We start from the raw sequence: 42,596 nt of genomic DNA on the forward strand, positions 1-42,596 counted from the left end.
GCCTGTCATCTCATCGGCTGACCAGCCTGTCATTTTGCTGTAAGAGGGCGAGATCGACACGTACCTGCCGTCCGAGTCGCAATGGGCGATCAGGTCAGTGCTGTTTTCAATCAAAAGACGGTACTCAGCTGCCTTGCGCAGTGCGTCTTCAAGGGCTTTGCGTTGCGCGGTGATATCCAGAATGAAGCCGTTGTACTGAAGGTGAGAAGCATCAGGTTGGCAATCCGGCAGGCCTGAAACAATCACGCGCCGGGTGATCCCGTCCAGACACTGGATCGGCACTTCAAGATGAAAGGGGGTCACACATTCCAATGCCGCAGTCAGTTGCAGCGCAATTTTCGCATCATCATCTGCCTGTGCGAGCCTGAGCCATGCACTTAGCGTAACGCCTTGCAGTGTGGGCAACAGGCCTGCAGGGCTTTCCTGACTGGCGATGAAGATGCCCTGGGCATCCATGGACCAAACGGCGGAAAGGGTAGGTTTGATCACAGTAGTCATGGTGGTCGATCCGTTGTTTGCTTACGCTACAGCCTGTTGAGCAGCCGTTTTTACGATGCTATTTTACGCGCAAAAATGAGCAGGAGAGTCTCTTTGACCCGTTCAGGGTCAGAAGGAGTGTTCTGTATTTATCGGTCGATTGGGCTGCGATCTTTAATGAAACCTGCCGTATCCCACTGAGTTGAACCCGCTAAGCTTTCACGGTATTGAATTTGTCTGGTGCCAGTGTGGATAGCCGCTGGAGAAGATCCGTTCCTCGCCTGGTAATGAGATTAGCAGATTTGTACAGTGGGCCTTATGCCTCGTTTTGCTCTACTGCTTCACGTCAAATTGTCGTTAGTATGTGGGTGATGCAAACACCGATCACCGGCACTGAAAACTAATCAATCACTTATATCGCGATGGATGAGATTAATGACCAAAATCACCGAGCTCCTGAACTGGCGTTACGCTACTAAAAAATACGATCCTTCGAAGAAAATTTCGGCCGATACCCTGGAACATATCCTGGAAGCTGTGCGGCTCACGGCCACATCAAGCGGCCTGCAGCCATTTGAATTACTGGTGGTGACTAACGAGGAAGTTCGGGAAAAAATCAAAGCGGTGAGCTGGAACCAGGCTCAGGTTACGGACTGCTCCCATCTGTTGGTGTTCGCTGCCTGGGACGACATCACGGCGGATCGCGTCAATATGATGTTTGATCTGACCAATGAAGTTCGCAGCATGACCAATGAAGGTTGGGAAAATTACCGTCAGATGCTGTTGGGCATCGTTGCCGAACGGGGTCAGGAAGCCAATTACCAGGCCGCTGCTCGCCAGGCTTATATTGCTCTGGGTTCCGCTTTGATCGCTGCAGCAGAACAGCAAGTGGATGCCACGCCAATGGAAGGGTTCGATCCGGCAGCGGTTGATGAGATTCTGGGGCTGTCGGCCAAAAATTTACGCAGTGTGATCATCCTGCCTTTGGGCTACCGTGCAGAAGAAGGTGACTGGCTGGTGAATCTGAAGAAAGTACGCCGTTCTCGCGAGAATTTTATTACCGAGATTAACTAGGTCTGAGTTCGCTCTTTGCTTATTGACCTATTTTCTAAATGAGGCTCCTTAGGGAGCCTTTTTGTTGCTCTATCCACTCAGGTTTACACTGCATAGTGACGGTCTTCCATCTGGCTGCAAGTCAAAATTTGGCTAAATGGGTTTTATCACCCAAAACTTGCTGGAGAAGTTTGTAAGCTTCTGCATGTTTCACCTCATTCATGTTGGCCAGGTTTTTAAGTTTCCAGCGCACGGCTGGTAACCGTTCAATGCCGTCCAGTCCGAGCAGTAGCCAGTCCGGGGTGCGGTTTTTAAACGACAACAGGAAATCACGTTCAGATCGAGTAAGAGCCTTATTAACCATTTCAACCAGTTCCTCACGGACATTTAAAGCGAAACAGTCCTGTCTGGCGATGAAAGGAATCAGTTGCAGCAGTAACTGGACTTGCCTGTAGTAAGTGCTCTCTCTGTCCATTTTGATTCACATCTCCCGAGGTACAGTGATCTGCCACGCTTTATCCAGGCTCCCACCTTTTGCAATTTCTCGCTTTCCTGTGCCAAGCTCATACTGGTCTGGATTCAGATAATTAAGCCAGGCGTGCCGGTATCGATTAGCCAGCCAGAAAAACAGACGTTTCACCTTGATACTGCAACTTGATTTCAACAGCGCATCCAACTTACGGGGGGATAATGTTGCCAGTCCCTGCATAAGCTGATCAGCATGTTCGAAACTGATGTTATCAGGCACATTTGCCAGAAGTTCAAGAACAGCCTTTTCTGGCCCTGAATAGACTAAGGTAGGCAGCGACTCACGCCAGTGATCTTCTCGCAAAAACGTAGAATTATTCATCACTGATGCAGGCCACAGGCGCTGCACGCCATGCCATTCAACAGTGGCATCGATTTCAATTTTGTACAGCCAGGCAGGTAGTGGGGAAGCGGAGAACAGGTGGATCAGCGGCGTTTTACCTCTGGCCTGATAATGTGAGAGTCCTTCAAGATCCAGTGCTGATAATCCACCTACATGGACTGGTTCGCTGCTCATTCGTTGAAGCGAGGTCACGATCCCTTTCCAGTGCAGCGGCTTCTCTTCGCGTGCATAAACACCCGGCGTGAGTGCCAGCAATGTCCGACTCTTGACCGCGTTATCGATGAAATGCAGATTGAGACCCTGAGCGAGCAGCCAGGGTTTTGTCGCCACCATGCCGATGGGGAGCAGATTTTTAAGCTGATGTCGTGCGTTGAGATTGAGCATAGCGCCACACCTGGTTTGAAAAGAATGAAATTCACGTTAATTATTGCCGTAGATAATCATTTTTTCAAACTGATGTCGCTTTTTAGTTTAAATAAATACTCATTTACGGCAATAAACGCCGTAAAAATAAATATTAGTAAACCAACAGCCTCAACCACAGCCTGCGTAGCAAACCCAAAACCCCCAACCCCCTAAAACCAAATTCATCGTCCGTACATTAAGCCTTAACCCCGCTGTCACATTCCGCACGCAACATACCTGCATTGAAAAAGTCAGGTCGCCGGAGTTTTCCTTCTTGCGACACCGCCTCCTCCCTGTGATTGAGGATTTTTCCATGCTGAACCTGTCCAGACATCCGACCACTGTATATCAGGCTATTGCTGCCCAACTCGAAACGGAACTCAGCAGCACCTACCGCTGCGGGGAATACCTTCCTTCCGAAAAACAGCTGGCGGAGCGCTATGCCGTTAATCGCCACACACTGCGCCGTGCGGTGGATGAGCTGGTCAATAAAGGCCTGGTTCAACGGCGGCAGGGCGTGGGCATCCTGGTGCTGATGCGTCCTTATAACTATCCGCTGCATTCGCAGGCTCGCTTCAGCCAGAACCTGCTGGAGCAGGGCAGTCACCCAACCAGCGAACGTCTGCTGGCGGTGCTTCGTCCCTGTAATGCCGAAATCGCCGCCGCGCTTGGCCTGGTCGAGGGCGATACGATTATCCATCTGCGCACGCTGCGTCGGGTGAATGGCGTGCCGGTTTGCGTGATTAACCACTCTCTGCCAGACCTGCGCTGGTGGCCGACGCTGCAACAGTTCAACAGTGGTTCGCTGCATGACTTTATGCAGCAAAACCTGTCGCTGGCGTTGTCCCGCAAGCAGACCCGAATTACCGCGCGTCGCGCTCAGGCCAAAGAGAGCAAGCTGCTGGAAGTTGCGCTGCACTCTCCTTTGCTGTGCGTCCGCACCCTTAACACCACGGGCGAAAATCAGCTGGCGGAATACTCCGTCAGCCTGACGCGCGCGGACATGATTGAACTGACGCTGGAGCATTAAATGGACCCGATCAAGGCAAGACAGCGCTGGCTCTCGGTGCTGGCTCACTGCCAGCCCGCGCAACTGCTGGCTCACTGGCAGCCGCTGAACCTTCATCCGCAGTATGAACTGCTGCGTGTTCCGGAAACCGGTCTTACCCGCCTGCAAGCCAGAATGGGCGGCACCGGTCGCCGTTTTATTCTTGGGGATACCACCGTAACCCGCGCCGTGGTCCGTCTTGATGACGGCATTTGTGGTTACAGCTACGTGATCAGCCGTAATAAAGACCATGCCGAACGCTGCGCCCTGATGGATGCCTTGCTGCAACAAAGCAGCAGCGCAGAGCTGATCCAGACTCAAATCATCGCGCCTCTGGCTGCCGCCCGCCAGGAGCAACTGACTCAGCGTGCCCGCGAAATCGCCAGCAGCCGTGTCGACTTCTTCACCCTTGTCCGGGGAGATAATTAATGACTTTACTTGCCAGCTTTACCCATCCGGTTGCCGATTCTCAGCGGGCTTTTCGCCGCATCCTGAAAGCGATGAGCGAACCCGGCGTGATGGTCTCTTTGCCGCAGCTGCCCGCCTGGGGGCGCGTCTCTTCTGCCGCCACGGCCGTGCTGATGACGCTGGTTGACCGTGAAACGCCACTCTACCTGGACAGCACCCTGAACGACGAAGCGTTGCTGACCAATCTGCGCTTCCATACTGGTGCGCCAGTGACAGAACAGACTGATGCGCCTTTTGCTCTGCTGCATGCCAAATCCGCTACCGCAATCGGGCAGTTCTCAGCGGGTGATAACGTCTCCCCTGAAAAAAGCACCACGGTGATTATTGAAGTGCCGAGCCTGAACGGTGGACTGACGCTGCGCCTTAGCGGACCGGGCCTGTTGGAATCCCGCGCGATTGCCCCTCAGTTGCCGGAAAGCGTGCTGGAATACCTGCGCGAGCGCCCGCATAGCTTCCCGCAGGGGATTGACCTGATCTTCACCTGTGGGGAAAACATGATGGCGCTGCCACGCACCACAGACGTGAGGGTTTGCTGATGTACGTTGCCGTTAAAGGGGGCGAGAAGGCGATCGAAGCCGCCCACCAGCTGCAGGAAAACCTGCGCCGTGGCGAAGGGAAAGACGAACTTCACTGCCAGCAGATCGATCAGCAGTTAGGTCTGGCGGTAGATCGCGTGATGACCGAAGGCGGCATCCACGACCGTGAACTGGCAGCGCTGGCGATTAAGCAGGCCAGCGGGGATTTGGTGGAAGCTATCTTCCTGCTGCGCGCCTATCGCACCACCTTGCCACGCCTTGCAGACAGCCTGCCGCTGGCCACCGAAAAGATGCGTCTGGAACGCCGCATCTCAGCTGTTTACAAGGATTTGCCCGGTGGTCAGGTACTGGGCCCGACGTATGACTATACCCATCGTCTGCTCGACTTTACCTTGCTGGCTGAAGGCAAAGCGCCACAAGCGCCGCGTGCGGAACAGCCTTTAGAAGAGAATTGCGCTCATACCTTCGATCTGATGACGCGCGAAGGTCTGGCACTGCGTGAAGAAGATGACGGCAGCGAGCCGGTGGATATCACGCGCGACCCGCCGTCTTATCCTTCTCCGCGTTCCGCGCGTCTGCAACAGTTGGTGCGCGGTGATGAAGGTTTCCTGCTATCGCTGGGTTACTCCACGCAGCGCGGCTACGGGCGTAATCACCCGTTTGCTGCGGAAATTCGCACCGGCTTTCTCACGGTTGAGATCGAGCCAGAAGAGCTGGGCTTCCCGCTGGAGATCGGCGAAATTTTGCTGACGGAATGCGAGATGGTTAACGGCTTCACTACCCCAACCGACAAGGCACCGCATCTGACTCGCGGCTATGGGCTGGTGTTTGGTCGCTCCGAACGCAAAGCGATGGCGATGGCGCTGGTGGACCGTGCGTTGCAAACCACCGAATACGGCGAGCGGGTTACCAGCCCGGCGCAGGACGAGGAGTTTGTGCTGTCCCACGCGGATAACGTGGAGGCGGCTGGCTTCGTCTCGCACCTGAAGCTTCCTCACTATGTTGATTTCCAGGCCGAGCTTGAGCTGCTCAACCGCCTGCGTGCCGAATACCAGGAGAAGCACCGTGACTGAACTGAGCGGTTATAACCCCGGTTACCTTGATGAGCAGAGCAAACGCACTATTCGTCGGGCGATCCTTAAAGCGGTGGCCATTCCTGGCTATCAGGTGCCGTTCGGCGGCCGGGAAATGCCGATGCCTTATGGCTGGGGCACCGGCGGCATCCAGCTGACCGCCAGCATCATTGGCGTACACGATGTGCTGAAGGTGATTGACCAGGGCGCGGATGACACCACTAACGCCGTCTCTATCCGTCGCTTCTTCCAGCGTGTGAGCGGGGCAGCAACAACAGAGCGCACGGTGGATGCCACCTTGATTCAGACGCGTCACCGTATTCCGGAAACGCCGCTGACCGAAGATCAGATCCTGATTTTCCAGGTCCCCATCCCGGAGCCGCTGCGGTTTATCGAGCCGCGTGAAACCGAAACCCGCACCATGCACGCGCTTGAAGAGTACGGGATCATGCAGGTGAAGCTGTATGAAGACCTCGCCCGTTACGGCCATATCGCCACCACTTATGCCTATCCGGTCAAGGTGAACGATCGCTACGTGATGGACCCTTCGCCCATCCCTAAATTCGACAATCCGAAGATGGACATGATGCCTGCGCTGCAACTGTTTGGGGCCGGGCGTGAAAAGCGCATCTACGCCTTGCCGCCTTACACCAAAGTTGAAAGCCTGGACTTTGACGATCACCCGTTCACCGTGCAGAAGTGGGACGAGCCCTGCGCAATTTGCGGCTCGCGACACAGCTATCTGGATGAAGTGGTGCTGGACGACCAGGGAACCCGGCTGTTTGTCTGTTCCGATACCGATTACTGCCATCAGCAACAAGAGGCGCAACAAGCATGATCAGCGAACAACCCCTGCTGGCCGTCAACCGGTTAACCCACCTTTATGCGCCAGGCAAAGGCTTCAAAGATGTGTCGTTTGAGCTGTATCCGGGCGAAGTTCTTGGGATTGTCGGCGAGTCCGGCTCCGGGAAAACCACGCTGCTGAAGGCGATTTCAGCGCGGCTGGCTCCGCAGCAGGGCGAGATTATCTATCTGGGACAGGATCTGTACCAATTGAGTGAAAGCGATCGCCGCCGCCTGCTGCGCACCGAATGGGGCGTAGTGCATCAGTATCCGATGGATGGCTTGCGTCCGCAGGTATCGGCAGGTGGCAACATCGGCGAACGCCTGATGGCTGTCGGCCAGCGGCATTACGGCAACATCCGCGAGACGGCTGGTCAGTGGCTGGAAGATGTCGAAATCCCTCTGTCACGTATCGACGATTTGCCAGGGACGTTCTCCGGCGGGATGCAGCAGCGTTTGCAAATTGCCCGTAACCTGGTCACCCATCCGAAGCTGGTGTTTATGGATGAGCCAACCGGCGGACTGGATGTCTCGGTGCAGGCTCGTTTGCTCGACTTGCTGCGCAGCCTGGTGCGGGACCTGAATCTGGCGGTGGTGATTGTCACCCACGATTTGGGCGTGGCGCGTTTGCTGGCCCATCGCCTGCTGGTGATGAAAGAGGGTGAAGTGGTAGAGAGCGGGCTGACCGATCGGGTGCTGGACGATCCGCATCATCCTTACACGCAACTCTTAGTCTCCTCCGTGTTGGGTTAACTCTGGAATACATCATGACTCTTCAACTTCGCGTCGAAAATTTATCGAAAACCTTCGTGCTGCATAACCAGCACGGCGCAGAGCTGCCGGTATTACAGAACGCCAGCCTGGAAGTGGCCGCCGGAGAATGTGTGGTGCTGCACGGCCATTCGGGCAGCGGCAAGTCCACGCTGTTGCGATCGCTGTACGCCAACTATCTGCCGGACAGCGGCCATATCTGGGTCAGGCATCAACAGGAATGGGTCGATCTGGTCAGCGCTCCGGCGCGGCAGATTCTGGCACTGCGCCGCGACACCCTGGGCTGGGTCAGCCAGTTTCTGCGGGTGATCCCGCGCATCACCACGCTGGATGTGGTGGCGCAGCCGCTGCTGGAACGTGGGCTGGATCGTCAGGAGAGTGAAGAGCGGGCGAAAGCCTTGCTCAGTCGCCTGAATGTGCCTTCACGTTTATGGGAGCTGGCCCCTTCTACCTTCTCCGGCGGTGAACAGCAGCGCGTGAATATCGCTCGTGGTTTTATCGCCGATTATCCGGTGTTGCTGCTGGATGAACCCACAGCCTCGCTGGACAGCACCAACAGCGCGGCGGTAGTCAGCCTGATTGAACAAGCCCGCGATCGCGGTGCTGCCATCGTGGGGATCTTCCACGACAGCGCGGTACGCGACCGCATTGCCAACCGTCTGCATGTTATGAACCCCGTTGCCGAGAGCGCCCAATGATCATCAATAACGTCAAACTGATTCTGGAAAATGAAGTGGTCAGCGGATCGCTGGCCTGTGAAAACGGCGTAATCCAGGCGTTCTCGGATACCTCAAGCCAGATCCCCGGTGCCATTGACGGCGAAGGCGGCTGGCTGATGCCGGGTATGGTCGAGCTGCATACCGATAACCTCGACAAATTCTTTACCCCGCGTCCAAAAGTCGACTGGCCTGCGCACTCGGCAATGAGCAGCCACGATGCGCTGATGGTAGCTAACGGCATTACTACGGTGCTGGATGCGATTGGTGTGGGCGATGTGCGTGACGGCGGGCACCGCTTAGATAATCTGGAAAAGATGATCAACGCCATCCGCTACAGCGAGAAACACGGCCTGAACCGCGCTGAGCACCGATTGCATCTGCGCTGCGAGCTGCCACACGATTCCACGCAGCCGTTGTTCGAGCAGCTGATGTGTACGCCAGAATTGTCGTTGGTGTCGTTAATGGACCATTCGCCGGGTCAGCGTCAGTACACCTCTCTGGAGAAGTACCGCGTTTACTTCCAGGGTAAGTACAACATGAGCGATGCGGAAATGGACGAGTTCGAAGCCAGCCAGCTGCGCTTAGCTGAGCGCTGGTCGAAGCCAAACCGTGAAGGGATTTCAGCCTGGTGTCGCCAGTACAATATTCCGCTGGCCAGCCATGATGACGCCACGCTGGCGCATGTGGAAGAGTCCAAAATGGTGGGCAGTGTGATTGCGGAATTCCCGACCACGGCAGAGGCGGCACGCGCTTCCCGCGAGCAAGGGTTACAGGTATTGATGGGCGCACCGAATATCGTGCGGGGCGGATCGCATTCCGGCAACGTGGCTGCGCATGAGCTGGCAAGCCTGGGAATGCTGGATATTCTCTCATCAGATTACTATCCGGCCAGCCTGCTGGATGCCGCCTTCCGCATCGCTGATGATGAGAAGAATAGCTACACCTTGCCTGCGGCTGTCGCGCTGGTCACCAGCAATCCGGCACGTTCCATTGGTCTGCACGATCGCGGGGTTATCGCTGAAGGGAAGCGGGCGGATCTGGTGCTGGTTAAGCAGCATAAGGAACAGGTTTACGTACGTTCAGTCTGGGCGAAAGGCAAGGCCGTTTACTGATGGCCAGGCTGATCTGGTTGATGGGGGCGTCGGGTTCAGGTAAGGACAGCCTGCTCGATGCGTTACGCGAAACGGCGCCGGAAGGGGTGCTGGTGGCGCACCGTTACATCACCCGAGCGGCCGATGCCGGGGGCGAAAATCATGTTGCCCTCAGCGAGGCTGAGTTTCGCCGTCGTCAGCAAAAAGGGCTGTTTGCCATCGACTGGCAGGCACATCAGCACCATTACGCGCTGGGCATTGAGATCGACTTTTGGTTGTCGCAGGGTCTGGATGTGGTGGTGAACGGCTCAAGGCTGCATCTGCCGGAAGTTGAGCAGCGTTATGGCGCGCAACTGTTGCCGGTCTGTTTGCAGGTGTCGCCGGAAGTGCTGGCACAGCGGCTGCGTCAGCGTGGAAGAGAGAGTGAAGAGCAGATTGCCCAGCGACTGCGCCGGGCCGTTGAAGGTGCGCCAGCATGCTGTGTAATGCTGAATAACAATGGGCCGCTAAACCAGACACTGAGCCATTTCCTGGCGCTGCTGACTGAGCAGGTTAAAACGCCAGAATATCCCTCTTTGCGGTGAAATACGGCAACGGCCGAAGGCTGAATTGCACCCTTCGGCCGTTGGTTGGTGACTTAAATTCGTGGGCTTATTGCTGCCCCGATCATCAGAAGCCCGTTTGAGGGAGTATTTTGATTATGCAGTTTACTTTTTTAGGCACCGGCGATGTGCAGCAGGTTCCGGTCTTTGGCTGCGCGTGCCCGGCCTGTGAACGGGCGCGGCAGCATGCTGAACGGCGGCGCGGGCCAACCAGCGCCTTAATCCACCATGATCGCCAGACCACACTGCTGGACGCGGGGCTCTGCCATCTGGAGCAGCGTTTTGCTCCGGGTGAGCTTAACCGCATTTTCCTTACGCATTTTCATATGGATCATGTGCAGGGGTTATTTGCGCTGCGCTGGGGGCTGGGGCCAAAAATCCCGGTGTACTGCCCGCCGGATGAGCAGGGCTGTGACGACCTGTATCGTCATCCCGGTCTGTTAGCATTTCAGCCTTTTCTGCGGCCTTTCGATCCGCTTCCCTGCGGCACTTTGCTACTGACGCCGCTCCCGCTGATCCACTCCAGGCTCACCTTCGGTTATCTGATTGAACATCAGGGTAAACGGCTGGCGTATCTGACTGACACGGTTGGCCTGCCAGCGGAGACGCTAAGTTGGTTGCAACAGCGCAAGCTGGATCATCTGGTGCTGGACTGTAGCTACGCGCCGGCAGAATCACCGCCTCGCAATCACAACGATATTTCGCTGGCGCTGGCGCTGCATGAGCAGCTGTCGCCGGGCAAAACCTGGCTGACGCATATCAGCCATGAAGTGGACAACTGGCTGGCGGAAAACGTGCTGCCAGCCGGGGTATTTGCGGCTTACGACGGCCAGGTTTTAGAGATTTAACGCTATTTTTTCTTTTCCTGCCTCGCGGGGCAGCCCGTTATCAATGGGGTGGTGGCTACAGCTACCATTCTGATTTTAAAGTCTTTTTTGGTTGCCTTCCTCTCCAGACGAAGCGGCTGTGTCCCGTAGTCATGCTTTCATCATATCCCTGTCATTAAAACGTCACCCCGCTCGCCGTTAATAGGGCGCACAAGGCGTAACGCCTGCCTCACTACGGGAAATATTATGGCACAGGCACTTTTAAAACCGGCTCCCGCTCCTGACGTCACACCTTTGCGGGCAGCACAGAAAAAAGTTCTGGCAGTGAAGGGACTCGGTAAAGCCTATAACGCGCAGAACCGCGTGTTGCACGACATCAATTTCGATCTGCATGCGGGTGAGTTGGTCGCTGTGGTTGGGCGTTCCGGCGCGGGAAAATCCACCTTGCTGCATGTATTGAACGGCACTTTGCCGGCCACCGACGGTGAGATCCTTAATTACCGTGAATCCGGTCAGCAGCAGAACATCGTTGAGCTGAACGCTCGCCAGATGCGCGAGTGGCGTAGCGAGTGTGGGATGATTTTCCAGGACTTCTGCCTGGTTCCCCGTCTTGATGTGCTCACCAATGTCCTGCTTGGCCGCCTGAGCCAGACCTCCACCCTGAAATCCTTTTTCAAAGTGTTCCCTGATGCAGATCGTGCCCGCGCCATTGGCCTGCTTGAGTGGCTGAATATGTTGCCGCAGGCGCTGCAAAGGGCAGAGAACCTGTCAGGGGGACAGATGCAGCGCGTGGCGATTTGCCGGGCGCTGATGCAGAACCCGAAAATTCTGCTGGCCGATGAACCTGTCGCTTCCCTCGACCCGAAAAACACCCGCCGCATTATGGATGTGCTGCGTCAGGTGAGCGACAACGGCATCAGCGTGATGGTCAACCTGCACTCGGTTGAGCTGGTGAAAGAGTACTGCACCCGCGCCATTGGCATTGCCAAAGGGCGCATTGTGTTTGACGGACATCCGTCGCAGTTAACAGAAGACCTTCTCCATACGCTGTATGGCGAAGAGATGACGCAACTTAACTAAGACCTTTTTTGGGATACGGACTCAGCAATGAAAAAATTATTTTTATCGGCAGTACTGGCCAGCGTAGTGGCTTCTGGCGTTGCTCAGGCTGCCACGCCAAAGGAACTGAACTTAGGCATTTTGGGTGGTCAGAACGCCACGCAGCAGATTGGTGATAACCAGTGCGTGAAGGATTTCTTTGATAAAGAGCTGGGTACCGATACCAAACTGCGCAACTCTTCAGACTACTCTGGCGTGATCCAGGGCTTGCTGGGCGGCAAAGTGGATATGGTACTGAGCATGTCACCTTCTTCTTACGCTTCCGTTTACATCAATGACCCGAAAGCGGTTGATGTTGTCGGTATCGCAGCGGATGACACGGACAAGTCAACGGGTTACCACTCAGTGGTGATCGTGAAGGCAGACAGCCCTTACAAGAAGCTGTCCGACCTGAAAGGCAAATCTTTTGGTATGGCTGACCCGGATTCCACATCTGGCTTCCTGATCCCGAACCAGGCGTTCAAGAAAGAGTTTGGTGGCACCGTTGATGATAAGTATAAAGGCTTCTTCTCCAGCGTGACTTTCTCCGGCGGCCATGAGCAGGACGTGTTAGGCGTGCTGAACGGTCAGTTTGAAGGGGCGGTGACCTGGGCTTCGATGATTGGTGATTACAACACCGGTTACACCAGCGGCGCATTCACCCGTATGATCCGCATGGATCACCCGGACCTGATGAAGCAGATCCGCATTATCTGGGAATCACCGTTAATTCCTAATGGCCCAATCCTGGTGAGCAACAAGCTGGACCCGGATTTCAAGGCGAAGCTGATTACCGCGATCAAGAAGCTGGATACCAGTAACCACAGCTGCTTTATCAAGGCGATGGGCGGCACGCAGCACATTGCTCCGGCTACCGTAGCTGACTACAAGAACATCATCGAGATGAAACGCGAGCTGACTAAGGGCGCGCGTTAAGGTGTAACAGCTGGCGGCTTCCTGCTGTTGGGCCGGGAGCCGCTACAAGAGATATCCGGTTAACGTATGCAAAACACTGAGTTCGAGCGTTATTATCAGCAGATCCGTGGCAGGCAAAAACGCGATACGGTGCTCTGGTCCCTGGTTCTGTTGGCGCTTTATCTGGCTTCCGGCAACATTTCTGAATTCAGCCTGACCACCGTCTGGTCTTCTCTTCCGCATTTCTTCGATTATCTGGCCGAAACCGTCCCCGTCCTGCACTGGAAATTGCTGTTTGCCGATGGGCACACCGAAGGCTCACTGGCTTACTGGGGCTATCGTCTGCACATTCAGCTGCCGTTGATCTGGGAAACGTTAAATCTGGCATTAGCCGCAACCCTTCTGTCGGTGATTGTGGCGGTAATACTGGCTTTTCTGGCGGCCGATAATACGCAGTCTCCCGTTGCGGTGCGTTATGGCATCCGTACTGCGGTAGCCTTTTTACGCACCATGCCGGAGCTGGCGTGGGCGGTGATGTTTGTGATGGCGTTCGGTATTGGGGTGATCCCCGGCTTTATGGCGTTGGCGCTGCACACGATTGGCAGTCTGACCAAGCTGTTTTATGAAGCGATTGAAAGTGCCTCGGACAAGCCTGGACGCGGTCTGGCTTCCTGTGGCGCAGGGCCGCTGCAGAGGATGCGTTTCGCTCTGTGGCCGCAGGTGAAGCCGGTCTTTCTGTCTTACAGCTTTATGCGTCTTGAAGTGAATTTCCGTCAGTCGACCATTCTGGGTCTGGTAGGGGCAGGCGGGATAGGTCAGGAGCTGATGACCAATATTAAGCTGGATCGTTACGATCAGGTGAGCATGACCCTGCTGTTGATTATTGTGGTGGTGTCATTGCTGGATACGCTGTCCGGGCGGTTACGGAGTTGGGTCGTAGAGGGGAAAGCCGCATGATCGCATTAGCCGGATCAGAGACATTGCACAGCCTGAAGGCGCAACACAGCGAGCTGTTTGCCGTTCAGCGGCGTTATTTACGCAAAATAGGGATTCTGGCGGCGCTGATCCTCGCTTATTACGTTTTCTTTTTTAATATGTTCGGCATTACCTGGGCGCAGTTGGCAACAGGATCGACGCAGATCACGCGGTATTTTCTGCGGATGTTTGTCTGGCATGACGTGGCTAACTGGCCGTTTGCCTATTATTTCAACCAGATTTTTATCACGCTGGCGATCGTGTTTGCCGGAACGATCACCGCCACGCTGGTGGCTTTACCGGTGTCGTTCCTTGCGGCGAGAAATGTTATGTCATCAAAGCCGTTGCGGCCAGTGGCGCTGGTGGTCAGGCGGTTGTTGGATATTATGCGCGGCATTGATATGGCGATTTGGGGTTTGATTTTTGTAAGAGCCGTAGGGATGGGGCCGCTGGCAGGGGTGCTGGCGATAGTGATGCAGGACGTAGGCTTGTTGGGCAAGCTGTATGCGGAAGGGCATGAAGCGGTGGAGCGCTCCCCGAGCAGAGGGCTGAATGCAGTGGGAGCCAACGCGTTGCAGAAGCACCGTTACGGTATTTTCACCCAATCCTTCCCGGCATTTCTGGCGCTGAGTTTGTATCAGATAGAGTCAAATACGCGGTCGGCAGCGGTATTAGGTTTTGTAGGAGCAGGCGGCGTGGGGCTGGTGTATGCCGAAAATATGCGGTTATGGAACTGGGATGTAGTGATGTTTATCACCCTGATTCTGGTGGTGATTGTGATGACGATGGATTACGTCTCTGCGAAGTTGCGGAAGCGGTATATCACCGGCAAGGCTATTCCGTTGTTTGGGCAAGAATAGAGAGGTCAAAACCGGCTGCGGAGGTATGGCGTCAGCATAGCGCTCGTTATCCGAGACGCCGTGAATATGTCCCTATAGGCTTAGCTGCAGCATCCCTGCTGCAGATACTCGGCTAACGAGCGCTATGCTGCCACCCGGAAGCTTCGGTGATGTCGGTTGGCTTGGTGGACGCACAGGTCAAAATCCTCACAACATCCCTGCTGTATACACTTGTCTAATGAGCGCTATGCGGGCACCCTGGTTGGACAGAGCTTGGCTTGCTTCAAGCTGGATTGGTCTCATTCGCTACAGACAGGGTCTTTATTTTAAGTCAAATTTTACCTGCTGACTTTATTTTAAGCTGGTACTATCACCCAAAGTAACCACATGGACTGGAGGGTGACTATGGCTTTGCAAGGGAAATTGTTTCTGAATGGCGCTGATTACGCGCCATTTAATCTCTAAGGTGTGGGCGTTTTTATGGCCTTTTCAGGTCAGGGGGCTTACAGAAATAAAGGGGGATGTGCAGCCATTTCCAACAATGGCCCAATACCGCCGGGGAAGTATTGGATTGTTGATCGTGGCAGCGGTGGTCTGTTTTCATGGGCAAAGGCTCAATCTCAGGACTTATTTAATCGACTTTTTGACGACGCTCAATTCGGCCGCAATGAATGGTTTGCCCTCTATAAAGATGACCTGGGCATTGATGACGGTACGTGGATTGACGGCGTTCATCGTGGAATGTTCAGGCTTCACCCAGGACGTCTCTCAGAAGGGTGTATTACGGTACCCCATAACTCTGATTATGCCGTTATCCGCAATGCGCTGATGAACACCTCTTTGATACAAGTCCCTTGTATGCGTTCCTTAATGGCGCGGGGGTGGATTGAGGTGGTAGCCAATGGCTCGAACACTTGTCCGTAGATTTATCAAAGTCATTTTCTATTTAATTCTGATGGTGGTTATTGGCCGGACTTTAGGTCCCTCTGAAATATGGCTGGACCGCGCCTGGGCTTTGAGGTTAGGCATTGCACTCTATGGGCCTGGCGAGGTTGGAGCCGATAATTTTTATGACCTTTATTTTTATATTGATGTTCTTTCCAATTTGATAATAACCACACCTATTTATCTCATAACAATGAAGTTAATCAGCAGAGTAAGGAGCAGGTAAAATGCCAATCCCACCTTATATGTGGCTCAAAGACGATGTTGGCGCGGATATAAAAGGGGCTGTAGACATTAAAGATCGCGAAGGAAGCATTGAGATTAATGGTTTAGGTCATGGTGTTAACCTGCCTGTAGACAGCGCCAACGGGAAAATCACTGGCACACGTCAGCATTCATCGATGATGATTGAAAAGGATGTTGATAGTTCGACGCCATATCTCTACAAAGCCGCTACAACTGGCCAGACGTTGAAAAGCGCAGAGATTTGCTTTTATCGCATAAACGATGCAGGACAGGAAGTTTGCTACTACACCGTAATGATGGAAAATGTAAAAATCACTGGCGTTAACTGCGGTGTACCCAATGTGAAGTTAGCCGGAAACGATAAAATGAATCACACAGAGAGCGTAAGCTTACAGTATGAAAAAATCACCTGGCGCATTATTGATGGGAATATCCAGTTTACTGACGGCTGGAACGAACGCGCGACTGGATAATGCAGCACACATGCGGACTGATCAATGAAGCGCAGAACATCACCTGGATTTTGAATTGTGTAGCCACAATCATCTGCTCAACTTTGAAGCTAAAGGGAAGGGAGAGAGAGTTGATAAGCGAAGCATCTGCGGCATGGACGCCGCAGCTGAGCCTCCAGGATGGATTCACGGCGTCTTCGTGTTCAACTCTCTCTCCCTGACCAGCCATCAGAGCACAAAGACCACTTACCAGATCCTAGCGAAAAGCGACCTGACTTTGACCCCAGGCCGCTAAGACGACTTGAAATATCCCAGTAAAAACCGCCCCAACTTTGCCATCAAACCCTTTAGACGAGTGATTCCCTCCAGTCCCGACTCAGGATTTGGCGATATCCCACCACATCTTGTTCAGGACATAGTTGCGGTCGTTCTTGTCCAGCGCCTTCTCCCACGGTTTGTCGATGATGTAGTGAATATTCTTCACTTCATCAAGGTCCCACATCGCCGCGTGCTGGAACGGCAGGGTTTTTAAGGCGTTGTAAATGTAGGGCAACGGCTTCCAGCGTTCGTGGAAATAGTCATTCAGGAAGTCCTGCTCGGCAAACAGATAACGCGAGAGATCGTCCAGCTCCGCCAGCTGATGCAGCATGTCTTCGAATATCTCCTGATCCGGTCGCAGAACCAGGAAACCGCCGTTCAGATAGTTATCCACTTCTTCCAGCTCTTCAGTGTGCTCAACGCCACGGCAGAAACTGTAGAAGCAGTTCTCTGGTCGCCAGCTTTTTGGATAGCTTGGGATCTTGTTGGGATTACAGCGGCAGGCGTGGCAGGCGGCGATCTCGTCCTCTGCCAGGGGCAGGTCAAACAGCTCGTCCATATTCTGCGTCACCAGCATGTCCGCATCCAGAAACACGATGCGCTCAAACTCGGTCAGCTGCCACACGGCCAGCTTGGTCCACACCTCGGAAAACCGGGCGTTGGCATAATTATTCTGCAAGCTGCTGTTGGGGCTTATCGGCTGCACGTCACGCAGCAAGCAACCCGCGGCTTCCAGCGTCTGACGTGCCTGGGCATCAATATTTTCCGTTACCATCACCACCAGCGGATACGCGCTGCCAGCTTTTACTAACGACTTCTGCAAGGCCTCAACGCCGACCAGATAGCCTGGCTGCGTCAATAGGGTAGTCCATGCCTTCATTGGCTTCTCCTGGATAATCAGTCAAACAATGCGGCGGTAAACGCATTATCAAATTTGTGGCGGGGATCCAGCGCTTCACGCACTTCTTCAAAATCGGCCCAGTGCGGATACAGCGCTGCCCAGTCGTATAACGGCGCTTCAAAGTATTTGCCCCAGTGCGGCCTGCCACCTTCGGCTGCCAGCACTTCTTCTACGGCTCGCAGGAAATTCACCCCTTCTTCAGACAGTGAACCGTCTTCGGCGTAGTACACCACAAAGCCAAAGAAGCAGGTGTCCTGCCCGTAAGAGGGGCTCAGCCAGGAAGAAGAGGGGCCGGTGCAGCGCAGGATAATCGGGTAATGCATATGGGGCTGCGTTTCGGCATGCCAGGCTTTAATCTTGCTTATCACCTCGCCAGTTTTGGCCAGCGGGATCCCGATCTCCACGTTAATCTGCGGCGTAGCAATGCCACGGCAGAAGACCTGATATACATCGCCAGTCACGTCTGAGAAATCTTTAAAGCGCGTCACAGTGCGGAACGGTTTGCCGTTCTCATCAACGATTTTGGTGTCGCTGCGCATGTGCTCCAGCGTCTGATCGATCGTCTGGTTCATCGCATCACTGGTCTCTTCCTGCTTGACCAGATCTTCGTTGTTATCGCGATAAAGCGCGATCTCTTCCTCGTTCGCTTCCCTGGCTGCCCAGACGTGAACCTGGTTTTCGTTCGGGAACCACCAGGCTTTGCTCAGCGCATAGTTCTGGTTCCAGTCGAGCAGATCCTGCTCCAGCGTATCGGCCGTCACGGCATTTTTAAAACAGGTATAGACCAGCGATGGCTGGGTTCTAAGCGTGACCTGCGTCAGCACGCCTAACGATCCCAGTCCCAGCTGTACGGCTGGAAACCATTTATGGTCGCGATCGTATTCGGCTATGCTGCCATCGGCCAGCACCAGACGAAGGCTCAGGGCTTCATCGGCAATCGAACTTTGCTGTAATCCCTGGCCATGCGTGCCGGTTGATAATGCCCCGGCCAGTGATTGTGAAGCAATCACGCCTGGTGAAGCAGGCAACATCCGGCCAATCCCGGAAAGGATCTCGTAAACCTCGTGCAACGGCGTGCCACCCGCAAATGTCGCACTGTCGTCAGTAAGGGCAATCAGCCCGCGCAATTGGCTCAGGTCTACCAGCGTATCGCCTTTTTCAACCAGCTCCAGCATCCGGCCTGGGGACATTTTGCTGCCCATCACGCGGATCTTGCCCTGGCTTGCGGCCACCAGCGTTTGCAACTCGGCCTCTGAGCCTGGCGCGCACACCGCGCTTTTCTCGCCGAGCGTGGCGTTTTGTGCCCAGTTCCACACTTTGCCATCGGCGGCTGGATGGGGTTTGCGAAGGGGATATCCGCGATTTTCGCTCGTCATCGACAACTCCTGGTTTAAGGACAATAACTGATCGGTAAGGGGGAAAAGCGCAGGATTGAGCTTTTAAGACGCCGTACACTACCGATAAGCATAGCTGAAAAGCCCCAGAACGACAGGTTCTGAGGCATGAAAAATTGTACAGGTTATTTTATGTTGTACAGATTAGAGATCAGACCGGGCGCAAATAGCGCAGCGTGGCATCCACCACCAGCTGACGATTACGGGAGATACTCTGTTGCTCGCTCTCGCCGCCGCCAAACAACGTATTGAAGGTATAGCGGTTCGACACGTTGTGGGTACAGATGCTGCTGATCAGGCGGTGAACGTCGACAGTGTCGGCTTTGTTGTCAAACACGCCAGCGGTTTTACCCCGCTTAAGGATCCCATCAAGTACGTCAAGCGCACTCTGATTGAGTTCTTTGATTCTGGAAGACTGGCTGATATAACGCCCGCGCATCAGATTTTCGGTGCAGACTAACCGCATAAAGTCCGGGTGGGTGATGTGATAATCAAAGCTGGCTTCAGCCAGGCGCGCCATGGCAATCACCGGCGGCATCTCAGCCAGACTCAGGCCGGTTTCATGCTGGCGAATTTCCTGATACACCTGCTCAAGCACTTCCACATACAGGTTCTCTTTATTGCTGAAGTGATACACCACCATACGTTTGGTGGTCTGAGCATGTTCAGCAATCTGTTCCATGCGGGCGCCCTGAAGGCCGAATTCGGCAAAAGTGGCAAGCGCACCGGCGAGGATGCGTTTCTTCAACCCTTCCGGGTCGTTTTTTCTTTTAGCTGTGGCTGACATAGCAACTCATTAAATCCGTAGTCTGTAAGGGAACCCTGACAGGGTTTACTCCCCTATATTACCACAGAAAGGGTGAGGGCTCGGCCTGGCGGGTCAGAAGTAAGGGTGGGTGCCGTCTATCACGCTGTTATAATGGCTTTTGATTTTTTCGTTCAGCTGGGCCTCATTCGGCAGTTCGCGCCCGCGCAGCACGGCTTCGGTGGTGAAGCAAAAAATCAAAATGCCGCGGCTGCAAAGGTTGGCGGCCTCGGTGTAACTTTCCAGCGTCTGAAAGTACTCATCGCTACCTTTGGCTTTTTCCTGGCTGGCGAGCATCACTGAAACCAACATCCTGTAGACGTCTATGGCTTCACCGAGAACCGGAATTTTACCGATGGAAAAGGCCAGGATCTTGCTGACTCTGGTGAACAGCAGCTTGCGGTTTGGTAAAGCGAACAGCTCTTCCAGCGTCTCCAGCCACAGGTTAAAGGTGGCGGCAAACAGGTCATTCTGTACCATCTGCAGGCTGGCATGTTGCCAGGAAAACGACGCCGCCATCAACGCAAAATCACGCTGATAGCGGAGGAAAGCCTGCTCGTTGTCATCCTCCGCCAGGGTCAGCGCATTGCTGGCAAGCTCAAAGTTTTGCAGCTCTTGCTGGCCGTCTGCTTCATGCCAGTCAATCAGTCTGACCTTTCGCAGTTGCAGGGTTTTCAGCGTTTCCAAATCATGAAACGTCGCCATGGCGATCTCGCTGGCTAACAGGGCTTTGTTGATCGTTTGAATGACCACTGGCGACTCCACCACAGAGCGCTCAGCCAGTAATTCGTTGCGGCGATTAAGATAAGCAGCGGCAGGACTGAGGAAGTTGCTCATGGAGTTTACCCGGCGTAGGAGGGGGGACAGGCATCAGAGAACCTGTACAGTAGGTTCCAGTATGGCATAACTTTTGAGGAAGAAAGCCAGGGGAGGAAGCTTTTCAGGATAATGCCAGATAGCTTAGCGTAATCAGCAGCTTGAAATGGCCTGGTTCTCCGATTCGCCCACCAGCGCTGGCGGGCGGGCCTGACGATTTCTTAACGAATTTCCAGCGCGTAATCGTTAACTGGTGTTATTTTTTGAATCAGCTTGTGGTCAAAAAGAAAGCGCTCATAAGCCTCGTAACGAGCCGTATCCAGATGCGCCGGCTCGCGGGCAAACATCGGCAGGGTTTTCATCCAGGCCTCTTTATTTAGCGGGGTATTCAGGTCCGGGTGGGCGCTGGCAAACTTCTCCCAGCTTTCCTGCGGATGGGCATGCAGGTAGTCGCTGCCTTTTTTCAGCGCAATAAGAAATTTTTTGATTTTAGGCTCGTTAACCTCAGCGCGGTTAGCGACGATAATCAGCTCGTCATAGGCCGGCACGCCGTAGTCTTCCACGTTGAACACCTGCGGATCTTTGCCGAGCAGTTTCAGCTCCAGCGCCTCGATATTACGATAGCCGCCAATCACCGCATCCACCTGGCCTGCCATCAGTGCGCTGTTCAGCTGGAAATTGACGTTGACCATTTTTACCTGATCAAGACTGACCTTCTCGTGATTCAGCAGGGTGCCAAGGGTTGCTTGCTCAATACCGCTGACCGAATAGCCAATCTTTTTGCCTTTCAACCCGGCCGGAGAAGTGATGTTTTTGTCCAACGTGATCACCGTATTCAGCGGGGAATTAATCAGCGTGCCCACGCGCATCAGCGGTAAGCCCCGATCGGCGAAAAAATGCAGCTGCGGCTGGTAAGTGATCGCCAGATCGGCCTGTTTCGCCGCGACCAATCTTGGCGGTAAAGCCGGATCGGAAGGCGCAATGATTTTTACATCAAGTCCCTGTTCTTTAAAGGCCCCGATTTGCTCAGCGACCATAATCGGCGCGTGATCGGGGTTGATATACCAGTCCAGCACCAGCGTCAGTTTTTCATCAGCGCTGGCCGTGTTGGCGAATGCAGCCGTCAGCAGCAGTCCACAGAGGATCTTCTTGAACATGTTGTTCCCTTGAATTAAGTGATTAGTGGTCAGTATCAGCCGACCAGGTGATCAGGTGGCGCAGCGCACCGTCTACCGCCAGCCACAGCAAAATGGTCATCAGCACCAGAATGAAAAGTGCCGCAAAGCAGACGTCGGTTTGCATCCGTGCATTGGCGTTCAGCATCACATAGCCAAGACCTTCTCCGGCGCCAACCCACTCGCCAATGATTGCGCCAATCGGTGCCACCGCAGCGGCCATCCTCAGCCCGGAGCCAAAAGAAGGCAGCGCTGCCATCAGCCGCACATGCCTTAGCAATGCCCAGCGGGAAGCGCCCATCGTGCGGGCCAGGTCGAGAAAGTCGTTATTGACTCTGCGTAAGCCGTCGAAGAAAGCCGAGGTGACCGGAAAGAAGATCACCAGTACCGCCATCGCCACTTTGGCGCTCATACCAAAGCCAAACCACAGCACTAATAGCGGGGCCAGCGCAAAGACCGGAATGGCCTGGCTGGTCAGCACCAGCGGCATCAGCCACCGCTGTAAGCGGGGAGAAAACATCATGCACAGCGCGAGAAGCGCCCCCAGTAACACGCCCGTAATCAGCCCGATAGCAATTTCCGCCGCCGTCACCAGCGTATGTGCAGCCAGATAAGCCCGGCCATTCCACAGCGCCCTGGCAACGGATTGGGGAGTGGGAAGCAGGAAGTCGGGAACACCGCTCTGGCCGATCGTCCACCAGAAGACAATCAGGCCGGTGAAGACAGCTACTCCGCGCAGCCAGCGGGAGAAGGCAGACTCTTTTAGGGTCATCATCCTGCCGCCCTGAGCAGCTGTCGCATGAGTTCGCCCTGGCTTTGCAGCAGATGCCGATCGTCCGGCGCGCGTGGCGGGGATCCGGCAATCTGATGGGAATCATCGATTGCGGCGGGAGAAGCAGAAAGCACCAACAGTTGATGGCTGAGGCGGCAGGCTTCCATTGGATCGTGGGTAATCAGCAGAACCGTATGCCCGGTCAGCAACTCAGAAGCTAAGGTCTGAATGCTGGTGCGGGTGAGGGCATCAAGAGCCGAGAAGGGTTCATCCATCAGCACAATCGGCTGACGTTGATACAGCGTGCGGGCCAGAGCCACACGCTGTCGCATGCCTCCTGAAAGTGCCGCTGGCAGACTGTTGCCATATCCCGATAACCCCACGCGCTGAGTCAGCTCTTCGGCCCATTCCTTCTCTGGCTTCAGGCCTCGCATGCGGGAAGCGAGGGTAATATTCTCGCTGACGGTCAGCCACGGATAGAGCAGATCCTTTTGTCCCATATAGGCTACACGCCCCTGAATCGGCAGCCCATCACTGCCGATTACCTTGCCCGAAGTCGGTTGAGCCAGCCCGGCAACGATCTTCAGCAGGCTGGTTTTCCCCACGCCGCTGGTCCCGAGCAGCGCGGCAAACTGTCCGCCAGCGATATCCAGATTGAGCCGCTCGAATACCGTGCGGGAGCCATAGCGCAGCGTCAGATTACGTACCTGAATGCCAGGGGGAATAACGCCTTGTGCAATGTCATGACTGTTCATGAGGCGTTGCTCAAACTGGCGTTCAGCCCCATCTGCCAGAAGGCGCTTTCAAGACGGGTGGCGGTGGTGAATATCTGGGAAAGCTCGGGCAAACGGCTCTGTGCGCCGCGCTGAACACCAACCGTTTCCAGCAGTTCGATAGCCTTCTGCACGCTGGCCAGATAGGCTTCGTCGCCATAATTGGCTATCCACGAGCTGTAAGGATTGCCTTCCCGGACGGTGGCAGGATTGTGTAGCAAGCCCAGGCCAATTTCGGCATAGCCCGCCACGCAGGGAAGCAGCGCCGCAAGCAGATCCAGCGCATCGCCGGACTGGCCGATATCCAGCACATAGCGGGTGTAATTGAGGGTTTCTGGCGCTTCCTGCTCGTTGACCATCTGGCTTTCACTGATCCCCCAGCGGGTGCAGTAGCCAACATGCAGCGGCAATTCGGCAATGATGGCATTCAACGAGGCGGTTGCGGCACGCATTTCTGGCAGCGTACGGAACTTACTGACCAGCAGGGCGTAGGCGCGGGCGAAATGGATCAGGAACAGGTAGTCCTGAGTCAGATAGCGGCGAAAAGCACTTTCAGGAAGCGTTCCCTGTGCCAGCTGCTGAAGGAAAGGGTGGTGAACGTAATGCTGCCAGTCAGCACCGGCCTGCTGGCGAAGCTGGCCATAAAGACCACGGGAAAACAGAGTGTCAGACATGGGACCTCCAAAAGTCAGTGGAGATCCGGGCGTGCAGAAGCGTGCAGAGGTATGAACAGGCAATGACTGAGGCATAAGTGATTGCCAACCCGTCCCTTCGCTGGCATGACCCAGATCAGGTTCAAAGGGTCCGGCTTACTTCGCCATCTCAGCCCATACAGGACACCCCTCGGAGAGGCTTGTTATACGATATTTACTTTTTGATTACAATCGATGGCTGTCGGCAGGTTAGCTAGCCCAGACAAAAACGGCCTTCTTGACGAAAGCCGTTTTTTGCAGGAATTAAGCAGTTTTACGCTTAGAAATCATATTCTAACGCCAGACGGTTCTGCCAGAAGTTCTTGTCTGAGGTGGAGGTGGTCTGCACGCCGACAAAGTCAGTCAGGCTCAGCCCTTTCAGCACGCCGTCGAAGCTGTAAGTGCCGTAGATCAGGTATTCAGACTGGTTGCTGCTGGAAGCGCCCGCGCTGGCGGTCAAATCCATAAAGGAGTAACGGCTGCCGAGGGAAATGTTGTCATTGGCGGTCCAGTTCAGGTCGGTAGAGTAGGCGTTACCGCTCCCCAGATCCTGAGTACTGGTGAAGAACGGCTGCGCAAAGTACGGGCCAGAAGAGGTGTTGTGTGCATAAGGCGTGACCAGCGCGCCGTTGCCATAAGCATTCTCACTGGCGGCGATATGATCGTAGTTAAGCGACCATCTTAACGACGGGATAACGTTCATCGCGTACTGTGCGCCATAGCTGGTGCTGTTCACTTCGCCCGCCAGCGCTTCGCCCTGACTTAAGCCACGAATAAACTGCAAGCCGATTTTTGGCTGCATCGGGTTATCTGACCAGGAAAGGAAGCTGTCGGCGTACACCATCTTGGTGTAGTCGTCATATTCCTCATACCACAGCTGACCGGTCAGCTTTTTATCATCAAGCTTGAGGGCTCGTCCGCCCCCGATGCTCCACATGCCGCTGGTGCGGCCATCAGCCTCGGTGTAGGCGGTGGTGTCCAGGAACTGATCGTCGCCCCAGGGTTTGTAACGGGTGATTTTGGTGGCGTGCAGGAAGTTCTCGCTGTCGCCGTAGTTGGCATCAACCCCCCGGAACAGAATGGGCGTGATGCGCCAGTCGTAGTCGCCAATGAACGGGATATTGATACGCTGGTCACCGGCGGTGATGCGGAAGTCCTGATAGTGCCAGCTGAGGTAAGCTTCACCGACGCCCGTCTGGTTCGGCCCCAGTTCACCGACCAGATGGTCATCATTATGCGAAATACCGCGCTGTAAAATGCCACTAACGCCAAGGCTCAGACCGTAATATTCAGCCGTGGCATATTTCACGCTGCCACCGTAGCTGACGGTGTCCTGAGAATAACCCGGCGAGAAATAGGCATTATGGGTGGAATAATAAAGGCTGCGCAGGCTGCCATGAACGGAGCCGCAGGTAAACATCTCGGTCAGTGAATCGGCTACCCCGGCATCACAATCCGAAACGGCTGGCGTTGTTGCCGCCAGCGCATGGCCCATTAATAAAGCCTGGGAGACGACGAGTGCGCTCAACGTTAAGGCGAAGTTGACCTTCTTTGTGTTCATTAATAGCTTCCTGTCAAAAATTGAATGTGATCTGCCAGCAGCAATGTTGCCGATAATTTTATATTTATGGGTGTCCCGTCATGCATCCAGTGCCTGATTGAGGGCAGGCACTTTACATGCTTACGTCATTAACTTCATTGAATTGGGGTTATTTTCCCAGTAACAGCGGATCTTTTTCTAAGACCAGTCTGTCACGCACGTCCCAGCCCTGCAGCTTGCCAGGGTTAAGTAATCCGGCGGGATCCAGCGCATTTTTAACAGAAACCACCTCGGCTTTGATCTCCCCTTGTTTCCCTTCTTCAATAGTGAAGACATGCGGGTTGTTTATTTTTACATCATGATCACGAAATATCTGCATTATTTCGTTCAATCTTTCTTCGGTGGAATACCGAACTAATTGCAACCCGCTGGCGGTAATATTGCCGTCATTGTCCCGCAGGAATTCAATATGTGAAATAACCTCATCACCGAACACTTCCGCCATGGTAATAATTTGCTGGGGGTAGGTTGAATAATTAAACGCCGTTTGCAAGTAGGTGAGGGTATTGTCCACTTTCAGCGCATGCAGCGTGGTGTGATTCCAGCAATACTCCATCAGCGAGGCGTTGGCTTCACGCGCTTCATCAGCGCTCTGTCGCACGGCATTTTGGCCGTGATGCTTCTCTAAAAGACCGGCACACAGACCTTCGCTCTCCTCAGCGATAACACTGATTACCGCGTGCTGAGTCGCCTGATAATTGCCGTTCAAATGACTGAAATAACTCGGGATTGGCGCGGCGAACAGCGCAAGCTGACGCTTCACCAGGCCCGGCGAACGCGCAAAGGCATTGGCATAGTTCAGCGCATCGGTAAAGTCGTCAAACACATCCAGCCGTTCACTCCACTGATGAACCGGAGCCAGCGCCAGCTCAACTTCAAGCAGGATACCGTTACTGCCATAAGCATGATGCAGCAGCAATGCCTGAGGCGCGGGCACGGTCAGAATGCGTGGCTCCGCTTCCATGGTCATCACTTTCACGCTCAGCACGTTACCCGGCGCGCCAAGCGGGCCGTAATTGATCGAGCCAATTCCGCCAAATCCTCCGCCATAAAGCCCGCCAAGGGTCGCAAGACGGTAGGTTGACGGCATACAGCGCAGTTCCCAGCCTTCAGGGCGGGTCACGGTTTCAATCTCTGCCAGACGGATCCCAGCCTGAGCACGCACGGTGCCTTTGCCCAGTTCCACCACCTGATTGAACGCGGTCATATCAACCAGCACGCCACCTTGCAGCGGCACCAGTTGCCCGTAGTTGCCCGTCGCGCCGCCACGCAGAATCAACGGCAGGTTATGTTGCACGCAGGCCTTAACCAGCAGGCTCAGCTCTTCTTCATTGCGCGGACGGACTACCGCATCCGCCTGCTTGTTTTCCAGCTGCTGCTTCAGCACCGGGCTGAACCAGTGAAAATCGCGCGAGAGACGTTTGACCTTGGGTGCCTGAAGCGTCCACTCCAGATCGGGAAGTGCCAGCAGGATCTGCTCTACTGCACTTTTACGTTGTTCACTGTCCATACTCTTCCTGTCCTGATTAAGTTAGTGAGACTGCACGGCTTCACTTTCATGCCAGGCGCTGAGCGCACGGCGGGAAATCCACGACATCGCGCCGAACAGGGCGATACCGGTCAGCGAAATCAGCAGCAGGGCGGCAAACATCAGCGGAATATCCAGCTGATAACCGGCCTGTAATATCTGGTAAGCCAGACCGGTATTGTTACCGCCGGTGCCTGCTACAAACTCTGCTACCACCGCACCGATCAACGACAGTCCGCTGGAGATGCGCAGCGCGCCGAAGAAATAAGGCAGCGCAGAAGGAATGCGCAGGCGCACCAAAATTTGCAGGCGGCTGGCATGGCTAAGCTGGAAGTAGCTCAGCAACCCCGGCGAGACGCTGCGTAATCCCTGCGTGGTGTTGGAGATGATCGGGAATACCGCCATCAGCGTTGAGCAGACCACCAGCGAGAGCGTGGTGTCTTTCACCCAGATGATAATCAGCGGGGCGATCGCCACAATCGGTGTGACCTGCAGGAACACGATGTAAGGGAACAGCGCCGTTTCTACAAAGCGGTTCTGAACCAGCACAAAGGCCACCGCCGCGCCGATGATGATCGACAGCACAAACGAGATCAGGGTGATTTTCAGCGTGAACAGCAACGACATCATCAGTGAGCCGAAATTGGTCCACAGACTTTCCAGCATCACCACTGGCGAAGGCACCAGGAACTGCGGGATTTTGAAATAGCTCACCCAGCCCTGCCACAGTAAAATCACCACCACGGCAACCAGTGTTGGGTACAGGATTTTGCGAAACGTGGGGTTGCTGGCCCAGGGCGTCGATTTTTGAGTTTGCATAGGGTTATTCCTTTCCTGACTGGCTGGCATGCAGGAGGCTGTCCTGCAACCGCTTCGCATAAACAGAGAATGTCGGGCTGACGCGAAAGTCCTCGTTGCGCGGGAAAGGTTCGGTGATGGCAATATCCTCAACCACGCGACCTGGCCTGGCCGCCATCATGATCACCCGCTGCGACAGAAATACCGCTTCGTGAATGGAGTGGGTCACGAACACTACCGTCAAGCCCTGTTCACGCCACAAGCGCAGCAGGTCGCTGTCCAACTTGTTACGCGTGATCTCATCAAGCGCACCGAAAGGTTCGTCCATCAGCAGCAGTTTCGGTCGCGTGACCAGGCCGCGAGCGATGGAAACACGCATCTGCATCCCACCAGACAGTTCACGCGGCAGGACTTTGGCAAACTTGCCCAAACCAACCAGTTCCAGCGCTTCGCTTACCCGCGTATTGGCTTCCGCCCGTGGAACACCGGCCAGATCTAACGGCAGGCGAACGTTGTTGTGCACATTGCACCAGGGCATCAGCGTGGCTTCCTGGAACACAAACGAGACGGGTTCCTGGGCCTTTTCGCGACTGTCACGACGCCATAACATCAGCTTGCCGTCGGTCGGTTCGATCAGTCCGGCCACCATCTTCAGCAGCGTACTTTTCCCGCAGCCTGACGGGCCAAGCAGGGTGACAAATTCACCCTGATTGATGGTCAGATTGACCGGCAACAGCGCACGCGTGCCGTTGCTGTAAATCTTTTCTGCAGACAGCACCTCAATGGCTGGCTGCGGCGGGGCGCTGGTGGAGCGCACCTCGCGCATCACGGTCAGTTTGTGGGCTGAATTCATGGCATAACCTTCGCGTCTTTGATCATGTCGAGGGTATAAGTTTGCTCAAACGGCACTTTGTCGGCCTGGATCAGTTTGTTTTTCACCAACATATCCCAGGTCTCTTTCAGGCGAGGTTCGGTGATGATGCCAATGCCGCCGGTTTGGGCGTCGCCGCCGGTCACCAGCTGGTATTTCTTCATCTGAGCGATACCAAAGGCGATCTGATCGGCACCCATTTTTGGATTAGCTTTAACGATCAGCACATTACCGGCGGTAGGATCCTGCAGATACTCTTTCCAGCCTTGCATCGTGGCTTTAACGAAGGCGGCCACTGCTGTCGGATGGTTTTTCACGGTATCGGCCATACAAATGATCGAGTTGCCGTACGGAGGATAACCCCAGTCACTGAGCGGGTAGACGTAGAAAGGCTTGCCGCCTTTTTGCACCGAGAATGGCTCGGAGGTGACATACCCCTGCTGCACTAAATTGTTGTCTGCCAGGAAGGGCTGCACGCTGAAGGTGTAAGGGCGAATTTTGGCATTAGCCAGGCCCAGTTCGCTTTTGGCCCAAGGCCAGAACGAGGTATAGGCTTCGGTGGCGAGCAGGAAGGTTTTGTCCTTTAACTCTTCGCCTTTTGTGACCTTGTCATGGCTGATAAAGACCGTGGGTGAATGCTGGAATATGGTCGCTACCGTCATCGCATGGACGCCGGCTTCCCAGGTTTCCAACGCCTGACCGTTGTCGCCCAACGTACAGTCAGCCTGGCCTGCGGCCATCAGCTGCATAACGTTGACCTGTGGGCCGCCCATCTTGATGCTGACGTCCAGTCCGGCGTTTTTGTATAAGCCTTTGGCCTGCGCTTCATAGAAGCCGCCGTGTTCCGCCTGAGCATACCAGTTGGTCAGGAAGGTGAATTTTTCTTCCGCCAGGGTGGAGAAAGAGGTTCCAGCCAGCATCAGGGCAATCAGGGTATAGGTAGGTTTGCGCATGTTATTCATCACGGGAAATCCTTTATTCAGAGACGAAAGAAGAGGAAGGTGGCGTAAAAGAGCTCTGCACAAAGCCGCTCCAGTGGTGTTTGCCCCAGGTGGGTTCGCTGCGTGCCTTCCACTCCATTTGGTGGATTTCGGTAATTGCCTGCGCCCAGCTCGCGGCCAGCGAGTCGAGGATCGCCTGGCCTTGCTCAACGGTGGCCTGAGTAGGGTCGCCAATCACGCCACTTGGGCCAAAGTCGTAGGAGGCCCAGGCTGCGGCAGGGCGGCTGCTGGATAAGGTCGGGCAGGGAAATTCTGGCGGATAGTTGACCACCGCGTGTTCCATCTGCACGCATTCAGGGGCCAGTGCCAGCATCACTGCCGTTTCACTGTGCCCCGCGTGCATCGCCATTTTTTGTTCTTGCGCACTCAGATACTGGTTTTCCACGTTAGGGACACGAAACACGTCATGCGGGATCATGATCATGTCACCGTGGCGCAGACGCATCTCACGAGAAGCCATCTGTAATACCTGCGGCTGGCCGCCGTGGCCGTTAATCATCAACAACTTGCGGAAACCTGCGCGATACACTGATTCGGCAATCTCAAGTATGGTCTGCAGCAGCGTGTCACCGGTTAAGGTCAGCGTGCCGGGAAAATTCAGGTGCTCGTCAGATTTGCCGTAAGTCACCGGGGGAATGGCGAAGGCAGGGATCTCTTGTGGCAAACGTGCCAGCGCATGGCCAGCCACGCCAGACGAGATCACGCTGTCTACCGAACAAGGCAGATGCGGGCCATGCTGTTCGATAGCGCCAGTCGGCAATACGATCACGGTATTGGCTTTGTCCGGCAGGGCAGCAATCGCCGTCCAACTCAGAAAGGGGAGGAAACGCGCTGCGGGAATATAACCGTTAATCATACTGTGCCTCTTGGTCAGACATTATTTTGTTAAGCGGGATGGCGGGAGCCACGCCGTAGCTTCAACTTCAATCAGCACCTCGGCACTTGGCAGCATTTCGCTGACCTGCACCACGGTAGAGACTGGCGGTTGCCCTGGATAAAACAGCTTTCGCACCCGGCTGTAATACGGAAAGTGATCAAGGTTGCGGAAGTACTGCACCAGTTTGATCACGTCACTCATTTCGCCACCCGCCTCTTCAATGGTGTGGCGGATGCTCTCCAGCACATACCAACTCTGTGCAAGAATGGGGCCTTGTTTGGCATCGGTAGAGAATTCGCCGGTTTCACCCAGCAGCGCCCGTGCCTCGGCAGGAATATCCTGGAACCCCCGCACGATAGTCGCGCTCTGAGGATTGACGGGAATAATGCCGGAGAGAAAAATGAAATCCCCCGCGCGGCGCCAGGCGGCATACTTAGCGAGCGGTTTGCCCGCTCCGGCTTCAAGACTCATATCAGAACTCCGCTTGCCATAGACGTTGATTAGTCAGCTTGCCGTGATGGATAACCACGCGGGCCGCGCTGTTTAAAGGCCAGGTAGCGCTGTCGCTACCGGGGAAAATTACCAGGCTGGCGGCGTTACCCACGGCCAGCGGTGAGGCTGTTTCTGTTGCACCCGTTAGCGCAGCAGACTGACAAATCAGCTGAGATTGCTGGTCAAAAACGGCATCCAGCTGTAGGGCAAACAGGGCGCAGCTCAGCGTATCCAGCGGGTCATAGCTGCCTGCCGGACAAAAAGCATCCTGGACGTTGTCGCAGCCGAGCATCAGCGGAACCCCGGCGGCCTGAGCTTCTTTCACTAATGTGATGCCTCGCTGGCGCGGCGTTTGCCCCACAATGGCATCCTGCAACAGCAAATTGGTCATTGGCAGGGCGATTAACGTCACGCGATGCTGCGCCAACACGCTCAGTACCTCCCGCGCCTGTTGCTCACTGCCTGAAGCCAGCGCGCAGCCGTGGCTACAACAGATATGGCCGCTGAAAGCGTTTTCGCTAAGGTAGTCAGCCAGCCAGACCAGGCCGTTGGCGGTCTCGCTAAGCTCTTCATCGATATGCAAATCCAGGTCCAGACCCCAGCGTGAGGCACTGTGCATCAGATTAGCCATGGCGGCTGGGTCCCAGTTGGAAGAGTGGATAAACCCACCTAACAGGCAGTGTTCACCGCTTTGCGCCACGGCGCGGGCGAGGCTGTCTGCGTCTACTGGATCAGCAAAGAATCCAAGCGGGGCCAGTGCCACACGTTGCAGCGTGATGCCCGGCTGTTGGAGGGTAGCCATTACCTGCCAGGCGACAGGTGGAGTCAGCTCAAACCAGTCAATGTGCGTGCGTAACAGAGTGACGCCGTTAGCCGCCGCCCACGCCAGCCCCTGAGCCGCGCGCCGGTGAATATCGTCAGCTGTCCAGTGTTGGCGGTCCGCATGCAGGGTGGCGATAGCGGCCAGCAAGCCGGGTTTGGCCGGACGGCTGCGACGAATGGTGAAGGTTTTGTCCAGATGCGCGTGGGGCTCAATCAGGCCTGGCAAGGCCAAAGCGCCCTGAACATTCCACAGTTCATTTTGTTCAGGCTGAGCGGGAAGCAGCGAGGAAATCTTACCCGCTGTAAAGTGGATATCTGCCGGGACAGGTTCGCCGTGCTGTTGCGGCCAGTCAGCAGGCAGCAGCCACGCCGGCAGACGGACGTTGGCCAGACCTGCCAAAGGGAAGGTTGGTTTACTCAGGCTCATCTCAGATCGCCGCGCCAGCATCACAGGTCCAGCACCAGAAGCGAGGATTTGGCGCGGGAGCAGCACACCGTAATTTGGGTGTTGTCGGCTTTTTCTTCATCAGTCAGCACGCAATCCCGGTGATCCGGAATGCCGTCGATAACGTCGGTAATACAGGAGCCGCAAATACCTTGTTCGCAGGAGAGCATAATATCGACTTTGGCGCTCAGTAAGACTTGCGCAATTGTCTGGTCCGGGCTCACTAAAAAACGTTGCCCGGTAGAACTCAGTTCAATATGAAATTCCGTATTCCCGGTCTGGTTAGTTAATTCAGGATTACTGAAGCGCTCAAAATGCAATTGATCAGGCTGCCAGTGATGCTGCTGCATAATGTCCTGGAGTCGCTGAATAAAGCCGTCCGGACCGCAGGCAACCACCCTGGTTTGCGGGTCTGATTGGGTCAGGGCCTGCGGCGTAGTGTTGCGCAGGGAATCGTTTGCGTCGCTGTAATGAAGAAAAACGCGATCGGCCAGAATTGATGCGCTCAAACGCGGCAGAAAGGCTGTCTGCCGGGCAGTAGACAGATAATAATGCAGTTCAAAATCACCGCCATTACGGGCAATTTCTTCAGCCATCGCCAGTAACGGCGTGATGCCAATGCCCGCCGCTAACAGCAGATAATGCTTAGCTTCAGGCAAAGGAAAATGATTACGTGGCGCAGAGATTGTCAGGCTGTCGCCGGGCTTAAAATGATGATGAACATGCTGCGAGCCTCCGGACGAGATTTCCGCGAGTTTGACGCACACTTCGTAATATTCCCCGTGCGTTTCTTCGCTACAAAGAGAATATTGGCGTGGGCCCACTTCAGGAATGAATAAGTCGATATGTGCGCCAGGTGAATAGGTCGGCAAGGAATAATTCTGCTGTGCAATTAACTGCAATGACAGGTTTCCGGAGCCATTTTCAGTCATCGCTTTAATCGTGACAGGAATTATTTCGGCGTCTTTCATTTTCTTCTACCGTAGGGAAGTTGGACTCTTTTGAGTGATGAAACGATTGTTCCCGTTGCAATGAAAGCTACGTTATTGCTATATAACCGTTGCGTCCAGAGCTTTGATTCGCACATCCCGTTGCATAAAAGAGAGCACTCAACCTATGTTCGCCTTCTCAAAGTTTCTGCTGTATTTCACGGAAGTGGCCCGTCAGGGATCGTTTCGCAAGGCTTCTGACACCTTGCATGTTGCGGCGTCTTCCATTGACCGGCAGATCCTGCGGGTGGAAAAAGAGCTGGCAATGCCGCTGTTTGAGCGCCATCCCACCGGGCTGCGGTTAACCGCGGCTGGCGAGCTGTTGCTGCATGCGGCCAATAACTGGAAAAAGGATTTTTCTCGCGTGCGGGAACAGCTCGATGACCTGCGCGGGCTGCGTCGTGGGCACGTACGCATCGCCACTATCGATGCCATCAACCGGCACTTCTTCTCGTCAATGCTGAAAAAAGTGCATCAGGATTACCCCAATATCTCCTTCACGCTGACCACGATGAATAACATCGATATCCAGCAGGCGCTGATCTCCGGGGATGCTGACTTCGGCATTATGCTCAATCCGCAAACCTCGAAAGAGCTGCAGGTGCAGGCGTTTGCTGAAATCAATCTGGGGATTGTGGTGCCGAAGGGGCATCCGCTGGAGGGAAGAAGTGGCGTGCGCTTTAATCAATGCCTTGAATATCCTTTTATTATTCCCTCTGCGCCCTTAATGCTTTCCGGCCCGGTTGAGGCGCTGCTGAACATCAACGGCGGCAGGGTCAATGAAGTGGCGGTGTCCAATAACATCCACATGATCCGCTCGCTGATCAAAGAGAAAATCGGCATTGGTATTCTGTGCTGGCTGGACATCATGGATGAAGTGTCCGGCGACGAACTGGTGTTCATCCCGCTGACTGACCCACAGCTGAAGTCCTTCACGCTGTCGTTGTGCGTTGCGCCTTCAAGGCAGCTGTCGATTGCCGCCTCAATGATGCTCAAGCAGCTGGAAGGGCTGTTCAGCCAGATTGAGGCGCCTGGCCGCTAACGGAATGACTGCACCTGTTTGGTGCGCCATGCTCTCCTTTGAATCAATTGTTGCAGGCCGCAGTCTGACGAATTCACCGACAAACCTTGTGGAATGGCCTTTGGTGAAGTTGGCATCGTTTTTGTATAGATCACTGTGAGTAGAAGCGGTCAGTGCAGTTAAGTGCGCGGGACATTGCTCAGCAACCATTTCGCGGTTCATTTTGTGCCGGAGTGGGAGGCTGAGCTGCGTCTGCTTCTCCTCTCCCCGGCAACGATAAGGAGAGGAGCAATGAAATTACCATCCCGCATTTCCCTGTCTTACTGCGTGCTGAGCACGTTGCTGTTCGGGGCTGTGTCATCGTCTGCCAGTGCCGAAGAGAAAATCGCTTTGCTGACTTCCTGGTACGCTCAGGCGGAGCAGGGCGGCTATTACCAGGCGCTGGCGACCGGCATCTATAAACGTTACGGGCTGGATGTCAGCATTCAGTCCGGCGGCCCACAGATTAACGGCATGCAGCTGCTGTTATCGAAACGCGCAGACGTGATCATCGGCTATGACCTGCAGTTACTTGAAGCGGTCCAGCGCGGTTTTCAGGCTAAGGCCATCGCCGCGCCCTTCCAGTTTGATCCACAGGGCTTGCTGACGCATGCTTCTGTCACCTCGCTTGAAGGTCTTCAGGATAAAACCCTGCTGGTCTCCAGCTCCGGCCAGTCTACCTGGTGGCCGTGGCTGAAAGAGCGTTACCAGCTGAAAGATTCTCAGGTTCGCCCTTATACCTTCAACATCCAACCTTTCGTGGCTGACGACAACGTCGCGCAGCAGGCTTATGTCAGCTCTGAAGTTTTTCAGGCGCAAAAAGCCGGGGTGAAAGCGAACTTCTTCCTGTTCTCCGAGCATGGCTATCCGCCTTATGGCGGCATCTTAATTACCCGTCCGGATGAGATCAGCGGCCGCAAAGAGGCAATGGCTAAGTTCGTGCAGGCTTCGATGGAAGGCTGGGTGAGCTACCTGAAAAACCCGGCAGCGGGCAATGCGCTGATCAAAAAAGACAACCCTAAAATGACCGATGACCTGTTGGCGTGGGGCGTTCAGCAGATCAGCCAGCATCACCTGATCGATGGCGGTGATGCGGCGACCAAAGGCTGGGGCACGATGACCGAAGCCCGCTGGCAGAAGACCCGTGATTTTATGGTCAACGCCAAATTGCTGAAGGCTGATACCGACTGGAAGCAGGCTTACACCACCGAGTTTGTTGACCCACTGCACGTTAAACCCTGAGGAGCAGAGTGATGGTTGCTGATTCAGTACTGATTAAAAACGCGCACGCCATTCTGACAGGCTTACCCGGTGACGCTGCCCGGCACAGCGGGCCAGATATTCGCGTTCGCGAGGGGGTTATCGAGGCGATGGGCACCTTAACGGCGGAACCCGAAGAGCGGCAAATTGATGCCCGTGACTGTGTGGTGTATCCGGCGTGGGTAAATACTCACCATCATCTGTTCCAGTCTTTGCTGAAAGGCGAGCCACAGGGGCTGAACAAAAGTCTGACCGGCTGGTTAAGCGCCACGCCTTACCGTTTTCGCTCAACCTTTGATGAGCAGACTTTTCGTCTGGCGGTGCGCATAGGGTTGGTCGAACTACTGCGCTCCGGCTGCGCGACCGTGGCCGATCACAACTATCTCTACTGGCCGGATATGCCCTTCGATACCTCGGAAATTATCTTCAGCGAGGGCGACGCGCTGGGGATGCGCATTGTGTTATGCCGTGGCGGCGCAACGCAGGGAAGGTCGATTGAGAAAGGGTTACCCAAGGCGCTGCAGCCTGAAAACTATGATGCCTATATGGCGGACATGGAGCGGCTGGTTGGCCGTTATCACGACCCAAGGCCGGCGTCTTTGCGCCGCGTGGTGATGGCCCCGACAACGCTGTTGCACTCGGCACCTGGCTCGCAGCTGCGTGAAATGGCAAAACTGGCTCGCCGTCTGGATATTCGTCTGCACAGCCATCTGTCTGAGACGGTGGATTATCTGGATGTGGCGCGCGACAAGTTTGCGATGACGCCAGTGCAGTTCTGCGCCGAGCATGACTGGCTGGGAGACGATGTCTGGTTTGCGCATCTGGTGAAGCTGCTGCCGGAAGAGATCGCCATGCTGGGAAATACCCGCACCGGGATTGCGCACTGTCCGCAAAGCAACGGGCGGTTGGGCAGTGGCATTGCCGATTTGCTGGCACTGGAAAAAGCGGGCGTGCCCATTTCGCTGGGGGTTGACGGCGCGGCGTCGAATGAAGCGGCTGATATGCAGAGCGAAACCCATGCCGCCTGGCTGTTACAGCGTGCCCGTAAAGGGATGGATGCCAGACCACGGTATGACGGCGGCACCTTCGAGGGCGGCGGAGACGCGGTAACCATCGAAGACGTGGTGCGCTGGGGAACCGCAGGCGGGGCTCAGATCCTCGGGCTGCAAAAAAGTGGCTCATTGCAGCCAGGAATGCTGGCTGACATCGCTATTTACCGGCTGGACGACCCGCGTTACTTCGGCCTGCACGATATGGCGATTGGCCCGGTTGCCTGCGGCGGCCGTGCCTCACTCAAAGCCTTAATGATTAACGGCAAGGTGATCGTCCAGGACGATGTCGTGCCCGGTCTCGACCTTGAAGAGATGCGCCGCCAGGCAATGTCTGCGGTCCGCACCTTACAACAGCGCGCAGCTGGTTAACCCTATTCGATTAAGAAGGAACCTCAACATGTCACCGTCAAACAACGCACAGAACTACGGTCTGCAGGAACTGGAAAAAGAAGCGCTGATGGGCGCGATGGGCGAAGAGACCTTTGCCCGTGAAGTTCGTTGCATCGACCTGTCTGACTTCGAACAGCGCAAAAGCGAGATTGCTGACCAACTCTGGCAGGCCGCTGTTGAAATTGGCTTCTTCCAGGTGAGCAACCACGGCATTCAGCTGGACGATATTCGTCACGCCTTCAGCACTACCGAGTCGTTCTTCTCGCTGCCAGAGGAGGTTAAAGCGCAGTATCCGCTGGCCAGAAACGCCGGTTGGGAGAATAAGTCTCAGGTTCGTCCCTCGACTAAAACGCCTGACCAGAAAGAGTCTTATCAGATTACCCGGCCGCTGATGGAAGGGTTATGGCCGAGCGAGCAGGAGCTGCCTGCTTTTAAAGAGACGATGCTGACCTTTGAGTCGCAGTGCTGGGCGTTGGGCATGAAGCTGTTGTCCTGCTTTGCCCTGAAGCTCGGTTTCCCGGAGCACTTTTTCGAGCAGGCCCACAATCCTGATGAGAAAACCTATCAGAGCACGCTGCGTATGCTGCATTACTACGCTACCGAACAGTCCGAACAGGGATTGTGGCGTGCAGGCGCGCACACCGACTTCGACTGCCTGACGCTGTTATTCCAGCGGCCTGGTCAGGGTGGATTGCAGGTTTGCCCAGGCAAAGATCATCAAAGCCAGCAGTGGACCAGCATCGAACCGCGAGAGGAGGTGATTACCTGCAATATCGGCGATATGCTGATGCGCTGGAGTGACGACCAGTTACCGTCGAATTTCCATCGTGTCAGAAGCCCGCTGCCTGGTGAGTATCAGGGCCCGCGCTACAGCCTGGCTTTCTTCTGCCAGGCCAATAAAGAAGTCGACATCCTGGGGCCGCAAAAGAAATACCCGGCGATTACCGCTGCCGACTATCTGCAGCAGCGTATTCAGGCGAACTTTGCTAAAGGTTAACAGGGCCGATCGACAACACATCAGTGACGGGGAAATTCTGGCCTGCCACTGAAAGTAAAAAGCCCGCTCAGGGTAAAATGAGCGGGCTTTTTTGATACAGGACCTCTTCCGGCCATGCCTGAGATTATTTCTTCTTATTCAGCATCGACTTCAGGTCGGCAAAGGGATTGTAGGTCGCTGCATCAACATCATTTTGCGCATCTTCACCGGCCACAACCGAGGTGCCGTACTGATCGGCTTCCGTGTACTTAGAGTGTTCGTGGTCATGGCAATACAGGCACAACAGCTCCCAGTTGCTGCCATCTTCCGGGTTGTTGGTATGGTCGTGATCGATATGGTGAACCGTTAATTCGCGCAAGTTTGAATAAACAAACTCACGCGAGCAGCGTCCACAGACCCAGGGATAGATTTTTAAGGCTTTCTCACGGTAACCGCTTTCCAGCCGCGTGTAGTTTTTTGGGATCAGAGCCATTGCCAAGATTACCTGTCATAAAAAGTGCATATTTTGTCAGTGCCTCTACTATATCCCAGAAGGAAACCGAAGGAGAAATGAAACGACCCATTGGCTTGCGTCTTCAACGCCTGGCTCGTGCCGCATTGAATGCCAGGCTGCAGTCCTGCAAGGCGACGTTAACTAACAGGGACGCGTTAAATTCAGGCAACAGATGATCAGGCTTTACCACCTGATACAGCCCAAAAAAACAGGTATAATCCCCGGCATTATTTAACTGGTTGAAGACGAAGATGACAAAACTCACCTTACAAGAGCAGATGCTAAAAGCGGGATTAGTGTCGAGCAAGAAATTGGCTAAAGTGCAAAAAACGGCTAAGAAATCCCGGGTTCAGGCTCGTGAGGCCAGAGAGGCCGTGGAAGAGAATAAAAAAGCCCAGGTTGAGCGCGACAAGCAGCTCAGCGAGCAGCAGAAACAGGCCGCCTTATCCAAAGAGCATAAAGCTCAGGTGAAGCAGCTGATTGAAATGAATAAAATTGCCCTTGCCAAAGGCACTATTGATTTCAACTTTACCGACAATAATCTGATCAAGAAGATTGCTGTAGATAAGACTACGCAAACTCAGCTGATCAATGGTCGTCTCGCCATTGCCCGCCTGGTTGCTGAAAACACTGGCGAAAGTACTTATGCGATTATCCCTGCTAGCGTGGCCGATAAAATCGCACAGCGAGATGCGAACAGTATCGTGTTGAACAGTGCGCTTAGCCAGGAAGAGCAGGACGAAGAAGATCCGTATGCTGATTTTAAAGTGCCTGATGATTTGATGTGGTAATCGTGAGGTAGCCGCCTTCGCTGAAGGCCCATTTTAGCTTTTCTATTTCTTTCAGAACGGGCTGGTGCACCGGGCTTTTATCACTGCTTCGCTAACTGGGTGGACAAAATGCAGTTCGCTGGCGTGAAGCATCAGTCGTGGCGTCTGCTCGCTACCTGGCAGCAGCAGACCGCCATACAGGTCACAACCCAAAATAGGGTGGCCCAACTGCTGGCAGTGGATGCGCAGTTGATGAGTGCGCCCGGTTTCCGGGGTTAGCTGCACACGCGTCACGGGCAGTGACGTTCCGTCTTCAGACTCGCGATAAAAGCGCTCCATGACCCGATAGAAGGAACGCGCAGGCTTACCGTTGAGGGCGCAAATCGACATCAGCGGGAAGAGTGCCGGATCCTTCGCAATCGCCGCATCTATCACCCCTTCGTCATCGTTCAGATGCCCGCAGAGTAGGGCGCTGTAGACCTTGCTCACGGTGCGCTGGCTGAACTGCTGACAAAGAGCGGCATTGATCGCCTTATTGCGGGCAATCACCATCAGCCCGGAAGTGCCAAAATCCAGGCGGTGGACCAGAGTACAGCCAGGGAAAATTTTCACCAGCCGGTGATGCACCGAATCGAGATTTTGCGGATTTTTCCCCGAGAGGCTGAGTAACCCGGCAGGCTTATTGATCAGCACCAGATGGTCATCCTGATAAAGCGTCTCGATCTGCTCATGGCACGGTGGGGCAATAAAGGTATCGATAATCTTAGACATCAGGCGGCCAGCAGAGAAAGTGGGAGCGGATGATAACGAATTTCAGGCTGACTGACGAATTTGCTCTTGCTCTGGCGGTACGACGGTTGCCAGCCGGGCAACTGTGGCCTCGCATCCCGGCAAATTATCGTCCAGACTTACGCCAAAGGCGTAGTCTGCGCAGGCAATGTGTTTTACACTGCGCGCTGCAAAAACTGAGTAGATAAACGATTAAGTAGGCGGTAATGGCGATGAACGGAACGATCACAACCTGGTTTAAAGATAAAGGCTTTGGATTTATCAAAGATGAAAACGGAGACAACCGTTATTTTCATGAGGTTAAGGTCGCCAACCCTGAGCTGATCAAGAAAGATGCGGCGGTGACTTTCGAACCCACAACCAATAACAAAGGGTTGTCAGCTTATGCTGTGAAGGTGGCACCGGAAAGCAAATACATCTATATCGCGGGTGAGCGTATCAAGCTCACGTCGATCAAATCTTACGTGGTGTTCAGCGAAGAAGTGCCAGCCGAGACCCGTATAGATAAAGAAAATGCGGTGCTTTCAGTCGGCATACTGATGAGCAGCATCAAGCCGAAATCAGCCGCTCAGGCGGGTGAAATGCGCCAGGTGAAAAAACTGGCTATCACCACCTTCCAGGGAACGACGTTAATCTTCTCGGAAGATGAGATCGATGTAGATACCACCGTAAAAATGCTCAAGGTCTGAACAGTCAGGATTTTTTATGAACAACGAAATAGCAATCAAATATTATGACATTGCGGATGAATATGCCGCCGAATCTGCCAAGCCGTTCAGCGAGTCTGAGCGTGATTCCCTGGCGCATTATTTCCAGCTGCTGCTGACACGCCTGATGAATAACGAAGAAATCAGCGAAGAATCGCAGAAAGAGATGGCCGCTGAAGCGGGTATCGATGCACAGCTGATTGATGGGATAGCTAATTACCTGAACGAGTGGGGCAACGAATAGCGTCTGCTCAGGTTTAATTGGCACAGGATCAGATCACCCTATTTCGATCCTGTAGCTATGACGTGGCAAAACAAACGTTCAAAATCACCAACTGGGCTACCCACAACAAGGCGCTCATTGATAGGCCTGTTCCGAATGCTTCCCCGGGCAACGAAGCCGCAGGAGAAGCATCCGGTTATTTGGCATGACATAAATTATTGCGATACTTTGACTTTCACACCATCGATGCTTCCCACGACCCACGAGTATCTACCCCGGTTTCGCGCGCCAGGCGTTCAAGTGCCTCAATTTCTTCATCGCTAAGCTCGATTTCTGCGGCCCCGGCAGCATCCAGAACATGCTGAACTTTGGTTGCGCCAATCAGAGGCAGAGTGCCTTTGGCTATCGCCCACGCGATGGCTATCTGCGCAATACTGGCATTTTTGCTGTCACCAATCGCTTTCATCGCATCGGTTAATTTATCCAGCTGTGACAGAACCTTATTATAAGTTTCTGCCCGTCCACTGCCGGCTGGCATCGGGTTTTGCGAATTGTAGCGGCCACTGAGCGCACCTTGCTCCAGTACCATATAGGCAAAAAAGGTGATGTCATTATCACGGCAATACGCCAGGATCCCGGCATCTTCTGATGAGCGATAAAGCAGGCTGTAGTGGTTCTGAACGGCATTGACCCGGAATCCAGCGGCCTTGAGGATCTCATCGGCTCGCTTTATTTGTTCCAGATTATGATTAGAGACCCCTACCTGTTTCACCTTGCCGTTTTGTAACAGTGGAATAAGGCCGGCAGTCCATTTTTCGACATTTTCCGGGTTATGGACCCAGTAAATATCAATTGTCTCCACCCCAAGACGTTCAATACTCGCCTCGAACATAGCGCTAACAGGGTTAGGCGAGTGCTGGTCAGCAATCTGTGGCGTAAACTTGGTGGATAAAATAAGGTCTTCACGCCGATGCTGGCGAACCAGTTTTCCTAAAGCCGTTTCTGAACTGCCCATACCGTACACCGCGGCGGTATCCCACAAAGAGAGACCTTTCTCCATGGCTGTGCTGAAGACTTCTTCCATCTGGGCATCGGTAAGATGGTTACCGAATACCGTATCCCCACCGGCAAACCCCGTACCCCATGACCATGTTCCAAGTGCAATTTTGGGTAATTTTTTCATGTTTTTCTCCATAAACAATGCCGGTAAGAGATCTCCCTTACGGCTGATAGTGAGAGTCAATGTGGAAAACCCTGACGCCAGGGTTGGCTCCTGATTGATAAACCGGTATCCGTTGGTGATTGAGCTATCAACTATCTTATTCATATAACTCTAGCCTGAACGTAACGGTTTTCACGAAACTAAAAGAACTATACGCGTGTGAAGTTCATAAGATTAGGGCTGCATTGATTCAAGGATATTTAGCCTGTGGCTAATAATCTGTAGAATTATTGCGTCGGCAGCATGGCGTAATGACAGCTTTAAACGGAGGTGAATGGGGGAGGGGATTCGCATTCACTTGACTCCCTAC

46 protein-coding genes, 2 pseudogenes and 1 riboswitch are annotated in these 42,596 nt (G+C 54.4%); of the genes and pseudogenes, 25 read left to right on the plus strand and 23 right to left on the minus strand.

Features of this window, described 5'->3' with window-relative positions:
• Positions 1–498, minus strand: a 498-nt coding sequence (locus tag WCC56_RS09705; RefSeq protein ID WP_424692167.1) for a PAS domain-containing protein, incomplete at its 3' end; no start/stop codon positions are given.
• A 414-nt stretch (positions 499–912) separates the two neighbouring features.
• On the opposite strand from WCC56_RS09705, the gene WCC56_RS09710 reads away from it, so the two are divergent.
• Positions 913–1,551: an NAD(P)H-dependent oxidoreductase gene (locus WCC56_RS09710; protein ID WP_424692168.1), complete on the plus strand. Its 639-nt coding sequence runs from the start codon at positions 913–915 to the stop codon at positions 1,549–1,551.
• 121 nt (positions 1,552–1,672) lie between these two features.
• On the opposite strand, the gene WCC56_RS09715 is transcribed toward WCC56_RS09710, so the two are convergent.
• Together WCC56_RS09715 and WCC56_RS09720 are read right to left on the minus strand one after the other, a co-directional pair.
• Positions 1,673–1,894, minus strand: coding sequence for a hypothetical protein (locus WCC56_RS09715; RefSeq protein ID WP_424692169.1), 222 nt, complete (start codon positions 1,892–1,894; stop codon positions 1,673–1,675).
• Between the two features lie 117 nt (positions 1,895–2,011).
• Positions 2,012–2,785, minus strand: a complete 774-nt coding sequence (locus WCC56_RS09720) for a type IV toxin-antitoxin system AbiEi family antitoxin domain-containing protein (protein ID WP_424692170.1) — start codon at positions 2,783–2,785, stop codon at positions 2,012–2,014.
• Positions 2,786–3,119: 334 nt separating this feature from the next.
• On the opposite strand from WCC56_RS09720, the gene phnF reads away from it, so the two are divergent.
• The 16 genes and pseudogenes from phnF (at position 3,120) to WCC56_RS09800 (ending at position 16,275) form a co-directional block, all read left to right on the plus strand.
• Positions 3,120–3,836 (plus strand): phosphonate metabolism transcriptional regulator PhnF, encoded by a 717-nt coding sequence (phnF, locus tag WCC56_RS09725; protein ID WP_424692171.1) that lies wholly within the window; start codon positions 3,120–3,122, stop codon positions 3,834–3,836.
• Positions 3,837–4,283 (plus strand): phosphonate C-P lyase system protein PhnG, encoded by a 447-nt coding sequence (phnG, locus tag WCC56_RS09730; RefSeq protein WP_424692172.1) that lies wholly within the window; start codon positions 3,837–3,839, stop codon positions 4,281–4,283.
• On the plus strand, positions 4,283–4,858 hold the full coding sequence (phnH, locus tag WCC56_RS09735; RefSeq protein WP_424692173.1) for a phosphonate C-P lyase system protein PhnH: 576 nt from the start codon (positions 4,283–4,285) through the stop codon (positions 4,856–4,858). The genes phnG and phnH overlap by 1 nt, the downstream gene beginning before the upstream one ends.
• Positions 4,858–5,931, plus strand: a complete 1,074-nt coding sequence (locus WCC56_RS09740) for a carbon-phosphorus lyase complex subunit PhnI (protein WP_424692174.1) — start codon at positions 4,858–4,860, stop codon at positions 5,929–5,931. The genes phnH and WCC56_RS09740 overlap by 1 nt, the downstream gene beginning before the upstream one ends.
• Positions 5,924–6,769, plus strand: coding sequence for an alpha-D-ribose 1-methylphosphonate 5-phosphate C-P-lyase PhnJ (locus WCC56_RS09745; RefSeq protein ID WP_424692175.1), 846 nt, complete (start codon positions 5,924–5,926; stop codon positions 6,767–6,769). Before WCC56_RS09740 ends, WCC56_RS09745 begins: the two co-directional genes overlap by 8 nt.
• Positions 6,766–7,527: a phosphonate C-P lyase system protein PhnK gene (phnK, locus tag WCC56_RS09750; protein ID WP_424692176.1), complete on the plus strand. Its 762-nt coding sequence runs from the start codon at positions 6,766–6,768 to the stop codon at positions 7,525–7,527. The genes WCC56_RS09745 and phnK overlap by 4 nt, the downstream gene beginning before the upstream one ends.
• A 14-nt stretch (positions 7,528–7,541) precedes the next feature.
• The gene (gene phnL, locus WCC56_RS09755) at positions 7,542–8,243 is read left to right on the plus strand and encodes a phosphonate C-P lyase system protein PhnL (protein WP_424692177.1); all 702 of its coding nucleotides are present in this window, start codon (positions 7,542–7,544) and stop codon (positions 8,241–8,243) included.
• Positions 8,240–9,376, plus strand: coding sequence for an alpha-D-ribose 1-methylphosphonate 5-triphosphate diphosphatase (gene phnM, locus WCC56_RS09760; RefSeq protein WP_424692178.1), 1,137 nt, complete (start codon positions 8,240–8,242; stop codon positions 9,374–9,376). Before phnL ends, phnM begins: the two co-directional genes overlap by 4 nt.
• A complete protein-coding gene (gene phnN / locus WCC56_RS09765; RefSeq protein WP_424692179.1) occupies positions 9,376–9,939 on the plus strand; it encodes a ribose 1,5-bisphosphokinase in 564 nt (187 codons plus the stop codon). The genes phnM and phnN overlap by 1 nt, the downstream gene beginning before the upstream one ends.
• Before the next feature lie 116 nt (positions 9,940–10,055).
• Positions 10,056–10,805, plus strand: a complete 750-nt coding sequence (phnP, locus tag WCC56_RS09770) for a phosphonate metabolism protein PhnP (protein ID WP_424692180.1) — start codon at positions 10,056–10,058, stop codon at positions 10,803–10,805.
• Between the two features lie 225 nt (positions 10,806–11,030).
• Positions 11,031–11,864 carry a phosphonate ABC transporter ATP-binding protein gene (gene phnC / locus WCC56_RS09775; protein WP_424692181.1) on the plus strand — a complete coding sequence of 278 codons (834 nt, stop codon included), beginning with the start codon at positions 11,031–11,033 and terminating at the stop codon, positions 11,862–11,864.
• Between the two features lie 27 nt (positions 11,865–11,891).
• On the plus strand, positions 11,892–12,818 hold the full coding sequence (phnD, locus tag WCC56_RS09780) for a phosphonate ABC transporter substrate-binding protein (RefSeq protein ID WP_424692182.1): 927 nt from the start codon (positions 11,892–11,894) through the stop codon (positions 12,816–12,818).
• A 66-nt stretch (positions 12,819–12,884) separates the two neighbouring features.
• On the plus strand, positions 12,885–13,754 hold the full coding sequence (gene phnE, locus WCC56_RS09785) for a phosphonate ABC transporter, permease protein PhnE (RefSeq protein WP_424692183.1): 870 nt from the start codon (positions 12,885–12,887) through the stop codon (positions 13,752–13,754).
• Positions 13,751–14,632, plus strand: a complete 882-nt coding sequence (phnE, locus tag WCC56_RS09790; RefSeq protein WP_424692184.1) for a phosphonate ABC transporter, permease protein PhnE — start codon at positions 13,751–13,753, stop codon at positions 14,630–14,632. The genes phnE (WCC56_RS09785) and phnE (WCC56_RS09790) overlap by 4 nt, the downstream gene beginning before the upstream one ends.
• 384 nt (positions 14,633–15,016) lie before the next feature.
• A pseudogene (locus WCC56_RS09795) lies at positions 15,017–15,535 on the plus strand (DUF2778 domain-containing protein).
• 248 nt (positions 15,536–15,783) lie between these two features.
• A complete protein-coding gene (locus WCC56_RS09800; RefSeq protein ID WP_424692185.1) occupies positions 15,784–16,275 on the plus strand; it encodes an Hcp family type VI secretion system effector in 492 nt (163 codons plus the stop codon).
• Between the two features lie 355 nt (positions 16,276–16,630).
• Here WCC56_RS09800 and WCC56_RS09805 read toward each other — a convergent pair whose 3' ends face one another.
• From WCC56_RS09805 to WCC56_RS09885, 17 genes are all read right to left on the minus strand, one after another.
• Positions 16,631–17,452: a glycosyltransferase family 8 protein gene (locus tag WCC56_RS09805; RefSeq protein ID WP_424692186.1), complete on the minus strand. Its 822-nt coding sequence runs from the start codon at positions 17,450–17,452 to the stop codon at positions 16,631–16,633.
• A gap of 17 nt (positions 17,453–17,469) precedes the next feature.
• Complete coding sequence (locus tag WCC56_RS09810) at positions 17,470–18,849, minus strand: D-arabinono-1,4-lactone oxidase (RefSeq protein WP_424692187.1); 1,380 nt, start codon at positions 18,847–18,849, stop codon at positions 17,470–17,472.
• 169 nt (positions 18,850–19,018) lie between these two features.
• On the minus strand, positions 19,019–19,654 hold the full coding sequence (locus WCC56_RS09815; RefSeq protein ID WP_424692188.1) for a TetR family transcriptional regulator: 636 nt from the start codon (positions 19,652–19,654) through the stop codon (positions 19,019–19,021).
• Positions 19,655–19,747: 93 nt separating this feature from the next.
• Complete coding sequence (locus WCC56_RS09820) at positions 19,748–20,509, minus strand: hypothetical protein (RefSeq protein WP_424692189.1); 762 nt, start codon at positions 20,507–20,509, stop codon at positions 19,748–19,750.
• 200 nt (positions 20,510–20,709) lie between these two features.
• Complete coding sequence (locus WCC56_RS09825; protein WP_424692190.1) at positions 20,710–21,645, minus strand: ABC transporter substrate-binding protein; 936 nt, start codon at positions 21,643–21,645, stop codon at positions 20,710–20,712.
• Positions 21,646–21,667: 22 nt separating this feature from the next.
• Positions 21,668–22,438 carry an ABC transporter permease gene (locus WCC56_RS09830; RefSeq protein WP_424692191.1) on the minus strand — a complete coding sequence of 257 codons (771 nt, stop codon included), beginning with the start codon at positions 22,436–22,438 and terminating at the stop codon, positions 21,668–21,670.
• Positions 22,435–23,190 carry an ABC transporter ATP-binding protein gene (locus WCC56_RS09835; protein WP_424692192.1) on the minus strand — a complete coding sequence of 252 codons (756 nt, stop codon included), beginning with the start codon at positions 23,188–23,190 and terminating at the stop codon, positions 22,435–22,437. The genes WCC56_RS09830 and WCC56_RS09835 overlap by 4 nt, the downstream gene beginning before the upstream one ends.
• Positions 23,187–23,882: a thiaminase II gene (gene tenA, locus WCC56_RS09840; RefSeq protein ID WP_424692193.1), complete on the minus strand. Its 696-nt coding sequence runs from the start codon at positions 23,880–23,882 to the stop codon at positions 23,187–23,189. Before tenA ends, WCC56_RS09835 begins: the two co-directional genes overlap by 4 nt.
• A 75-nt stretch (positions 23,883–23,957) precedes the next feature.
• Positions 23,958–24,062: riboswitch (TPP riboswitch) on the minus strand.
• Positions 24,063–24,180: 118 nt separating this feature from the next.
• The gene (locus WCC56_RS09845) at positions 24,181–25,461 is read right to left on the minus strand and encodes an OprD family outer membrane porin (protein ID WP_424692194.1); all 1,281 of its coding nucleotides are present in this window, start codon (positions 25,459–25,461) and stop codon (positions 24,181–24,183) included.
• Positions 25,462–25,609: 148 nt separating this feature from the next.
• Positions 25,610–27,010, minus strand: coding sequence for an FAD-binding oxidoreductase (locus tag WCC56_RS09850; protein WP_424692195.1), 1,401 nt, complete (start codon positions 27,008–27,010; stop codon positions 25,610–25,612).
• 21 nt (positions 27,011–27,031) lie between these two features.
• On the minus strand, positions 27,032–27,847 hold the full coding sequence (locus WCC56_RS09855) for an ABC transporter permease (RefSeq protein WP_424692196.1): 816 nt from the start codon (positions 27,845–27,847) through the stop codon (positions 27,032–27,034).
• A 4-nt stretch (positions 27,848–27,851) separates the two neighbouring features.
• The gene (locus WCC56_RS09860) at positions 27,852–28,679 is read right to left on the minus strand and encodes an ABC transporter ATP-binding protein (RefSeq protein ID WP_424692197.1); all 828 of its coding nucleotides are present in this window, start codon (positions 28,677–28,679) and stop codon (positions 27,852–27,854) included.
• The gene (locus WCC56_RS09865; RefSeq protein ID WP_424692211.1) at positions 28,676–29,659 is read right to left on the minus strand and encodes an ABC transporter substrate-binding protein; all 984 of its coding nucleotides are present in this window, start codon (positions 29,657–29,659) and stop codon (positions 28,676–28,678) included. The genes WCC56_RS09860 and WCC56_RS09865 overlap by 4 nt, the downstream gene beginning before the upstream one ends.
• 13 nt (positions 29,660–29,672) lie before the next feature.
• Positions 29,673–30,554, minus strand: coding sequence for a creatininase family protein (locus WCC56_RS09870; protein WP_424692198.1), 882 nt, complete (start codon positions 30,552–30,554; stop codon positions 29,673–29,675).
• Positions 30,555–30,575: 21 nt separating this feature from the next.
• Positions 30,576–31,046 (minus strand): RidA family protein, encoded by a 471-nt coding sequence (locus tag WCC56_RS09875; protein WP_424692199.1) that lies wholly within the window; start codon positions 31,044–31,046, stop codon positions 30,576–30,578.
• Between the two features lies 1 nt (position 31,047).
• The gene (locus WCC56_RS09880; RefSeq protein WP_424692200.1) at positions 31,048–32,316 is read right to left on the minus strand and encodes an amidohydrolase family protein; all 1,269 of its coding nucleotides are present in this window, start codon (positions 32,314–32,316) and stop codon (positions 31,048–31,050) included.
• A 20-nt stretch (positions 32,317–32,336) separates the two neighbouring features.
• Positions 32,337–33,305 (minus strand): PDR/VanB family oxidoreductase, encoded by a 969-nt coding sequence (locus tag WCC56_RS09885; RefSeq protein WP_424692201.1) that lies wholly within the window; start codon positions 33,303–33,305, stop codon positions 32,337–32,339.
• Positions 33,306–33,450: 145 nt separating this feature from the next.
• Between WCC56_RS09885 and WCC56_RS09890 the strand changes: the two genes are divergently transcribed.
• The 4 genes from WCC56_RS09890 to WCC56_RS09905 all read left to right on the plus strand — a co-directional run bounded on the left by WCC56_RS09890 (position 33,451) and on the right by WCC56_RS09905 (position 38,082).
• The gene (locus WCC56_RS09890) at positions 33,451–34,365 is read left to right on the plus strand and encodes a LysR family transcriptional regulator (protein WP_424692202.1); all 915 of its coding nucleotides are present in this window, start codon (positions 33,451–33,453) and stop codon (positions 34,363–34,365) included.
• Between the two features lie 270 nt (positions 34,366–34,635).
• The gene (locus WCC56_RS09895) at positions 34,636–35,625 is read left to right on the plus strand and encodes an ABC transporter substrate-binding protein (protein WP_424692203.1); all 990 of its coding nucleotides are present in this window, start codon (positions 34,636–34,638) and stop codon (positions 35,623–35,625) included.
• An 11-nt stretch (positions 35,626–35,636) separates the two neighbouring features.
• Positions 35,637–37,064, plus strand: coding sequence for an amidohydrolase family protein (locus WCC56_RS09900; RefSeq protein ID WP_424692204.1), 1,428 nt, complete (start codon positions 35,637–35,639; stop codon positions 37,062–37,064).
• A 28-nt stretch (positions 37,065–37,092) separates the two neighbouring features.
• Entirely contained in the window at positions 37,093–38,082 is a 990-nt protein-coding gene (locus tag WCC56_RS09905) for an isopenicillin N synthase family dioxygenase (RefSeq protein WP_424692205.1), read from the plus strand.
• Positions 38,083–38,206: 124 nt separating this feature from the next.
• Here WCC56_RS09905 and yajD read toward each other — a convergent pair whose 3' ends face one another.
• Positions 38,207–38,554 carry an HNH nuclease YajD gene (yajD, locus tag WCC56_RS09910; protein ID WP_013202720.1) on the minus strand — a complete coding sequence of 116 codons (348 nt, stop codon included), beginning with the start codon at positions 38,552–38,554 and terminating at the stop codon, positions 38,207–38,209.
• Positions 38,555–38,826: 272 nt separating this feature from the next.
• Between yajD and WCC56_RS09915 the strand changes: the two genes are divergently transcribed.
• Positions 38,827–39,366, plus strand: coding sequence for a DUF2058 domain-containing protein (locus WCC56_RS09915; protein WP_424692206.1), 540 nt, complete (start codon positions 38,827–38,829; stop codon positions 39,364–39,366).
• Positions 39,367–39,417: 51 nt separating this feature from the next.
• Here the strand turns inward: WCC56_RS09915 and WCC56_RS09920 are convergent, their stop codons facing one another.
• A complete protein-coding gene (locus WCC56_RS09920; protein WP_424692207.1) occupies positions 39,418–40,116 on the minus strand; it encodes an RluA family pseudouridine synthase in 699 nt (232 codons plus the stop codon).
• Positions 40,117–40,340: 224 nt separating this feature from the next.
• Here WCC56_RS09920 and WCC56_RS09925 point away from each other — a divergent pair, with 224 nt between their 5' ends.
• The 3 genes and pseudogenes from WCC56_RS09925 to WCC56_RS09935 form a co-directional block, all read left to right on the plus strand.
• The gene (locus WCC56_RS09925; protein ID WP_424692208.1) at positions 40,341–40,823 is read left to right on the plus strand and encodes a cold shock domain-containing protein; all 483 of its coding nucleotides are present in this window, start codon (positions 40,341–40,343) and stop codon (positions 40,821–40,823) included.
• Between the two features lie 16 nt (positions 40,824–40,839).
• Entirely contained in the window at positions 40,840–41,085 is a 246-nt protein-coding gene (locus tag WCC56_RS09930; RefSeq protein WP_424692209.1) for a DUF2543 family protein, read from the plus strand.
• A 17-nt stretch (positions 41,086–41,102) separates the two neighbouring features.
• Positions 41,103–41,210: pseudogene (locus WCC56_RS09935) on the plus strand (IS5/IS1182 family transposase); the annotation flags it as partial.
• Between the two features lie 89 nt (positions 41,211–41,299).
• Here the strand turns inward: WCC56_RS09935 and WCC56_RS09940 are convergent.
• Positions 41,300–42,247, minus strand: a complete 948-nt coding sequence (locus WCC56_RS09940) for an aldo/keto reductase (RefSeq protein WP_424692210.1) — start codon at positions 42,245–42,247, stop codon at positions 41,300–41,302.
• Positions 42,248–42,596: the final 349 nt, after the last annotated feature.

Origin of the sequence: Erwinia sp. (assembly GCF_049696395.1) — a bacterium.
Lineage (GTDB): Bacteria > Pseudomonadota > Gammaproteobacteria > Enterobacterales > Enterobacteriaceae > Erwinia.

Excerpts from the sequence above, each read along its gene's own strand:
- WCC56_RS09710 (WP_424692168.1), top strand. The coding sequence starts at position 913 with ATGACCAAAATCACCGAGCTCCTGAACTGGCGTTACGCTACTAAAAAA.
- WCC56_RS09715 (WP_424692169.1), bottom strand. The coding sequence starts at position 1,894 with ATGGTTAATAAGGCTCTTACTCGATCTGAACGTGATTTCCTGTTGTCG.
- WCC56_RS09720 (WP_424692170.1), bottom strand. The coding sequence starts at position 2,785 with ATGCTCAATCTCAACGCACGACATCAGCTTAAAAATCTGCTCCCCATC.
- phnF (WP_424692171.1), top strand. The coding sequence starts at position 3,120 with ATGCTGAACCTGTCCAGACATCCGACCACTGTATATCAGGCTATTGCT.
- phnG (WP_424692172.1), top strand. The coding sequence starts at position 3,837 with ATGGACCCGATCAAGGCAAGACAGCGCTGGCTCTCGGTGCTGGCTCAC.
- phnH (WP_424692173.1), top strand. The coding sequence starts at position 4,283 with ATGACTTTACTTGCCAGCTTTACCCATCCGGTTGCCGATTCTCAGCGG.
- WCC56_RS09740 (WP_424692174.1), top strand. The coding sequence starts at position 4,858 with ATGTACGTTGCCGTTAAAGGGGGCGAGAAGGCGATCGAAGCCGCCCAC.
- phnK (WP_424692176.1), top strand. The coding sequence starts at position 6,766 with ATGATCAGCGAACAACCCCTGCTGGCCGTCAACCGGTTAACCCACCTT.
- phnL (WP_424692177.1), top strand. The coding sequence starts at position 7,542 with ATGACTCTTCAACTTCGCGTCGAAAATTTATCGAAAACCTTCGTGCTG.
- phnM (WP_424692178.1), top strand. The coding sequence starts at position 8,240 with ATGATCATCAATAACGTCAAACTGATTCTGGAAAATGAAGTGGTCAGC.
- phnN (WP_424692179.1), top strand. The coding sequence starts at position 9,376 with ATGGCCAGGCTGATCTGGTTGATGGGGGCGTCGGGTTCAGGTAAGGAC.
- phnP (WP_424692180.1), top strand. The coding sequence starts at position 10,056 with ATGCAGTTTACTTTTTTAGGCACCGGCGATGTGCAGCAGGTTCCGGTC.
- phnC (WP_424692181.1), top strand. The coding sequence starts at position 11,031 with ATGGCACAGGCACTTTTAAAACCGGCTCCCGCTCCTGACGTCACACCT.
- phnD (WP_424692182.1), top strand. The coding sequence starts at position 11,892 with ATGAAAAAATTATTTTTATCGGCAGTACTGGCCAGCGTAGTGGCTTCT.
- phnE (WP_424692183.1), top strand. The coding sequence starts at position 12,885 with ATGCAAAACACTGAGTTCGAGCGTTATTATCAGCAGATCCGTGGCAGG.
- phnE (WP_424692184.1), top strand. The coding sequence starts at position 13,751 with ATGATCGCATTAGCCGGATCAGAGACATTGCACAGCCTGAAGGCGCAA.
- WCC56_RS09800 (WP_424692185.1), top strand. The coding sequence starts at position 15,784 with ATGCCAATCCCACCTTATATGTGGCTCAAAGACGATGTTGGCGCGGAT.
- WCC56_RS09805 (WP_424692186.1), bottom strand. The coding sequence starts at position 17,452 with ATGAAGGCATGGACTACCCTATTGACGCAGCCAGGCTATCTGGTCGGC.
- WCC56_RS09810 (WP_424692187.1), bottom strand. The coding sequence starts at position 18,849 with ATGACGAGCGAAAATCGCGGATATCCCCTTCGCAAACCCCATCCAGCC.
- WCC56_RS09815 (WP_424692188.1), bottom strand. The coding sequence starts at position 19,654 with ATGTCAGCCACAGCTAAAAGAAAAAACGACCCGGAAGGGTTGAAGAAA.
- WCC56_RS09820 (WP_424692189.1), bottom strand. The coding sequence starts at position 20,509 with ATGAGCAACTTCCTCAGTCCTGCCGCTGCTTATCTTAATCGCCGCAAC.
- WCC56_RS09825 (WP_424692190.1), bottom strand. The coding sequence starts at position 21,645 with ATGTTCAAGAAGATCCTCTGTGGACTGCTGCTGACGGCTGCATTCGCC.
- WCC56_RS09830 (WP_424692191.1), bottom strand. The coding sequence starts at position 22,438 with ATGATGACCCTAAAAGAGTCTGCCTTCTCCCGCTGGCTGCGCGGAGTA.
- WCC56_RS09835 (WP_424692192.1), bottom strand. The coding sequence starts at position 23,190 with ATGAACAGTCATGACATTGCACAAGGCGTTATTCCCCCTGGCATTCAG.
- tenA (WP_424692193.1), bottom strand. The coding sequence starts at position 23,882 with ATGTCTGACACTCTGTTTTCCCGTGGTCTTTATGGCCAGCTTCGCCAG.
- WCC56_RS09845 (WP_424692194.1), bottom strand. The coding sequence starts at position 25,461 with ATGAACACAAAGAAGGTCAACTTCGCCTTAACGTTGAGCGCACTCGTC.
- WCC56_RS09850 (WP_424692195.1), bottom strand. The coding sequence starts at position 27,010 with ATGGACAGTGAACAACGTAAAAGTGCAGTAGAGCAGATCCTGCTGGCA.
- WCC56_RS09855 (WP_424692196.1), bottom strand. The coding sequence starts at position 27,847 with ATGCAAACTCAAAAATCGACGCCCTGGGCCAGCAACCCCACGTTTCGC.
- WCC56_RS09860 (WP_424692197.1), bottom strand. The coding sequence starts at position 28,679 with ATGAATTCAGCCCACAAACTGACCGTGATGCGCGAGGTGCGCTCCACC.
- WCC56_RS09865 (WP_424692211.1), bottom strand. The coding sequence starts at position 29,659 with ATGAATAACATGCGCAAACCTACCTATACCCTGATTGCCCTGATGCTG.
- WCC56_RS09870 (WP_424692198.1), bottom strand. The coding sequence starts at position 30,554 with ATGATTAACGGTTATATTCCCGCAGCGCGTTTCCTCCCCTTTCTGAGT.
- WCC56_RS09875 (WP_424692199.1), bottom strand. The coding sequence starts at position 31,046 with ATGAGTCTTGAAGCCGGAGCGGGCAAACCGCTCGCTAAGTATGCCGCC.
- WCC56_RS09880 (WP_424692200.1), bottom strand. The coding sequence starts at position 32,316 with ATGAGCCTGAGTAAACCAACCTTCCCTTTGGCAGGTCTGGCCAACGTC.
- WCC56_RS09885 (WP_424692201.1), bottom strand. The coding sequence starts at position 33,305 with ATGAAAGACGCCGAAATAATTCCTGTCACGATTAAAGCGATGACTGAA.
- WCC56_RS09890 (WP_424692202.1), top strand. The coding sequence starts at position 33,451 with ATGTTCGCCTTCTCAAAGTTTCTGCTGTATTTCACGGAAGTGGCCCGT.
- WCC56_RS09895 (WP_424692203.1), top strand. The coding sequence starts at position 34,636 with ATGAAATTACCATCCCGCATTTCCCTGTCTTACTGCGTGCTGAGCACG.
- WCC56_RS09900 (WP_424692204.1), top strand. The coding sequence starts at position 35,637 with ATGGTTGCTGATTCAGTACTGATTAAAAACGCGCACGCCATTCTGACA.
- WCC56_RS09905 (WP_424692205.1), top strand. The coding sequence starts at position 37,093 with ATGTCACCGTCAAACAACGCACAGAACTACGGTCTGCAGGAACTGGAA.
- yajD (WP_013202720.1), bottom strand. The coding sequence starts at position 38,554 with ATGGCTCTGATCCCAAAAAACTACACGCGGCTGGAAAGCGGTTACCGT.
- WCC56_RS09915 (WP_424692206.1), top strand. The coding sequence starts at position 38,827 with ATGACAAAACTCACCTTACAAGAGCAGATGCTAAAAGCGGGATTAGTG.
- WCC56_RS09920 (WP_424692207.1), bottom strand. The coding sequence starts at position 40,116 with ATGTCTAAGATTATCGATACCTTTATTGCCCCACCGTGCCATGAGCAG.
- WCC56_RS09925 (WP_424692208.1), top strand. The coding sequence starts at position 40,341 with ATGGCGATGAACGGAACGATCACAACCTGGTTTAAAGATAAAGGCTTT.
- WCC56_RS09930 (WP_424692209.1), top strand. The coding sequence starts at position 40,840 with ATGAACAACGAAATAGCAATCAAATATTATGACATTGCGGATGAATAT.
- WCC56_RS09940 (WP_424692210.1), bottom strand. The coding sequence starts at position 42,247 with ATGAAAAAATTACCCAAAATTGCACTTGGAACATGGTCATGGGGTACG.